This window comes from Bradyrhizobium sp. USDA 4541, from assembly GCF_024171085.1.
GTDB classification, from domain to species: Bacteria; Pseudomonadota; Alphaproteobacteria; order Rhizobiales; family Xanthobacteraceae; genus Bradyrhizobium; species Bradyrhizobium australafricanum.
The window spans coordinates 4880207-4935648 of sequence record NZ_JALJZF010000001.1 but is presented as its reverse complement, the minus strand read 5'-3'; the positions used below and the strand labels follow the sequence as shown (position 1 = coordinate 4935648).

Genomic DNA, 55442 nt, shown 5'->3' with positions numbered 1-55442 from the left:
CAGTCTGCGCACGACATATATGGTCTCCTCCTCCAGGGTGAGTGAACAGCTTCACACAACCATCGGTGAATCGGACGTAGAACACGACGGGCGCAGGCGTACGATCAGTTCATTCCAATCGATCCTGCGCACATCGATCCAATCTACACCGATGATCAGAGGCGGCGTCTCGTCGCCGTGGGGGATTTCCAAAATGAAGAGCTGGTTGTTTTCCCTGCACAAGGGCGTTGGAAACAGTCCGCAATTTTTTACGAACGTCTTCAACGGCGAGGCCTGGAGCGGCGATGTCCCGATGCCAGGGAACACCTGGATCAGCAACACGCCGGCAGCCGTCGTCTTCAACACCAACCTGTATGTGTTCTATCCGATCAACCAGTCCCTCTATTACAGGGTCTATGACGGCGAGCTGTGGACGGCGGCAGCCCAGGTGCCCAACATGGCCGGCGTCGGCGGCGGCGTGGCGGCCGCCGTGTATGACGGCCTGATCTATCTGCTGTACTCGAATCCCGGCCAGTCCGACCTGATGTACAAGACCTACGACGGCACCAGCTTCGGACCCGAGATCAACACATCCGGAACCAACCATCTCATCTCCGTCGCCTACCAGAACGTCGACACCCCGGCCGCGGTCGTGCGCGGCGACACGCTCTACGTGTTCGGCCGCGGGCCCGGCTATAGCGAACCCGGCAACATGAACCGCTTCTGGTACGCGACCTTCGACCGCAGCACCTGGCGAAGCAATCCGGTTGCCGGCACGGAACGGTCCGGGCGCAGCTTCCTACAAGGACTGGATCTACCTGTTCTTCAACGACCCCACGGGTCTCTTCTTCTTCAAGCGGTTCGACGGCATTGGCAGCTGGGGAGCCGACCGCCAGGTCCCCGACACGCCGGGCAATTTCGGCAATGCCGCGCCGGTCGTGTTCAACGACACATTGTACGTCCCGCACCAGGGGCCTAACGGCCAGTTCCTGTACAAGACGACCGACGGCGAGGACAACTGGACCAGCGACACGGCCGTGCCGAACACGGCCGGCCTGAGCTGCGGACCCGCCGCAGTGACCTTCTCGCTCTGACGCGGGGCGAAGCATGCCTGCGCCGCCCCGGATTGCCCGAGGCGGCGCCTTCCTGAATCTGGTATGCTGGCGCCAGCACCGCAAGCCCGGCCGAGCGTTACCAGACCTGACGATTCATCGCAGGTCGCGGCTTGCAGCCAGTCTCAGGCAATGCCAAGAGAGCGGGATGTCCCAAGATCACATTTCCAACGTCCTCGCCGAACGTTACGCCTCGCCCGCCATGCGCGCCATCTGGAGTGGCGAAGGCAAGGTCCGCCTCGAACGCGACTACTGGATCGCCGTGCTGAAGGCCCAGCGCGATCTCGGCATCGCGGTGCCGGATGGCGTGATCGAAAGCTACGAGCGCGTCAAGGACCAGATCAACCTGGCCTCCATCATGAAGCGGGAGCGCGTCACCCGCCACGACGTCAAGGCGCGCATCGAGGAGTTCTGCGAGCTCGCTGGTCACGAGCACCTGCACAAGGGCATGACCAGCCGCGACCTCACCGAGAACGTCGAGCAATTGCAGGTCTACCGCGCGCTGCAGCTCATCGAGACCAAGAGCATCGCCGCACTCATCCGCTTTGCCACGCGCGCGAAGCAATTGCGCGACATCCCGTTCACCGCGCGCACCCATAACGTGGCCGCGCAGGTCACGACGCTCGGCAAGCGCATCGCCATGTCCGGCGAGGAGATGCTGCTGGCGCATCAGAGCCTGGTCAATGTGCTGCAGACCTATCCCGCCCGCGGCCTGAAGGGCGCGGTCGGCACCCGTCTCGATCAGATCACCCTGTTCAACGGAGATGCCGGCAAGGCGCGCGCGCTCGAGCAGCGCGTCCTCGTTCACCTCGGCCTGCCGAAGGCCCTCGATGCCGTCGGCCAGGTCTATCCGCGCAGCCTCGACTTCCGTGCGGTCAGCGTGCTCACCGAGCTCGCCAGCGGGCCCGGCAATTTCGCCAAGACCATCCGCCTGATGGCAGGCCACGAACTCGCCAGCGAAGGTTTTGCCAAGGGCCAGGTCGGCTCCTCCGCGATGCCGCACAAGATGAACAGCCGCTCCTGCGAGCGCATCAACGGCCTGCATGTGATCCTGAAGGGCTATCTCGCGATGGCCGCAGGCCTTGCCGGCGATCAGTGGAACGAAGGCGACGTCTCCTGCTCGGTCGTCCGCCGCGTCATGCTGCCCGATGCCTTCCTCGCCATGGATGGCCTGCTCGAAACTTTGCTCACGGTGCTTGACCAGATGGAGGTGTTCGAAGCCGTCGTCGAGACCGAGCTCAACCGTTATCTGCCTTTCCTGCTGACCACCACGGTGATGATGGAAGCGGTCAAGAAGGGTGCGGGCCGTGAAGGCGCCCACGAGGCGATCAAGGAGCATGCCGTCGCGGCCATCGGCGACCTGCGCACCGGCAAGATCGTGCAGAACGATCTGCTGCAGCGCCTCGCCGCCGACAAGCGTCTTGGCTTGAGCGCAGCCGAACTGCAGCACGTGCTCGACCAGGGTCGCGCCAACTCCGGCGACGCCGGCGCCCAGGTCGATTTCTTCGCCGAGCAGGTCGAGGCTTTGGCCAAGGCCAAGCCTGAGGCGGCTCGCTACAACCCGGGCACGATCCTGTAGCGATTGGTGAGGTGCGAGTAGCGAATGGGCAGGAATCCATTCGCTACTCGCCATTCGCCCCCTCGCCTTACTCTTCCTTGAAGCCGTATTCAGGCACGTTGCCGCTGGCGCCGTAATATTTGTACGGCAGGAACTTGCCGCTCATGGTGATCTTGACGCGGTCGCCCTTCGGATTGGCGACGCGCTCCAGCGCCATGTCGAAGTCGATCGCCGACATGATGCCGTCGCCGAATTCTTCTTCGATCAGCGCCTTCCAGGCTGGGCCGTTGACCATCACCATCTCGTAGAAGCGGTAGATCAGCGGATCGGTCGGCGGCATCGGCGTGCCGGTGCCGCGCGTCGGCACCTCGTTGAGCATCGCGATCTCGGCCTTCGACAGCCCGAACAATTCGCCGGCATTCGCCGCCTGCGGCTTTGTCAATTTCATCTGGCCGAGGATCGCGCCCGTGATCAGCACATCGGAATAGCCGCCGATCTTCTCGCAGATGTATTTCCAGCTCCAGCCCTTCTCGCGCTTGATGTCGAGCAGCTTCTCGGTGAGGTCTTCGCGTTTCATCAGGTTTCCTCCTTGGGCTTCAGCGCGCAGCGCTCTGCGCGGGATTGAGTTCGATGGCGCGTGGCGGCGAGACGATCACGGGCTCGCCGACGCCGGGCCGCACCGTCGGCACGTGGCGCGGATCGTGACCGGTCACCTCGGCGGCAAAGCTCTTGCTGCGGCTGACCAGGAAATCGACGATATGGTTGCGCAGCGCATAGTAATAGGGATGGCGGTGCAGATCGATACGGCCGCGCTCCTTCGGCAGCGGGTTCTCGACGATCTCGGCCAGCACGGCGCCGGGACCGTTGGTCATCAGGAATATCCTGTCGGCGAGGAAGATCGCCTCATCGACATCATGGGTGATCATGAAGGTGGTCTGCCCGGTCTCCAGGCAGATCCGCCGCACCTCGTCCTGCAGCGTGCCGCGGGTCAACGCATCCAGCGCCGAGAACGGCTCGTCCATCAGCATGATCTTCGGGGTGATCGACAGCGCCCGCGCGATGCCGACGCGCTGTTTCATGCCGCCGGAGAGCTCGGACGGATGCTTGTGCTCGGAGCCGGTGAGCCCGACGAGATCGATGAACTTCTGCGCATGCGCCTTCACCCGCGCACGGTCCCATTTGCGCCATTTCGAGCTGACAGCATAGGCGACATTGCCCGACACGGTGCGCCACGGCAGCAGCGCATGGCTTTGGAAGATCACAGCGCGGTCGAGGCTGGTGCCCTCGATCCCCTGCCCGTCGACGATCACCGTGCCCTCGCTCGGCTCGTCGAGGCCGGCGAGGATGTTCAGCACCGTGGTCTTGCCGCAGCCGGAATGGCCGATCACGCAGCCGAACTCGCCGCGCGCCATCGACAGCCAGAAATTCTCGAACACCGTGGTGACGCCGCCGCCGGCGCCGGGATAGCGCCGCGCAATGCCCTCGATCGAAATGAACTTGTCGGTCATCCGCGGTAGCTCCACGAATGGACTGCGCTCCCTCGCCCCGCTCTTCGCCGGGAGAGGGTTGGGAGGGGCTTCCTCCGCGAGCACGGCGGCAGATAGACTCGCGGAAACTCCCCCTCACCCGATCGCTTCGCAATCGACCTCTCCCCGCAGGCGGGGCGAGGTGAAGGGGCCGCAATGCGGCTGTCGGTCATCGCTACTCCGGAAACGTCACCATGCGCGTGAACCGCGCCAGCACCTGGTCGAGCAGCATGCCGACGAGGCCGATCAAGAGGATTGCGATGATCACATTGGTGATCGACAGGTTATTCCACTCGTTCCAGACGAAATAGCCGATGCCGGTACCGCCGACGAGCATCTCGGCGGCGACGATCACGAGCCAGGCGATCCCGATCGAGATCCGCATGCCCGTCAGGATCGTCGGCGCCGCCGCCGGCAGGATCACGGTGAAGGCGCGCCTGATGGTGCCGACCTCGAGCGTGCGCGCGACGTTGATCCACTCCTTGCGCACACCCGCGACCCCAAACGCGGTGTTGAGCAGCATCGGCCACACCGAGCAGATGAAAATGACAAAGATCGCCGAGATCGAGGAATCCTTGATCGTGTAGAGCGCGAGCGGCATCCAGGCCAGCGGCGAGATCGGCTTCAGCACCTGGATGAACGGATCAAGCGCCCTGCTGATCAGCGGCGACATGCCGATCATGAAGCCGAGCGGGATCGCGACGACGACCGCGATCAGATAGCCGAGCCCGACGCGCCCGATCGAATAGGCGAGCTGGATGCCGAGCCCCTTGTCGTTCGGGCCATTGTCGTAGAACGGCCGCTTCAGATGCTCCCACAGCTTGGCGCCGACATCGAGCGGTCCGGGCATCGCCGACTTGCCCTGCGTCGCGGTCAGCCCCATCAGCCTGGCGTATTCGGGGCTCATGGCCGCCGTCGTGCCGCTGCTGCGGGTGGCGAGGTGCCAGGCGCCGAGGAAGGCGGCAAGCAGCGCGATCGAGACGATGGCGGCGCGAAGGCGAAGGGAGAAGGTCACGCGCACTCCCTCCCCGCGTCGTCCCTGCGAAAGCAGGGACCCATAACCACCGGCCCCAATTGTTGCGCTGAGTGTCTCCCCGCGCGCCTAACCGAGAGAGCACGGCGTATGGGTCCCTGCTTTCGCAGGGACGACACCGTGGAGAAAGCCTCGCCCGTCACGACGATTTCCTGATCTTGAAGCTCGCGAGATAATCGTCGGGCTTGGCCGGATCGAAGCTCTTGCCCATCACCGAGAACGACTTGTACGAGGTGGCGGGTGGCGCGAGGCCCATCTCGGCCATCACCTTCTTGGTATCGGTGGCGAGATAGACCTGCTCGGCGACCGCCTTGTAGTCGACGTCGCCCTTGATCTGGCCCCAGCGCTTCATCTGCGTCAGCATCCACACCGCAAAGGACTGCCAGGGGAACGGATCGAAATCGACGCGCTTCGGATCGGTCTTCACGCCACCGAGCCCGTCGGCATAGGTGCCGGTCAGCACCTGCTCCAGCACCGTCACCGGCGCGTTGATGTAGTTGGCCGGCGCAATCGCTTCCGCGATCTGCTTGCGGTTCTCGGCCTTCGCCGCGTAGCCGGTGGCATCCACGATCGCGCGGGTCAGCGCCGCGAAGGAATTCGGCGCTGTCGTGATGAACTCGCGGCTGGCGGCAAAGCTGCAGCAGGGATGGCCGTCCCAGATCTCCTTGGAGAGGATGTGCAGGAAGCCGACCCCGTCATAGATCGCGCGCTGGCAGATATTGTCGGGCGCGAGGAAACCGTCGATGTTGTCGGCGCGCAGATTGGCGACCATCTCCGGCGGCGGCACCGAGCGAAGCTGCACGTCGGTATCCGGGTCGAGCCCGTGCTCGGCGAGGTAATAGCGCAGCAGATAATTGTGCATGGAGTAGTCGAACGGAATGGCGAACTTCATGCCCTTCCAGTCCTTCGGATCGCGCCTGTCCTTGTGCTTCATGGCCAGCGTGATGCCCTGCCCGTTGATGTTCTCGATCGCAGGGACCGTGAACGGGATGGCGTTGGCGCCAAGGCCGAGCGAGATCGCGATCGGCATCGGCGCCAGCATGTGGGCGGCGTCGTATTCCTTGTTGATGGTCTTGTCGCGAATGACCGCCCAGCCGGCGGTCTTCACCACCTCGACGTTGAGGCCCTGCTTGGCATAGAAGCCGAGCGGCGCCGCCATGATGATCGGGGTCGCGCAGGTGATCGGGATGAAGCCGACCTTGAGGTCCTTCTTCTCCGGCGGTCCGGCGTCGGCGAACGCCTCTGTCGCCGTCTTCAGCGGGAAGAACTGTGACAGCGCGGCGAGCGCCGTCGCGGCGCCCACCGATTTCAGGAAAGCGCGGCGCGCGACATTCTGCGGAAACACCGCCCGCATCACCGCCGACGCGACGATGCCTTCGTAACGCTTCTGTTCGCTGAGATCGGCGACCGGCTCGCAGCGCAGCGTGCGCGCGGCCTGCTCATGCTCGGCGGCTGAGCGATGCCAGCCGCAGGCGCAACCCGATCGCGTGCGCACGCGGTCGGTATCGAAGGGATCATCTGACGTCGGCATGCTGCGCCCCATTGTCGCACCGAAACGCGGAGAACTCCGCGATCCGGTTCATTGATCGGCGTCCGGCCGCGTTTTGCGCCGCCGGACACCAACAAACATGCAGGTTCTATGCCGCCTTGCCGGTGACGACGGCCGCGGTCGGCAAGCCCTCATCGATCGGCAGCGACGGGTCGCGCGACCACTCGTTCCAGGAGCCGAAGTACATCCGCACGTCCTTCACGCCGGCGTTCTTCAGCGCCAGGAAGGTGTTCGAGGCGCGCGCGCCCTTGAAGCAGTAGAGATAGACCGGCGTGGTCTGCGAGATGCCGACGGTGGCGCATTCCGCCAGGATCTCGTCCTTCGACTTGAAGCGCGGGCCCTCGGCGGTCGGCTTCATCATGCGGTACCATTCCAGCCACACCGCGCCGGGAATGCGGCCCTTGCGCGGGCAGAAATCCTTGCCATAGGGCGAGGAGCTTTCGCCGATCCACTCGTCGACGTCGCGCACGTCGAGGATCGCAACGCCGGGCTTGCCGACCGCCGCCAGCATCGCCTTGGCGTCGATCATGATATCGCCGGCCTCCGGTACGATCGCAAAGGCGGCCTTCGCCGGCACCGCAACGTCGGTGGTCACCGCCAGGTCGGCCGCTTTCCAGGCATCGAAGCCGCCATGCAGCACCTTGATCCTGGGATAGCCCAGCATCGTCAGCAGGTAGTAGCCGCGGCAGGACTGACCGAAGCCGGAATTCATCGACTGCTCGTAGATCACCGCGGTCTCCTTGCCGGAGAGACCGGCGGCGCCGAACGCGTCGGCGAATTTTGTCTTGAGCTCGTGGATACCCTCCGGCGTCGAAGTCGCGAGGAAGGTGAAGATGTCATGCACATTGACGGCACCGGGCAAATGGCCGGCCGCATAGGCATCCGGATTTCGCGTGTCGATGATGACACACGGGTCTTTCTTGACGAGCTCGGCAAGTTCGCCGGCGGTGATCAGAACGTCCGTCATGGCAGCCTCTCCTGTCTGTGGTTGCAGTTGTGGTGGTCCCGAACTTGTTTGAGCATGATCTCCGCGCAAACGCGTTCCGCGTTTGTCGCGAGGGAAAGCCGGTTTCCACTTTTCCGGATCATGCTTCAGCCGTCCGCCAGCATCTTGCGCAGCTGCTTGGTTGCGGGCGTGACGATGGCGACGAAATAGGCCTCGCGCAGCCGGCGCTGGGCGCGGTGGCTCATCAGGTAGCCGCGCGCGCCGCAATGGAGCATCGCGGCATGCGCGAACGCGACGCTGGCATCGCCGATCCGCAGTCGCAGTGCGACGACGCGGCGCCAGTAGCTGTCATCGGCATTGTAGGGGTCGCTTGCCAGCGCCATCGCCTCCTTCTCGAACTCGGCATGGAGCTCGCGGAATTGCAGCGGCTGTTGCGGCAGATAGCGGTTGACGTGTCCGAGCGGCGCATGGACCTCGTCCATGATGTTGATGCAATCCTTCATCAGCCCAAGGCCCATGCCGGCCTGCAACAGGATGAAGCCGGCGCGGATTTTCTTGACGAACGGCGCAGCCGGCTCGGCCAGGATCAGTTCGTCCGGCACGAACACGTCGCGAAACTGGACGCCATAGGTGCCGGTGCCGTCCATCGCCAGGAACGGCTTGCAGGGCGTCAGCGTGATCGCGGGATCGGAGCAGTCGGCGAGGAACATCACGGTGCTGCCCAGCTCGCCGCTTGCGATGCCGCCCGGCTCGCCCTTGGTGCCCTCGTCCTCGCGCTCGAAGATCGTGCCGAAGTAATGGCCGGGCCCGAGGTTCGACACCCAGGGCAGCGCACCGCGGACGATGTAGCCGCCATCGACCTTGCGGCCCTTCAGCTTCAGCCGCTCGATGCCGAAGAAGCTCTTCATCGGGTTGGAGAGCCCGGTGCCGCCGAGCGCGCGCCCGCGGGCAAAGCAGTCACCGAAGCGCGCGGCGAGCTTCATGTTGGTGGAATTGGCGACGTACCAGACCAGCGTGTTCTGGCACCACGCCATGAAGGCGGTGGCGCCGCAGACCTCGCCGAGCGCGGCCATCGACTGGATGGCCCAGCGCAGGTCGGCAGGCCCCTCCTGCGGCACATGGCTGCTCCAGGCGCCGACCTTGCCGAGCCGGCGCAGGAATTCGCCGGGATAGACCGAGCCGGCATCGACCGCGGCTGCGATCGGCGCCAGCTCCTGACGGGCAAGGCGGGCAACCTCGTCCGCAATGGTCGGTGCGGGATCTTGAGCTGCGACCCGCGACAAAGCCAGTGAACCCATGGATGATCTCCGCACCTTGAATTGCCGGTCGGGCGTTTACGCGCTGACCTCGAGATTGACGGGACGGGTGAAGGTGTTGGCGACCGGCGACCACTTCTTCACATGCGCCACCAGCGCGTCGATCTCGGCCTGCGAGACCCCCTCGCACTCCATGTCGACCTTGACGCGGACGTCGGTGAAGCCGACCGGCTTCTCGCTGACGTCGCCGGTGCCCCACACCGCGGTGATGTTGAGATCGCCCTCGAGCTCGAGCTCGAGCTTGTTGACGATCCAGCCGCGATGCACGGCGTTGGCGTGCAGGCCGACAGCGAGGCAGGAGCCAAGCGCGGCGAGCGAGGCCTCGGAGGGATTGGGCGCGGTGTCGTCGCCGAGCAGGCCCGGCGGCTCGTCGACGATGTAGGGCGCGAGGTTGCGGATGTAGTTGGCGTGGCGGAACTTGCCCTCGGCCACCGTCTTGCACTTCAAGGTCTTGATCACCTTCGGGTTGGCCTTGCCGTTGGCAATCAGCTGCTCGAGCCCGCCTCTGTCGATCGGCGCGAGGCAGCCGGTCAGTGCGGTTTTCTGGGCGACAGCGGTCATCAGTTTTCTCCCTGGGAGCGATGGAATTGGTCAGGATACCGAACGGTCTGTTTCCTGCACGAAGCGTGCCAGTCCTGCCCCAAAACAAAAGCCGAAATCCCGCAGGCGCTTAAGCGGGGCTGCCTGCGGATTGATCAGGGCGCGGCTGCTCAAACGCGGTGCATCTGCGGCGCCGCCGCGATTATTTTGAGCGCAGGACGGCGCACATGCCCGCCCCCGTGAAGATGCGGCTTGATGATTTCGGCGCGCTCCGATTTACTGCCGCGCATGGCCAAATCGCTTGCGAAGAAAAAATCTGCCGCAGCGTTCACCGCCGGCGACGATGAATCGGCGCGCGGGCGCCTGCTGAACGCCGCAACCCATTTGTTCTGCAAGAACGGCATCAACGCCACCGGCATCGATGCGATCATCGACGAGGCCGGAACCGCGAAGACGACGCTCTACAAGCTGTTCGGCTCGAAGACCAACCTCGTGCATGCGGTGCTGGAGAGCGAAGGCCGCCAGTGGCGCGAATGGTTCATCGGCGCGATCGAGGCCGGCGGCGGCGATCCGCAGACCAAGCTGTCGCGGATCTTCCCTGCCCTGAAGACCTGGTTCGCCGAGGAGCGCTTCTACGGCTGCCCCTTCATCAACGCGGTCGCCGAGCACGACAAGGACGCCAAGCAGTTCCGCAACATCGCGCTGAAGCACAAGAAGGTGGTGCTGGCGCATATCGAGAAGCTCGCCGGCGAGATGGGCGCGGCCGAGCCGGCCGTGCTTGCGCACCAGCTCGCGCTCTTGATCGACGGCGCCATCGTCGCCGCCATGGTGTCGTGCGATCCGGCTGTCGCCGACACCGCGGGCCTTGCCGCCAGCAATCTGTTCGCGCCGGCCAAGGCGAAGAAGCCGAAGCGCGCCGGCGGCGCGGCCGAACAACAGCTCCTCGCCGTGTAACGCAACGGCCGCCGCAATCCGCAGCAGTTCTGCCCTTTTCACATGTGATTGTCTGCCGACGCGGCGTCCGCGCTGTTTCAGCGCGTCCGCCACCCTGGCAAGGCCGGCATTGGCGCAGACTTCATCCTTCTCGCCGCCGGCCGAACCGATCGTCGCGACCTCCGGCGTCGGTATTTCTGCGGCGCGATCGCCCGCCGGGTTTACCTGCCGTCAATCACGCCGCGCGATCGGCGCCGGCCTTAAACGCCTGTTAGGTCCGGCCGGGTCAGTTGCGCGGTGAAAGTACGAGGCAAGAACAATGCAGTCCGAAAAAGGACGATACAGCCAGCCGCGCTGGGGCGTGATGCGCTGGCTCGCCGACGCCGGACCAGGCGTACCTGAGGACATCCGCGCGGCGCTGATCGGGGATCTCTACGGCTCGCTGCCGGTGTTTGCGGCTGGCGCGGTCAATACGGTCGCAGTCGCAGCCGTGATTGCGATCCGCGAGCCGACCGCGCTGTTCATCACCTGGGTCGTCCTCGAACTCGTCATCTGCCTCTCGCGCCTCGCCGTGCTCGTGGTTGCGCATCGCGCCGCGCGCGAGCAGCGGCCGACCCCGACCGATCTGCATCTCTTGCTTGCAGTCGCCTGGAGCGCCAGCGTCGGCTTCGGCATCCTGATCAGCCTCGCAAGCGGCGATTGGGTGGTTGCGCTGCTGGCTTCGCTATCGGCGGCAGCGATGGTCGGCGGCATCTGCTTCCGCAATTTCAGCGCCCCGCGCCTTGCCGGCACCATGATCCTGCTCAGCCTCGGCCCGATTGTTCCGGGCGCGGCCCTTGCCGGCGAGCCGCTGCTCTTCATCGTCGTCATGCAGGTGCCGCTGTATCTCACGGCGATGACGGTGGCGGCCTTCCGTCTCGACAAGATGCTGATCGCCACCATGCGCGCCGAGCGCGAGAACGGCCATCTTGCCCATCACGACACCCTGACCGGCCTGCGCAATCGCGCCGGCTTCGTCGCGGCGCTGAACACGAAGCTGGCGGCTCCCGCCGGGAATGGCAGGCCCTTTGCGCTGCTGTTCTTCGACCTCGACAATTTCAAGCCGGTCAACGACACCTATGGCCACGCCGCCGGCGACCAGGTGCTGATGCTGACCGCGGAGCGGCTGCGGCGCGCGCTGCCCGAAACCGCGGTAATCGCACGGCTCGGCGGCGACGAGTTCGTGGTGCTGGTCAGCGGCGTCACGGCGGAACAGGCGCTCACGGCCGGCCAGCGCATCATCCAGACCGTCACGATGCCCTATCAGCTCGCGGGCGGCATCTCGGCCGAGGTCGGCGTCAGCGTCGGCATCGCGGTGTCGCCTGAGCACGGCACCGAGGCCGAACAGCTGCTGGCGTCCGCCGACGCCGCGCTGTACGAGGCGAAATCCGAAGGCAAGGCGCGGTGCCGGATGGCTTCCGTCGCGACCAATGTCGCCGCACTGCGCCGCCTCACGCAGCACAGCCCGGCGCCCGCCACCGATCGCAGCGCCGCCTGAGGCGCGGCGCTCGCCGTTACAGGTCGAAATTCGTCGGCAGCATCACGACGTCGCGGATGGTCATGCCGCGCGGCCGGGTCAGCATGAACATCACGACCTCGGCGACTTCGCTGGCCTCCAGCAGGCTTCCGGCCGCCTTGGCCTCCGCAAGCTTCTCGGGCGGCCAGTCCGCCAGCAGCGCGCTGATCACGGGCCCGGGCGAGATCGAGCCGACGCGGATGCCGTGCTTGAACACCTGGCGCCGCACCGTCTGCACGAAGCAGTTGACCGCCCATTTCGACGACGCATAGACCGGCTCCCACGGCGTCGGGAAATGCGCGGCGAGCGAGCTTGTGACGATGATGTCGCCGGTCCCGCGCGCGATCATGTGCGGCAGCACGTCGCGCACGTTCTTCATCACGACGTTGACGTTCAGGTTCAGCATCCGGTCGATCGCCGCGGTGTCGGCATCGACGAGGTCGCCGCCGACATAGATGCCGGCATTGGCGTGCAGGATGTCGAGCCGGCCGGTCTTCTCGAGCACCTTGGGCAGCAAGCTCGCACACTCCCCGGGATCGAGCAGGTCGATCACCAGCGGGACCACCGCATCGCCGTGGTTGCGGGCGAGCGCTTGCAGCGCGACGGCATCGCGGTCGACCATCACCACGCGCGCCCCCGCGGCCAGCATCGCCGCGCTGCTCGCCAGTCCAATCCCCGACGCCGCCCCGGTCACGGCCGCCACCTTGCCTTCCAACACTTTCGCCATCGGTCCACCCTGCTGAGATCACCAAGACATCCGCCGCAGTATAGCAATCCGGCGCGGCATGTCGGTAACCGAGGATGGGGAACGCGGCCTCCGCGGCTGACATCGCGCGAAAATTTCAGATGGTAGCGACTGCACACAAGTCCCAAAGCACCGCTGTGGAATGCTGCGCGCCGACATGCCCGTCAGAGGCTGCCAAACGGCCAATAATGCCAAAACGGCCAACAAGAAGAAGCGGAGGACTGCAATGACAAGGAACCGTTCGCCCCGGCTATCGCGCCGTCATCTCATCAAGGGCGCCGCGGCCACGTCAGCCGCGCTGCTGCTCGGCAGGCCCGCGATCGCCAGAGGCAAGACGGAGGGCAAGACCGAGATCGTCATCGGCAACATCGACGCCTATTCGGGACCGGCCGCGGTCTATTCGTCGATCGGCCGCACCCCCGGCGGCTATTTCAAGATGATCAACGAGCAAGGCGGCATCAATGGCCGCATGATCAAGTATATCACCTATGACGATGCCTACAGCCCGGCCAAGACTGTCGAGCAGGCGCGCAAGCTGGTCGAAGGCGACGAGATCGACGTGCTGTTTGCGCCGCTCGGCGCGCCGACCAACGCGGCGATCATGAAGTACATGAACCAGAAGAAGGTCCCGCACCTCTTCATTGCCTCGGGCGCGACCAAGTTCGGCGACTACAAGAATTTCCCCTACACCATGGGTTTCCAGCCCTGCTACCAGATCGAGGGCCGCGCCTTCGCGCAGCATGTGCTGTCGACACAGAACGATCCCAAAATCGGCATCGTCTACCAGAACGACGATTTCGGCCGCGACGTGCTGAAGGGCTTCAAGGACGGACTTGGCGCCAGGACGTCCGCAATCGTCGCGGAGCTGTCCTATGAGACCGCCGACCCGACCATCGACAGCCAGGTGGTCCGCTGCAAATCCGCCGGCGCCAACGTCTTCATGAGCATGACCACGCCGAAATTCGCCGCCCAAGGCATCAAGAAGATCGCCGAGCTCGGCTGGCAACCGGCGCACTACATCGGCAACAACGCCTCCTCCGCCGGCTCGACGCTGAAAGCCGCGGGCTTCGACGTCTCCAAGGGGATCATTTCGAGCGCCTACCTGAAGGATCCCGTCGACGCCGCCTGGGACAGCGATCCCGCCATCCAGAAATGGCGCGCGTTCCTCGACAAATATGATCCGGCCGCCGCCAAGAACGACATCTACGCGGTCACCGGCTATCTCACCAGCCAGATCCTGGTCCAGGTGCTCAAGCAGTGCGGCGACGACGTCTCGTCCGAAAGCATCATCAAGCAGGCGGCCAACCTGAAGGATTTCGAATCCGACATGCTGCTGCCCGGCATCCGGATCAACACCTCGCCATCAGACTATTATCCGCTCGAGCAGCTGCAACTGGTGCGTTTCAGCGGCGAGCGCTACGAGCCGATGGGACCGGTGATCGACGGCGGGATCTCGAAGGCGTGATCGTCCCGGGCGTGCACCGCTGGCGCGAACTGCGCCGGTAGACTTCATCGAAGCCGCGCGCCGAAGCGCGCGGCGGTATCGTCCGTCCGGATGCCCCTGCTACTTCGGCGGCGGCTTGGGCATCGCCGACAGCAAGCGAATTTTGAGCTTGCCTCCCTCGGTCACGTAAGTTGCTGTCCAGATGCCCCCTGTCTCGATAGGCGCCCCGCTTTGGTTCTTGCCCGAGAGACGATACCCGCCGATGGCGAGCGCCATGTCCGAGCCCAATGGCCATGCCTGGTCCACCGTTATTTCCTCATGGTCGAACCCGGCCTTGAAGGCGCCTTGATAAAACTCCGCAATGTCGGAGCGCGGCCCCGCGGGATTGACGTGGATGCCACCGGCCGCGAACAGCGCGGCAATTCCCGCACCATCCTGCTTGTTGAAACTCGCCGCATATTCGGAAGCAATCGCTTCGGCCTTCTGCTTTGGATCACCGTCGGCGGCCATTGCAGACAGCGAAAAGGCAGTCACGAACAGGCATGAGAAGTACGTCCGCAGCATCGCAATTCCTCCCTGAAAAATGTCCGTAAAAATCGCCCGACCCGGGACGAGGACGACAATAAGACATCAACTACGGATTGTAGGCAATCGTTTCAGGCGTTGCGGCGCAACAGGCGGGCCTGCCTGCCCGACGTATCCAGCCGACGGATTCTGAGGTAGCGTGTAGCGACCTCGAACGTGGCGAGCCATCATGCTCACGCTCTATTCCTATCCGCCGTTGTTCGGCGTTGCCGACAACAATGGCTATGGTCTGAAGGTATTCGCTTTTCTGAAGCTCGCCGGCGTACCGTTCCGGCACGAACATATTTTCGATGCATCGAAGGCACCGCGCAAGCAATTGCCCTATGTCGTCGACGGCGACGACACTGTCGGCGACAGCGAGACCATCCTCGCCTATGTCACCGGAAAATATGACGTGACGCTGGATACCGCGCTGACGCCGGCGCAGCGCACGACCAACCTCCTCGTCACGCGGACGCTCGACGATCTCTACTGGGTGATGTCCTATTCGCGCTGGCAGGACGCGCGCAATTGGCCCCAATTCCGCGACGCGCTCAAGCGCGAGCATCCAGCCCTCACCGACGACGGCTTGATGAAGGCCAAGGAGTTCAACGCGCAGCGCTATTATTACCAGGGCATCGGCCGCTTCGAGCCCGACGCCGCGATGGCCCGCGGGCTCGCCGATCTCGCTGCACTGGCGAGCCTGATCCCGAGCCGTGGCTATGTGCATGGCGACAAACCGACGACCGTCGATGCCGGCATCTATGGCTTCGTGGCCAACATCTACTTCTACGACATCGAGACGCCGTTGAAGCAATTCGTGGTCTCGCACGATGCCCTGGTACAACATTGCCGCGCCATCCACGCGGCAGTGAGCAAGTGAGCCCGGGCCAACTCAACCTCTAACTCGCAATAGTGACGTTCGCGGCCGTGAGCGAACAGGCCGTCGCTCAGTCCCCCCAGGTGGAAATATCTGCGCTGGCGTGTCGCAGTTGGCCTCTCACAAATGGATCGATTTCAGGGATAGTATCCCGTCACTGCGCTAACTGCGGAGCCGGTCATGGCTTCAAAACTGTCTTCGGGCATTATCGCGTTAGTCCTCGTTGGAGCAGCAGTGCTTTTGGTTGCAGGTCCGCCACCTGCATGGGGCCTGCTGTTGCTCGGCGCCTTCGCACTGGCGGCGCTCTATATTTTTGCGAGAATGAGGTCGCGCTACGATCCGCTCGATTCACGCTTCGGTAGCTGCATCCCTCCGATTTCCAAGCCGAGGGGCGGCGGCAATGAATCCACCACCTGAGCGCCGTCCAGCATCGATCGGATGCGGATCGCGCGAAGACGTCCTGATGGCCTAGAGCCGAGATGCAAAGCACGTCGGCTGCAATTCGCTAATGCCCGGTACGGAGATTTCAGCTTCGCGTTCGATCCGGAATTTTGTGCAGTTTGTTTCAGACGACACTCCATTTTCAGCACCAGGAGATTGATCAAATGCAGACGCCCACGCCAAACCCCCGAGGAGCAGAGTTCTGGAACAGCACCATGGGGCACTCATGGGTTTCGCAGCAAGCCGTGATCAGCGAAGTCTTCACGTCGGTCACCAACGTCAGCCTGGGTGCCGCGGCGGCAAAGCCGGGTGAGCGTGTCATCGATATCGGATGCGGCACCGGTGACACAGTGTTGGCGTTCGCCAAGGCTGTTGGTCCGTCGGGTGCTGTGCTGGGTGTCGATATCTCGGTCCCGATGCTGGATCTGGCCAAGCATCGTGTCGCCGAGGCGGGATTTGGCAACGTGACCTGTGCGCTGGCCGACGCAACGATCTACGGCTTCGAACCGCGCTGGGCGGATCTGGTGTATTCGCGTTTTGGCCTGATGTTCTTCGATGACCCGGTCAGGGCCTTCACCAACATCCGTAGCGGCATGAAAGCGGGCGGGCGGCTGGTGTTCGTCTGTTTTCGCACCATGCCGGAGTCGCCGTGGTTTCGCGTACCCATCGAGGCGGCCCGACCGCACGTGCCGCCACAGCCGCCGCTCGATCCATTGGCGCCCGGGATGTTTTCGTTCGCGCGCGAGGATCGCGTTCGCGGCATCCTGACCGAGGCCGGGTTTCACGAGATTGCGCTCAAGGCCACCGACGTGCCGATCCATGGCGGCGACATCACGCAAAGCATGGCCTTCATCACGCAGGCCGGCCCGCTGCCTGCGCTGCTCGAGAATGCCACGGACGATCAACGTCATCGCGCCATGGAAGCGGTACGCAACGCGCTCGCCGCAAGCCTCGGAGCGGATGGGCGCGACCTGCATGTGGGTCTGTGGCTCGTGTCGGCACGAGCCTAGCGAGATGCTGCCTTCGGGATTGTGACGGCAGAAATCGTGCCATCTGCGGCGCACCAACACGGTGTCGTCCTGGCGAAAGCCAGGACCCATTACCCCAAATCTCAATTGTTGCGCGACGCTGCGGCCTCGATCCCTTTCACAATCCAATGCGGTGGTTATGGGTCTTGGCTTTCGCCAGGACGACGTGTGGAAAGAGATGCTTACTCGAATCCCGATCTTGCTCCGCGGACAGAGCAATTGCGTAAGCTACCGCTCCTGCCGCAGCCCCGCCTCCAGCCGGGCGAGCTCGGCGTCGAGGTCGCGCTCGACATCGGCCACCCGCATGTCGACCACCCGATAGTCGCGCGCTTCGAGCCAGGCTCTGCGCTTGGCGCGGTCGGCCCCGATGGCCTCGCTCTCGTTCGGGTTGACCAGCTCGATCGCAAGCCGGTGCACGAAGGAGACAAAGTCGGGGATGTGGCGGCCGACCGGGGTCTGGCGCTTGAACTGGCCGGCGAAGCGGCGGTCCCGCGTCAGCGCCTGCCACAGGATCCGTTCGGCGTCGGTCGGGTTGCGGCGAAGCAGCCGGGCGAGGCCGCGCACCGTGCTGCTACTGTCAGCGGTCGCGCCGCCCTGCCCCTGCTCGGCGAGCAGCGCCCGCAAGCGCGTCGCCTGGGCGCCGTCGAGCACCCCGCCCTTGGCCGGGCCCTTGCGGCCCTCGGCGATCGCCATCACCACGCCGTGCAGCGTGTGCATGTCCTGCTTGGTCGGATCCATCCGGGTGAAGATGTTGCGCAGGTTCACCAGCATGGTGTCGCGCTTCTCCGCCGGCCGCAGGAACTCGACCTTATCGAGCTCGGCGACGAGGTTGTCGAAGAACGCCTGCATCTGGTGCTGGGAGGCCGGCTCGGACCGCTCGGGCATCGCGAACGGCAGCGCACCCGCGGTCGAGAGCTTGAACCACTCGTAGCCCATCAACAGCACCGCCTGCGCCAGATTGAGCGAGGCGAAGCCCGGATTGACCGGGAAGGTGATGATGCGGTTGGCGAGCGCGACCTCCTCATTGGTCAGGCCGGCGCGCTCGCGCCCGAACAGGATGCCGGCGCCGCCGCCGGATGCGACATGGCCGACGATCTCACCCGCCGCGCCCTCCGGCCCGACCACCGGCTTGGCCTGGTCGTGGGCCCGGGCGGTGGTCGCAAACACCAGCGTGAGATCGGCGATCGCCTGCTCGACGGTGTCGAACAGCTCGACGGAACCGATGATGTGGTCGGCGCCTGCGGCCGCGCGCTGGGCGGCAATGTTCGGCCAGCCGTCGCGCGGGTTGACGATGCGCATCCTCGACAGCGCGAAGTTGCCCATCGCGCGCGCGGCCATGCCGATGTTCTCGCCAAGCTGCGGCTCGACCAGGATGACGACGGGACCGGCAAGGTCGTGCCCTGCCTTGGTCTTGTCGGTGCCGGACATCTCACTTCACTTTCTGATTCAACATCTGAAGATTTTGAATCAGCTTCCGAAGCGGCTGATTCAAAGTCTCATACTGGTCCCCGCAACCAGCTTTGCACCGGTTTTGTGCGGGACCAATTTCTCCAAGCAGATAACAGGGTTAGCGGCGATTGCGAATCCTGAATCGGAATCCCGATCGCACAGAACGAGGCCCGCCGCTTGTGCGCGCTTGGCCTTCGGATAGGCTATCAACCACAACCAAAGCGAAGCTGTAAAGGCACGCTTGAGACGCCGGTTGAACGGCGAGGCACTTTGGACCGAAGCACTTTAGGTCGAAGCACTTGGGTCAAAGCACATTGGGGGGACGACGATGCGGGGCAGATGGACGCTGGCGATTGTGGGCCTGATCTTGATCGTGGCGGGGGGCCTGCTCGCCCACCTCACGCAGACCGCAGGCGGCATCCGGATCGAGGATGTCAGGTTCAAGGGCGCCAAGGGCAACACCATGAGTGCCCTGCTCTATGTCCCGCCGAACGCGACCGCGCAAATTCCGGCGCCCGGCATCCTCGCCGTTCACGGCTACATCAATTCTCGCGAGACCCAGGACGGCTTCGCCATCGAGTTCGCCCGCCGTGGCTATGTCGTGCTGGCGCTCGACCAGACCGGCCATGGCTACAGCGACCCGCCCTCCTTCGCCAACGGTTTTGGCGGACCTGACGGCCTTGCCTATCTCCGCAGCCTCCAATTCGTCGACAAGGAGAATATCGGGCTCGAGGGCCATTCGATGGGCGGCTGGACCGTGCTGGCGGCCGCCGCAGCTCAGCCCAACGACTACAAGTCGATGGTGCTGGAGGGCTCGTCCACCGGCAAGCCGTTCGCGGCCGAGGGCACCACGTCGTGGCCGCGCAACACCGCGCTGGTGTTCGCCCAGTATGAGGAATTCCCCGACCTGATGTGGGGCGTCCAGCTGGCCCGCGACGTCACCACGAGCCCAAAGCTCTGGGCGCTGTTCGGCACCCAAGGCGCGGTCGAGCCGGGCAAGGTCTATGGCGATCCAGCCAACGGCACCGCGCGGGCGCTGTACACCCCGGCGATGACCCATCCGGCGGAGCACATCTCGCATGAAACGATCGGCTACAGCCTGGACTGGTTCGCCAAGACGTTGAAGGGCGGCACCCCGCGCCCGGTCGACGATCAGATCTGGTTCCGCAAGGAGATCGGCACGCTCATCGCCCTCATCGGTTTCATTGCCCTTGTCATCGGGACGTTCGACGGGCTGCTGGAAGCCAAGACGTTCTCCCGCCTCCGGCTGCCGGCGGTTGCCGACGGCACCATGCCGCCGCATGAGGCTGCCAAGGGCCGGCGCTGGACCACGGCGTTCATCCTGTCCGCCTTCATCCCGGCGCTGACCTATTATCCGGCCTTCGCGCTGGGCGGCACCTTCGTGGCCCCCAGCGCATTCCTGCCGCAGGGCATCACCAACCAGATCCTGGTCTGGGCCATCATCAACGGCCTGATCACGCTGGCGCTGATGCCCTTCGCCCCAAGGCGCACCACCCGGGCCGGCCTCGTCGGTCAATCCATCGTGATCGCGCTGGCTTCGGTCGCGGTCGGCTACGCCGCGCTGTGGCTTGCCGACCTCGCCTTCAAGATCGACTTCCGCTTCTGGATCGTCGCACTCAAGTTGATGAGCGCGAAGCAATTCCTCATCTTCCTGATCTATCTGATTCCGTTCACGGCGTTTTTCGTCGTGGCGCTGCACGTGCTGCACCGGAATTTCTCGACCATGGATGCGCCGCGCGGGGCGCTGTACCTGACCAACATCCTGGTGCTGACGTTCGGTTTCATCGTGTTGTTGGTGCTGCAATACGGCACGCTGTGGCTGACGGGGAAGCTGTTCAACCCGGTCCCGGACCCCGGTTTCGTGCCGCTCTCGACCATCGTCGCGATCCAGTTCGTGCCCCTGCTCGCGATCGTCGCCGTGATCGCGACCTTCACCTGGCGGCGGACCGGATCGAGCCTGCCGGGGGCCCTGATCGCGGGCCTGTTCGTGACCTGGTACATCGTGGCCGGGACCGCGACGCAGGCGGCGTTTTAGAGGGTTTTCAAGCGAAGCGGGCACCGGTTCGCGTGAAGAAAACCCGTCAAGAACAAGGGCCGAGAGGCGCTATTCTGGTCCGTCCAGAGTGGCGGTTCTCGGTGAAAAGATGGGCTGAAAGTGCATAACCCCTCCGCTTCCGCCCGCCCCCGGGCGGTGCTATAGCGCAGGCGTATTTTCCACCCCCGCCGTCAAAAGCGCGCCGTTCCCAAGAGGGCCTCCCCGTCATGGCAAAAATCAAGGTATCCAACCCCGTCGTCGAACTCGATGGCGACGAGATGACCCGGATCATCTGGCAGTACATCAAGGACAAGCTGATCAACCCGTTCCTGGATGTCGAACTGCTCTATTTCGATCTGGGCATGGAATACCGCGATGAGACCAACGACCAGGTGACCATCGACGCCGCCGAAGCCATCAAGAAGGTCGGCGTCGGCGTCAAATGCGCCACCATCACCCCCGACGAGGCCCGGGTGAAGGAGTTCGGCCTGAAGCAGATGTGGAAGTCGCCGAACGGCACCATCCGCAACATCCTCGGCGGCTGCATCTTCCGCGAGCCGATCATCTGCAAGAACGTGCCGCGCCTGGTTCCCGGCTGGACCAAGCCGATCATCATCGGCCGCCATGCCTATGGCGACCAGTACCGCGCCACCGACATCAAGTTCCCCGGCAAGGGCACGCTGTCGCTGAAGTTCGTCGGCGAGGACGGCACCGTGATCGAGAAGGAAGTGTTCAAGGCGCCCGGCGCCGGCGTCGCGATGGAGATGTACAATCTCGACGACTCCATCACCGATTTCGCCCGCGCCTCGTTCAATTACGGCCTGATGCGCAACTACCCGGTCTATCTGTCGACCAAGAACACGATTCTGAAGGTCTATGACGGCCGCTTCAAGGACATCTTCCAGGACGTCTTCGACCGCGAGTTCAAGAAGGAATTCGACGCCAAGGGCCTGACCTACGAGCACCGCCTGATCGACGACATGGTGGCCTCGGCGCTAAAATGGTCCGGCGGCTATGTCTGGGCCTGCAAGAACTATGACGGCGACGTGCAGTCCGACACCGTGGCCCAGGGCTACGGCTCGCTCGGCCTGATGACCTCGGTGCTGCTCACCCCGGACGGCAAGACCGTGGAAGCCGAGGCCGCGCACGGTACCGTGACCCGCCACTACCGCGAGCACCAGAAGGGCAAGGAGACCTCGACCAACTCGATCGCGTCGATCTTCGCCTGGACCCGTGGCCTCGCCCATCGCGCCAAGCTCGACAACAACGAGGCGCTGGCAAAGTTCGCCACCACCCTGGAGAAGGTCTGCGTCGCGACCGTCGAAGAGGGCTACATGACCAAGGACCTCGCGCTCCTGGTCGGCGCCGACCAGCGCTGGCTCTCGACCACCGGATTCCTCGACAAGGTATCCGACAACCTCGTGAAGGCGATCGCGGCCTGAGGCCGTCATCCTGGGAAGACAGGTGCGAGCATGACCGTGGCCCTTGTCAGAGCCGTCGTGCTCGCATCGTTCTCGCTCACCACGTCGGCGGCATTCGCTGCCGATCCCCTGCCCGACGCCGTCGCGGCGCCTGGCGAGTCCAAGATCCTCACCGTCCATGCCGAGGGCGTGCAGGTCTATGAGTGCAAGCCGGTCACCGACGGCAAGCTCGCCTGGTCGTTCCGCGAACCGATCGCCACCCTGATCGCCGACGGCCGCACGGTCGGCCGGCATTATGCGGGTCCGAACTGGGAGCATGTCGACGGCAGCGTCGTGACCGCCCGCACCGCCGGCAGCACACCCGGCGCCACCGCCGCCGATATTCCCTGGCTGAAGCTCGAGGTGATCGCCCATCGCGGCAACGGCCTCTTCTCCGGCGTCGCAACCGTGCAGCGGATCAACACCTCGGGCGGCGAGCTCAGCGGCGCTTGCGACAAATCAGGCGCGCTGAAGGGAGCGGCCTACTCGGCGGATTACGTGTTCCTGCGACGGGACTAAGCGTTTTCGAGCGAAGTGGATACCGGTTCGCGTGCAGAAAACGCGCCAAACGAAGAATCGAGGCCTCGTTCCGATTCAATCGGAATGAGGTTCTAGTCGCGGATGCCGCCGTCGATTTCGCGCGGCGCCTGGGCGATCTCTGCGGCGGCAAGGTCGCCGCCGGCCGCGATCGGGTCGGCAAGCCGCGCCTCGGCGGTCTCCCGGACATGCGCGGCGAGCGCCGGCATGCGCTCGATCAGGGCATGGAAGTCCTGCGCATCGAGCACCAGGAGCTTGGTCTTGCGCGCCGCCGTCACCGTGCCGGAGCGGCTGGTCCGCCGCAGCAGCGCGATCTCGCCGAAGAACGCGCCGTCGGAAAGCCGCACAAGCTGGCTCGGCAGGTCGATCTCGACCTCGCCCGCGGTGATGAAATACATCGATGACGCCGCATCGCCGCGCCGCACCAAGACCTCGCCGGCCTCGATGGTCTGCGACCGCAGCAAGCGCATGATGTCGGAAATATCGGCAGCGCCAAGATGTGAGAACAGCGGCACCCGCGCCAGCATGCCCCAGGTCACGACGAAGTCGCGGCGCCGGACCTCGTCGGCGAACGCGGTCGAGATGATCGCGACCGGCAGCGCGATCATCGCGAAGCCGACCACGATCGCGACCACCGTGACGGTCCGGCCGAGCGGCGTAATCGGGACGACGTCGCCGTAACCGACGGTGCCGAGCGTCACGATCGCCCACCACATCGCCTGCGGCATGGTGCCGAACTTGTCCGGCTGCACCCTGTGCTCGATGGCATAGAGCAGCGAGGCAAACAGCAGCACGGCGCCGGTCAGGATCACCACGCAGCCGAACAGCGTGCGCCGCTCGGCATGTAGCGCCGCCAGCAGCGAGCGCATCGCGGTCGAATAGCGCACCAGCTTGAGGAACGGCAGCATGCCGAACAGCACCAGCGCGGTCTTGTCGCCGGTCGCAAGCGCGACGGCCGACGGCAGGAAGGCCAGCAGGTCGATCACGCCGAGCGCCGAGAAGGCGTATTCCAGCCGCGCCCGCGCCGGCGTCATGTCGCGCAGCGAGTGGCCGACCACGCTCCAGAGCCGCGCGGCATATTCCAGCGCGAAGGCGATGACCGCCGCGATCTCGATGGTCGTCAGCAGCCAGCCGAACTGCGCGTCGATCTCGGGCACGGAGGCCAGGATCGCCGCCAGCACATCGACGGCGATGATGGCGACGATGACCCGGGCAAAGCGCAAGCCGCCCGAATGCGGCAGATCATCGCGTTCGAGCAGCTCGTAGAGACGGTCGCGCAGCCCGGGATCGCCGATCGTGGGCTTAAGCGGAGCCGTCGCCACGATCAGCCTCTCCGTCAGGCGCCAGCCGATGCCTGTTGGGTCATGGCCTGTTCGATCGCCGACAGCGCGGCGTCGGCCTTGGCGCCGTCGGGCCCGCCGGCCTGCGCCATGTCGGGCCGGCCGCCGCCGCCCTTGCCGCCGAGCACCTCGGAGCCCTTGCGCACGAGCTCGACCGCGTTGAACCGCGCGGTCAGATCGGCAGTGACGCCGACCACGATGCCGGCCTTGCCGTCCTCGGTGACGCCAACGATCGCGACCACGCCCGAGCCGATCTGCTTCTTGCCGTCGTCGACGAGACTCTTGAGATCCTTGGTCTCGACGCCCTCGACCGCGCGCGCCAGCAGCTTGACATTGCCGACCTCGCGAACGGCTGAGGCGGCGCCGTTCGACGCACCGCCGCCGCCCATCGCGAGCTTCTTGCGGGCGTCGGACAAATCGCGCTCGAGCTTCTTGCGCTCTTCCATCAGAGCTGTGATGCGCGCCGGCACGTCGTCGATCGTGGTGCGCAGCTCCAGCGCCGCGGTCTTGGCCAGCGCGATGGTGTCGTTGGCGTGCTTGCGCGCATGATGCCCGGTCAGCGCCTCGATACGGCGCACGCCGGACGCGACCGCGCCCTCGCTGGTCACGGAAATCATGCCGATGTCACCGGTGCGGCGGACATGGGTGCCGCCGCAGAGCTCGACCGACCAGCCAAGCGCGTTCTGGCCGTGATCGCGGGCGCCCTTGCCCATCGACACGACGCGAACCTCGTCGCCGTATTTCTCGCCGAACAGCGCGCGGGCGCCGGCCTCGCGGGCATCGTCGACGCCCATGACCCGGGTCGTGACCTCGTCATTCTCCAGCACGACATCGTTGGCGATGTCCTCGATCCGGGCGAGCTCTTCCGGCGTGATCTGCTTCGGATGCACGAAGTCGAAGCGCAGCCGGTCCGGCGTCACCAGCGAGCCGCGCTGCGCGATGTGATCGCCGAGCACCTGGCGGAGCGCCTCGTGCAACAGATGCGTCGCCGAATGGTTGGCGCGGATCGACGAGCGCCTGGTGTGGTCGACCTCGAGCTGTAATGCGGTGCCGACACCGAGCGTGCCCTGCTCCACCGTGCCGAGATGCACAAAGAGATCGCCGGCCTTCTTCTGCGTGTCGGTGACGCGGAACTTAACGCCCTCCCCGGTCAGCACGCCGGTGTCGCCGACCTGGCCGCCGGACTCGCCGTAGAACGGCGTCTGGTTCAAGACGATCGCGCCGCTCTCGCCGGCCTTGAGGCTCGCGACTTCGGCGCCGTCCTTGATCAGCGCCGTCACCGCGCCTTCCGCGCTCTCGGTCTCGTAGCCCAGAAACTCGGTCGCGCCGAGCTTCTCGCGCAGCGGGAACCAGATCGCTTCGCTCGCCGCCTCGCCGGAGCCCGCCCAGGACGCACGCGCCTTGATGCGCTGGCGCTCCATCGCGTCGGTGAACGCCGCCTGGTCGACGCTGATACCGCGCGACTTCAACGCGTCCTGGGTCAGGTCCAGCGGGAAACCAAAGGTGTCGTACAGGGTGAAGGCGGTGTCGCCGTCGAACATGTCGCCCTTCTTGAGGCCGGCGCTCTTCTCGTCGAGCAGCGACAATCCGCGCACCAGGGTCTTGCGGAACCGCGTCTCTTCCAGCCGCAGCGTCTCCTCGATCAGCTTCTCAGCGCGCACTAAGTCCGGATAAGCCTGGCCCATCTCGCGGACCAGCGCCCAGACCAGCCGATGCATCAGCGGCTCGCTCGCGCCGAGCAGCTGCGCATGGCGCATCGCGCGGCGCATGATCCGGCGCAGCACATAGCCGCGGCCCTCGTTCGACGGCAGCACGCCATCGGCGATCAGGAAAGCCGACGAACGCAGATGGTCCGCGATCACCCGGTACGACGCCACGTTCCGCGCGTTCGGCCCATGGCCGAGCGCCGACGATGCCGCATCGATCAGGTTGCGGAACAGGTCGCTCTCGAACACGCTTTCGACGCCCTGCAAGATCGACGCCATGCGCTCCAGGCCCATGCCGGTATCGATCGAGGGACGCGGCAGCGCCACGCGCTCCTCCTTCGTCACCTGCTCGTACTGCATGAACACCAGGTTCCAGAACTCCAGGAAGCGGTCGCCGTCCTCCTCAGGCGTGCCCGGCGGACCGCCCCAGATGTGCTCGCCGCGATCGATGAAGATTTCGGAGCACGGCCCGCACGGGCCGGTATCGCCCATCGCCCAGAAATTGTCCGAGGTCGCGATCCGTATGATGCGGTCATCCGAGAAGCCGGCGATCTTCTTCCAGTGGCCCGCCGCCTCGTCGTCGTCGTGGTAGACGGTGACGAGCAGCTTGTCCTTCTTCAGCCCGAACTCCTTCGTGATCAGGTTCCAGGCCAGCTCGATCGCGCGCTCCTTGAAGTAATCGCCGAACGAGAAGTTGCCGAGCATCTCGAAGAAGGTGAGATGGCGCGCGGTGTAGCCGACATTGTCGAGGTCGTTGTGCTTGCCGCCGGCGCGCACGCATTTCTGCGCCGTGGTGGCACGCTGATAGGGACGCTTCTCGATCCCGGTGAAGACGTTCTTGAACTGCACCATGCCGGCATTGTTGAACATCAAGGTCGGGTCGTTGCGCGGCACCAGCGGCGACGAGGCCACGATCTCGTGCCCGTTCGCCTTGAAGTAGTTCAGAAATGTCGACCTGATGTCGTTGACGCTGCTCATGTTCATCCAATCGGAAAAAGTGGCCGGCCAGCCGCAAAAAGGCGTCATTTTCCGGCCGAACGCTTTTAGACATTGCCAGCTGCGGTGTCCAGAAACTGTGCAGGCGGATCATGGGCTTGCCGCGGCAGCACAAAGCCCATTGGATAGTTGCTGCAGCTGCGTTGACAGTCTTGGTGGCGCCGTGTTTTCTACCTACCTATACCTAGTCACGTCGGGAGAGACCGGCCTTACCGCCGGCGCCGAAGGAGCAACCGCCCCGGAAACTCTCAGGCAAAAGGACCGCGTGACGTCTGACATCTGGAAAGAGACGCTGGGGTTCGCCCCGATGCGTCCGCCGACGGGATAATACTCTCAGGCACAGCGACAGATGGGGCTTTCTGCAGGTTTCTCAAGGGGAAATAGGTCCCCGGCGGGAACCGCGAGGGCCCTGTGATGCTTGCGCGCGAAACCTCCCCGCTGAAACAGACCCCGCTGCACGCGCTGCACCTTGCGCGGGGCGCCAAGATGGTGCCGTTCGCCGGCTATGACATGCCGGTGCAATACGCGGCTGGCGTGCTGAAGGAGCACCTGCACACCCGCAAGGAAGCCGGCCTGTTCGATGTGTCGCACATGGGCCAGCTCGTGCTGAAGGCCAAATCCGGCAAGGTCGCGGATGCCGCGCTCGCACTGGAAAAACTGGTGCCGCAGGACATCGTCGGCATCGCGCCGGGACGGCAGCGCTACGCGCAATTCACCAATAATGACGGTGGCCTGCTCGACGACCTGATGGTGGCGAATTTCGGCGATCACCTGTTCCTGGTGGTCAACGCCGCTTGCAAGGCCGAGGACGAGGCGCATCTGCGCGCGAATCTCTCCGACGCCTGCGAGATCATCTCGCTGGCCGACCGCGCGCTGATCGCGCTGCAGGGCCCGAAAGCGGAATCGGCGTTGGCGAAACTTTGTGCAGATGTCGGTTCGATGAAATTCATGGATGCCGGTCCGCGCCGGCTCAGTGACGTCGACTGCTTCGTCTCGCGCTCCGGCTATACCGGCGAGGACGGCTTTGAGATTTCCGTGCCCGCAGACAAGGTGGAAGCCCTGGTCACCGCGCTGCTCGACAATCCCGACGTGTTGCCGATCGGGCTCGGCGCGCGCGACAGCCTGCGGCTCGAAGCCGGGCTGTGCCTCTATGGCCATGACATCGACACCACGACGACGCCGGTCGAAGGCGCGCTGGAATGGTCGGTGCAGAAGGTTCGCCGCAGCGGCGGCGCCCGCGCCGGCGGCTTCTCCGGCGCCGACAAAATTCTCGCGCAATTCGCAGATGGCGCTGCGCGCCGACGGGTCGGCCTGAAGCCTGACGGCCGCGCACCGGTGCGCGAAGGCGCCGCGCTGTTCGCCGATGCCGGCTCGACCGAGCAGATCGGCAAGGTGACCTCGGGCGGCTTCGGCCCGAGCCTCAATGCGCCGGTTGCGATGGGCTACCTGCCCACGGCCCTTTCCGCCGTCGGCACCACCGTTTTCGCCGAAGTGCGCGGCCAGCGGCTGCCGCTGAAAGTCGCCGCTACGCCCTTCGTCCCCAATACCTACAAACGCTGAACGCCAAAGGATCGACCCCATGACGACGCTGTACACGTCCGACCACGAATGGCTCCGCATCGAGGGCGACGTCGCCACAATCGGGATCACCGACTATGCGCAGTCGCAGCTCGGCGACGTCGTGTTCGTCGAACTGCCCAAGGTCGGCCGCAGCCTGAAGCAGGCCGAGGCCGCCGCTGTCGTCGAATCCGTCAAGGCCGCCTCCGACGTTTACGCGCCGATCTCCGGCGAGGTGGTCGAGGTCAACGACGCGCTCGCCGCCGAGCCCGCGCTGGTCAATTCCGACGCCGGCGGCAAGGCCTGGTTCTTCAAGCTGAAGATTGCCGACAAGGGCGAGCTCGGCGGCCTGATGGACGAGGCCGCCTACGCCGCGCACACCGCCTAAAGGATCACTCCGAGGATCACGTCATGAACGCGCCCTTCAAGCCGATCAACGAAGCCGCCACCGATTTCGTCCGCCGCCACATCGGACCGTCGCCGCGCGACGTCAACGCGATGCTGGAGACGGTCGGCGCCGCGAGCCTGCAGGCGCTGATGAACGAGACGCTGCCGGCGTCGATCCGGCAGAAGGCGCCGCTCGATCTCGGCCGGGCGCTGAGCGAGACCGAGGCGCTCGCGCATATGGGCGAGCTCGCCGCGCAGAACCAGGTGTTCACCTCGCTGATCGGCCAGGGCTATTCCGGCACCATCCTGCCCGCCGTGATCCAGCGCAACATTCTGGAGAACCCGGCCTGGTACACCGCCTATACGCCGTACCAGCCGGAGATCAGCCAGGGCCGGCTCGAGGCGCTGTTCAACTTCCAGACCATGATTTGCGATCTCACCGGGCTCGACGTCGCCAACGCCTCGCTGCTCGACGAGGCGACGGCAGCGGCGGAAGCGATGGCGCTCGCCGAGCGGCACTCGCAGGTCAAGGCGAAGGTGTTCTTCGTCGACAAGGAGGTGCATCCGCAGACGCTGGCGGTAATGCGCACGCGCGCCGCGCCGCTGGGCTGGGCGCTGGTGGTCGGCGATCCCTTGACCGAGCTCGACAACGCCGATGTGCTCGGTGCGCTGCTGCAATATCCGGGCACATCGGGCGCGGTACGCGACCTCAAGCCTGCCATCGCGTCGCTGCGCGCCAAGGGCGCGCTTGCGATCGTCGCGGCGGACCTGCTGTCGCTGACGCTGCTCGCCTCGCCCGGCGAGCTCGGCGCCGACATCGCGATCGGCTCGGCGCAGCGGTTCGGCGTGCCGATGGGGTATGGCGGACCGCACGCCGCCTATATGGCGGTGCGCGACACGCTGAAGCGCTCGCTGCCCGGCCGCATCGTCGGCCTCTCGGTGGATTCGCGTGGGCAGCCCGCCTATCGCCTCGCGCTGCAGACCCGCGAGCAGCATATCCGCCGCGAGAAGGCGACCTCGAACATCTGCACCGCGCAGGTGCTGCTCGCCGTGATCGCCTCGATGTATGCGGTCTATCACGGTCCCGAGGGCCTGACCCATATCGCACGCAGCGTGCATCGCCGCGCCACCGTGCTCGCGGCCGGCCTGCGCAAGCTCGGCTTCGCGCCGACCAGCGAAGCGTTCTTCGATACCGTAACCGTCGAGGCTGGTAGCAAGCAGATCGAGCTCGTCACCCGCGCGCAGGCGGAGCGGATCAATCTGCGCATCGGCGCGACCACGCTCGGCATCGCGCTCGACGAGACCTCGACGCCGGAGACGGTCGAGGCGGTGTGGCGCGTGTTCGGCGGCAAGCTCAGCTATGCCGAGATCGAGGCCGGTGCGCACGAGGCGCTGCCGAAGGAGCTGCGGCGCACCAGCGCCTTCCTCAGCCATCCGGTATTCAACACGCATCGTTCCGAGACCGAGCTGCTGCGCTACATGCGCAAGCTCAGCGATCGTGACCTCGCGCTCGACCGCGCGATGATCCCGCTCGGCTCCTGCACGATGAAGCTCAACGCCACCACGGAGATGATCCCGCTGACCTGGCCGGCGTTCGGCAATCTGCATCCGTTCGCGCCCGCGGATCAGGCCAAGGGCTATCACGCGCTGTTCAAGCGGCTGGAGCAATGGCTGTGCGACATCACCGGCTATGACGCGGTCTCGCTGCAGCCGAACTCCGGCGCGCAGGGCGAATATGCCGGATTGCTGGCGATCCGAGGCTATCACCTCGCGCGCGGCGAGCCGCACCGCAAGGTGTGCCTGATCCCCTCCTCCGCGCACGGCACCAATCCGGCCTCGGCTGCGATGGTCGGCATGGAGGTCGTGGTCGTCGCGTGCGATGCGCGCGGCGACGTCGACGTCAATGATCTTCGCGCCAAGGCGGAGAAGCACTCCGCCAACCTTGCCGCGGTCATGATCACCTATCCGTCGACCCACGGCGTGTTCGAGGAGCATATCCGCGAGATCTGCGACATCGTGCATGCCCATGGCGGCCAGGTCTATCTCGACGGCGCCAACATGAACGCGCAGGTCGGACTGTCGCGGCCCGGCGATTACGGCGCCGATGTCAGCCATCTCAATTTGCACAAGACCTTCTGCATTCCGCATGGCGGCGGCGGCCCCGGCATGGGCCCGATCGGCGTGAAGGCGCATCTTGCGCCCTATCTGCCGGGCCATCCCGCAACCGACGGGGCAACTGCGCACGCCATCGGCCCGGTGTCGGCCGCGCCGTTTGGCTCGGCGTCGATCCTGACCATCTCCTACATCTACATCCTGATGATGGGCGGCGAAGGTCTGACGCGCGCCACCGAGATCGCGATCCTCAACGCCAACTACATCGCCGCACGGCTGAAGCCGCACTTTCCGGTGCTGTACCGCAACGAGCGCGGCCGCGTTGCGCATGAGTGCATCGTCGATCCGCGGCCGCTGAAGACGACCAGCGGCGTCACCGTCGACGACATCGCAAAACGCCTGATCGACTACGGCTTCCACGCGCCGACCATGAGCTTCCCGGTGGCGGGCACGCTGATGATCGAACCGACGGAATCGGAATCGAAGTTCGAGATCGACCGGTTCTGCGACGCCATGATCGCGATCCGCGACGAAATCGCGGAGATCGAGAAGGGCCGCTGGAAGGTCGAGGCCTCGCCCCTGCGCCACGCGCCGCATACCGTGCACGACATCGCCGACGATGTCTGGAACCGGGCCTACACCCGCGCCGAGGGCTGCTTCCCGGCCGGCGTGTCGCGCTCGGACAAATACTGGAGCCCGGTCGGCCGCGTCGACAACGTCTATGGCGACCGCAATCTGGTGTGCTCGTGCCCGCCGGTCGAGGATTATGCGCAGGCGGCGGAGTAAAGCGCACCATTGTTGCAGCTACGTCGTGCTGCGTCTCTGACGCGTGATTCACTCGGTGTCATTCCGGGGCTCGCGAAGCGAGAACCCGGAATCTCGATCCACGACTTCCGGATTCCGGATTCGCGACTGCGTCGCGCCCCGGAATGACGGAATGGTCCGGCCCGCGGCAGGAGGAAACATGCGCGAGGAATTCTGGTTCCATTTCCCGTTTCGCGTCCGCTATTCGGAGGTCGACGCGCAGGCCGTGGTGTTCAACGCGCACTACCTCACCTATTTCGACACCGCGATCACCGAATATTTCCGCGCGCTCGGCTACGACTATCTCGGCGAGGTGGCGCGGACCGGCATCGACTTCCACACTGTCAAATCGGTCGTCGAGTACAAGGCGCCGATCCGGTTCGACGAGGACATCGAGGTCTGCGTGCGGGTCGCCAAGATCGGCCGCTCCTCGATCAATCTTGCGCTCGCGATCTTCGCCAAAGGCTCCGATGATTTGCGCGCCACCGGCGAGATCATCTGGGTCGCGACCGATCAGAAGACCCATCAGTCGGTCGCGGTGACCGAGGATTTGCGGGCACTGATCGCAAGCCGGGAGAAGACGCTGGCATAGGCTGATTGCGCACACAGGTGCGGATCAGGCTTACGGGGCAACCAAGGCCCGGCTTTCGGCGTCCCAGCGCCACAGCCGCTCATTGGTCAGTTCGGTGCCGCCCCACCAGCGATGGATCGTGTTGTATTGGCTGAAGTCGAGCTCGCGATCCGACACTTCCTGGCCGAAATCGGTGAGCGACAGCCGACTGTGCAGGAGTCGGTTGTTTCGGGCCTTCAGATCGTCGGGCGCTTCGATCTCCGCGGGGAATCCGGTCAGGACCGGTGATGGACAATAGGCGAGCCGGTCCAGGATCAGCTCCGCTTCCTGAAAATCGAACACGCCGCGTTCCCTGTTCAGCTCGCTTGAAAGGACCTGTGGGCTTGTCTCGCCGTCGGCGACGAGATCCAGCATCCGCAGTTCGGACGCGCCGAGGCCGGTGTCTTGCCCGGGTAGCTCCTCGAGCAACGCAATCAGTGCCGCGCGGAGCTGCGGGATGGCCGACAGATCCTGCATGAGAAGGTCGAAACAGGGCTCGGGCGTCGGAGCGCGATAGGCAGTCCAGGCGCGACCGGCCAATTCCAGCCGATCATCGGTCACCGCAAGTGCAGGCAACCGCCATTTCGCCAAGCTCTCGCCTCGGTACCCGCCGATCTCGACATCGGTCTGGACCAGCTTGAGCTTCGCTACGATGTGGCGGTGCGGGCGGAGCACGTCGAGCAACCAGGCCAGCACCAACTGGTCATTCGGCTGGGGATCAGCCCATAGCTCGACGCTATCGCAACGCTCGCACAACTCGACAAGCCCAATGTCCCGACCGATCGAGCCGGTCCATCTTGAACTGGCGAAGTCGAGCCAGTGCGTGTCGAAATCGACATGCTTTGCGGAACGCGGTTCCAGCAGGGTCGTGAGGTCATCCGACGAGGGCATTTTCCCCCAAACGAAGCGCGGCCTCAACCCGACGACGATGTCCGCCCTTCCCGCCTACCTCGGGCGATAGCTCGCGAGTTCACTTGTCGCCAGGATCAGACTTGTCACGATGCTCTCCGGCTACGCGCGATGGCATCAGCACCGCAAGCTGAGGATCAACTGCTTTACAAAAGACACACAAAACCAAACGGGCGCCGAAGACGTCGGCAACCCAACGTCCTCAGCGCCCGCTTGCAGCGAAGTCATGTGATGATTTGAGCATGATCTCCGGACAAACGCTTCGCGTTTGTCGCGAGGGAAAACCGCTTCGCACTTTTCCGGATCATGCTGGAGGCTTACTCTTCGGTCGGCTCCTCGCCCTCGGCGTCGCGTTCGGGCGTGCCGGCGAGGATCTGCTCGGAGATCAGGCCGGAGTTCTGCCGGATCGCGGCTTCGATCTTGGCGGTGATGTCGGGATTCGACTTCAGGAATGCCTTGGAATTCTCGCGACCCTGGCCGAGCCGCTGGCTGTCATAGGAGAACCAGGCGCCGGACTTCTCGACGATGCCGGCCTTGACGCCGAGGTCGAGGATCTCGCCCATCTTGGAAACGCCCTCGCCATACATGATGTCGAACTCGACCTGCTTGAAGGGCGGCGCCAGCTTGTTCTTCACCACCTTGACGCGGGTGGTGTTGCCGACCACCTCGTCGCGCTCCTTGATCGCGCCGATGCGGCGGATGTCGAGGCGGACCGAGGCATAGAACTTCAGCGCGTTGCCGCCGGTGGTGGTCTCCGGCGAACCGTACATCACACCGATCTTCATGCGGATCTGGTTGATGAAGATCACCATCGTGTTCGACTTGTTGATCGAGGCGGTGAGCTTGCGCAGCGCCTGGCTCATCAGGCGGGCCTGCAGACCCGGCAGCGCATCGCCCATCTCGCCCTCGAGCTCGGCCTTCGGCACCAGAGCCGCGACCGAATCGATCACCAGCACGTCGACCGCGCCGGAGCGCACCAGCGTGTCGGCGATCTCGAGTGCCTGCTCGCCGGTGTCCGGCTGCGAGATCAAGAGCTCGTCGATGTTGACGCCGAGCTTGCGCGCATAGACCGGGTCGAGCGCGTGTTCAGCGTCGATGAAGGCGCAGATGCCGCCCTTCTTCTGGCCTTCCGCCACCGTGTGCAGCGCCAGCGTGGTCTTGCCCGACGATTCCGGCCCGTAGATTTCGACGATGCGCCCCTTCGGCAGGCCGCCGACGCCGAGCGCGATATCGAGCCCGAGCGACCCCGACGACACCGTCTCGACATCCATCGAACGGTCGTTCTTGCCGAGCTTCATCACCGAGCCCTTGCCGAACTGGCGCTCGATCTGGGAGAGCGCGGCTGAGAGGGCCTTGGACTTGTCCATGGAGGATCCTTCGACGATACGCAGTGCGGTGGCGGACATTTGGGATGTGCTCCTTATGGCGGGGATTCGCTAGCGGGAAAACGGGCGAAGAGATCGGGCGGAATGCGTTGTTGATTGGAACCTCGTACCACGTTTGTTCTATGTTCGCAATATGTTCTTTCGAGCAGATCGGTACTGGCCTGTTTCCATCCTTAGTGGCCTGCTTTGAAATTTCGAGTGGCCTAGTTTGGATTTAATCCTGTGGCAACCAAGGGTTGGCCGATGTTCTCGGTAGGACTACTGAGTCGCCCATCGGATGTTCTGGCTTTAGCAATCGTTATGGTCCGCCAAGTGTTCTCCCTCCACAAGGGAGAAGCGTTACCGGGGTTCTCCGTTGGTGAATGGAGCGTGCCAGCCCAATGGCACAAACTGCACTACACAACTTATTGCCGGCGGGTGTAAGTTCCAGCTCCAACGCAGGAGTTGTGTCATGGGCAGTGACATACTTATAAGCGCGTGCATTGTCCTGTTCGGACTAAGTCCACTCATCATCGTCGGTATTGCAATGTTCGCGCCGTGACGGCGCTGATACTGAGCCCGCGTGAAAAGAAACTCCTGAGGCGCATGGCTCTCGGGCGGCGTGATACTCAGATCGCCACGCAGATCGGCGGAACAGAAGCGCAAATATCGGTCCAGCGCCTTCGCTTACTCAGGAAGCTCCACATCCACTCTCAAGCTCAGATCGTGGACGCGGCGGAAAGATTGGCTAGTTGGCCTACAGTAGTCTTTCGCAAACCTGGCTCGGTGCATCGGGCCGCCCGGTAGATGGCCCCAGCAACGGCCCCTACAGCCCCCAAAGTTGCTGGGGCCGCTCAATAGTGCGTATTTCGCAAAAACGGGACAGCGGTTTTCGGCCAGTACCAACAGATCGGTACTGGCCGTATTTAAGTCCCCGTATCCTAGTTTGAATGTTCGGATTAAGCGAACGGAAACCGTAGCTTGGCCGGTGTTCTCAGTAGGACTACCGAGGCGACCCATCGGATGTTCTATCCCCGTCCCGCCTTTGACCGAGATCAGGGAATTTAATCTTGAGAGAACGAACCGGGGGCAACGGAACGTGATACGATATCATCATCACCGGCCAAGGCTTTGCCCGTAGGCGTCGGTGGCTGAGAGACCAACAGCGCTCCCGCCTGCATAGGAAGGGAGCGCGGCCATGCCGAACCATTCCACAATAGCGCACCGCGAGATGCAGCTTCGCCATCTGGAGCAAGCCGAGCGGCATATTGCCCAAGGCGAACGACACATTGCCGAGCAAGAGGGACTGATCGAGCACCTTGCCAATCACGGGCACGATCTAGCGGAAGCGAAGAAGCTTCTGGATAACTTCTACTCATGCCAGGTTTTGCACGTTCAGCACCGCGACCGAATCCGCAGAGAGCTGGGAGAGTAAAGGGCCACCTCAGTTGACGGCCTATTCTCATCTAGCGCACGATTAATTTCCTAGCGTGGCACAAACTGCACTTTGTTTTGGTGGTCATCCCGAGTTAGATTCCAACCTCACGCAGAGGTTGTGTCATGACCAGTGACCTACTTTTTAGAGCGAGCATTGTGGTGCTGGGGCTGTGCCCCATTGCTATCGCTGCGATTGCAATATTCATGTGAGAAAGCGGCCGCCTCACTTGGCGGCCTCTTTCATTACGGGCCCTTCCCGTCGAATCGCTGCGACATATGACGTGAATCCGGTCGCGTGAATGAGGTGCTGAAAGGCTCTCGACATCGCGGCAGTCGAGAAGCGGCGCTATCTCGCAGGTCAGCTTGAACTATGAAGCCCGGCGCGAGCCGGGATTTTTCTTGGCCCAAAGAACGGCCCCAGCGAGGGGGTACACGCCGAGGCCAAGGCGGTTGGATCATCCATGAGATGACAGGCTCATCACATAAACAGGGCGCCTATGCCTACGATGAGCGCTACGAACGATATCGCCGCGAACGCCATGAAGCCGTACTCGACGCCGTCGTGGTGACTGAGCCTGAACATACAGAGAGCTTGCGCCACGGTCTTCGTGTCCGCATTAAAGTAGGCATGTCAGCGATAGCGCCCTAATTGCGGTTCCAGGCTTAACTTAAGCGAAGATTTTTGAAACGATTCCCTCGATGCCGCTTTTATTGCTCATGCAACAGGCGACCGAGGTTCATCTAGTCCGAGTGACGACCGATGACGGCGAGGTCCAAATCTGGCTCGCCGCGACCTCGCGCGAAGAAGCCGTTGACCGAGTGCTGGATGCAATCCCGGAGGGATGGGCTGTTAGCCTCATTCGGCGACAGCTGGCCGCCGATCACATCCCAGTTCTCAACATGGCGGCCGGAGAAGTGCGCCGGCATCAGGTGTCCTGAAGAAACGGCCCCAGCGCGTTGGAACGAACGCTGAGACCGCCTCACCGCGCCGCTACTGGGCAGGGGCTCCGAGTGTTGCGGCCCCAGCCAAACTGGATTCTACATAAACAAACGGCCCCAGCACCCCGACAGGGAGGCTGAGGCCGAGGAGCGCCCGTGGGGTAGGGAAAGATTCTGGACGCCCCCACCTCAAGCTAGAACCTCCATGGCGCCGAGGGGGCAGTTTTCCATGGCGCGCGACAGCTTTGATTTTTCGAGTGGCCGGCTTGGCTTTAACCCCGGCGTAACCAAGGGCTAGCCGATGTTCTCGGTAGGACTATTGAGAAGGCCCTCAGATGTTCTGGCCCCATAATTTCCTGCGGGTCGCGATCTGTTCTCGCGGAATGTTTACTGGAACAATTGACCCGGCAGTGCCCTTATTTGGGGGCCCCCAGCCAGACAGGTAGCCCCCCGACTGCTGGAGGAAAACCCGCCTCCGGGACGGGTTGGCGGCCCCCTGTTGGGGCCGTTTAAAATTCCGTAGTTCTCCGGCCAAGAACAAAGTTCCGGCCATGCGACGCGCCTTGCGCCCGAAGTTCCCCTGATAATCAACAAGTTAACCTGACAGGCGCGACGGCGTCCGATAACGGCTTGGCACAATCTGCATACTACCTTCGTACCCCTCCTGAGCCCTGGAAAAACTCCGTAGCGTTCGACGGGAAGACTCGGGTTCCGCCAGTGTTCGTAACATTGGCCTGCTCCAAGCAACGCGAATTGGGCGGCGCTGGGCAGGCAACATGGCTGGCGACCGTTCCGTGGCGACGCTGCCGGCGGACGAATCCTTTCCGGAATCCACAACGACGGCCCGAACGGGCGCGGCCTTTCACACGATCTTTTTACGGGCGCTAATCATTACTACAACTAATGGTTTAAATATCGACGACCGCCCTTCCTTCGCGGAACCGATACAGATGATCCACAGGGGCATCGAGTTCAGCGTCACTCAGCTGATGGCCGGCGTCTGGACGTGGCGCTTCCAGATCGGCGATCGCGTCTTCACGGGCAAGACCGAAGCAAAGCTCGATCTTCTGGCGATCCGCCGCGTGCAGCTGCGGATCGATCGCGAGCTGAACAATCTGGGGCGGGAACGGACCCGCGGCAGCAATGGGGACTGAGGCACAGTCTATCGTGCACGCCCCGGTGCCCTGACGCGCTGGCCTGCAGAGCTTCGGTTCTAATTAAAATTAGAACACACGAACCGGCGCCCGCTTCGCTCGAAAACGCTTCAATCCGCGCTGGCCAGCCGCCGCATCGTGAACTCGATGTCGCCGCCGGGAAGCTCGCGCCAGCTCTCGACGGCGCTCATATAGGCCGCCTTCGGGTAGCGCTTGAGAAAGTCACGCGCCCTCACGCGGGCCTGATCGCGTGGCAGGCTGAAGGTCTCGCGCAGATAGCCGTCGTCCGGCTTTCGCCGCTCGGCCATCCGGCTGGCGAGATCGCGCGGACGAGACACCATGCCGCAACTCCGGACCAACTGACGACACCCCAATATAGGGGCGGCGGCGGGAGAATCCGAGTCTGCGGGAGACGGACGACGTCGCCCCGAATGGGCGTTACTGGCTGCGCGGCGCGGCGCTTCCCGGCTGCGCCGAGCTTCCGGTCTTGGTCTTCGGCTTGGCGGGATGGGCGGCCGCTTTCGGCGGATCGCTGCGCACGACGCCCCAGGGATCGGACGATCCCTTGGCATCGGGAATCTTGCTGAGCGAGTCCTTGTAGGCCTTGTCCCTGACCGCGTCCTGCTCCTTCTCCTCCTGGGTCCTGGTCTTGACCTCAGGCATCAGGTTGACGTTCGGCATCTGCGCATAGGCCGGCGCCGACAACAGCACCGCAACCGCAACTGCGCTCAAAACTCTCATAAGAACACTCCCTGCGTTTTCGTCGGCGGTATATCACCGCAAGAAAGCCGCCGCCAAGCGCGCCTGCCCCGGCCCCGAACATGATGCGTTTCCGCGGAATCGCATCATGTTCTCATCTCTTTGTTTGAGCATGATCTTTTTCGGAAAACCGGTTTCCACTTTTCCGGATCATGCCCTTAGAGATGGTCTGACTTGCAGGATTTCGGCGACTGCATCCAGTCGTCCCAGATCGGACCGCAGCGCGTGCAACCGCTGAGCGCAAGTCCGATCGCAATCACGCCGCCGAGCACCACCAACCTGCGGAACATGTACGCCCCCACCACTCGCGAGCAGGCGACTGGGCGCCGAAACTGGGGCATTTTCAAGCCGGACACGGCGCTTGTAGCGCAGCGCAGTGCGCGTCGGAGCGCAGCGCAGTGCGCGTCGGAGCGCAAGCGCGCGTCGGACGGGCTGCCGGCGCGCACTGGTTTGACCGGGCGGCCGCGCAAATTACACTGCGCAACAAAGCAGAAAAGGAATCGATCAAATGACTTTGGCGATGAGCTGGGACGAGTGGACGCAGCACGACGGGACGGCGCTCGCGGAGCGCGTCAGGTCCGGCGAGCTGACGCCCCGTGAGCTGGCGTCGCAGGCAGCCAGCGCCGTCACCAAGGTCGATCCCGCGCTCTGCGGCGTCGTCGAGCTGTTCGACGATGTGATCGCCGATCCGGCGCGCGACGGCGCCGACCTCGACGGCCCGTTCGCCGGCCTGCCCTTCCTGATGAAGGACCTCGGCCCGACCCTGAAGGGACGGCTGCAGGAGATGGGCTCGCTGATGATGCGCGGCAATCGCGCCGCGGCGGATACCTTCCTGACCGCGAAGATGCGCAGGGCCGGGCTCAATTTGATCGGCCGCACCACGACGCCGGAGTTCGGGGTCTGCAGCTCGGCGGAAAATCCCGCGGTCTATGTCACGCGCAATCCCTGGAACACCGACTACACCACCTGCGGCTCGTCGGCAGGCAGCGCGGCGATGGTCGCCGCCGGTGCGGTGCCGATCGCGCATGCGACCGACGGCGGCGGCTCGATCCGCATTCCCGCCGGGGTCAACGGCAATATCGGCCTGAAAGTCTCGCGCGGCGTGTTCTCGCTCGCGCCGCATCTGTCCGATCTCACCGGGCTGGTCTCGATCCAGGGCTGCCAGTCGCGCACGGTGCGCGACACCGCTGGCTTCGTCGATGCCTGCCGGGGACCTGCGCCCGGCGAGTTCATGCCGTTCTGGACCTCGCCCGAGCCATATGCCGCGATGATCGCGCGTGATCCCGGCCGGCTCAGAATCGCGCTGTCGCACACATGGGGCGACTATCGCGCGACGCCGCACATCACAGCCGAGCTCGAGCGGGTCGGACGTTTCCTCGAAGGCTTCGGCCATCAAGTCGATTATGCACTGCCGGCGATCGACTATCGGGAAGCCTTCGCGGCGCAGACCACCTGCTACATCAGCAATTTCGCCGTCGTGATCGGCAACATGCTCGCCGCGCGCGGGCTGGAGCGGCCGCCGGCGGAGCTGATCGAGCCGATCAACATCCGCATCTGGGAGCATGGCCGCGACTTCAGCTTCGCCGATCGCGCACGCATGCAGGCCGTCTTCAACACCACCTCGCGCGGCTTCGGCGCCTTCTTCGAGGACTGGGACATCATCCTGACGCCGATCACGGCACTGCCGACGCCGAAGGTCGGCACCACGGAATATCTCACCATCAGCGACAATCCGTCGGTGCTGGACTGGTTCGGCAATCTCTGGCGCAACTTCGCCTTCACGCCGCTCGCCAATCTCTGCGGCATCCCCGCGATCTCGCTGCCGCTCGCGACCAACGAGCACGGCCTGCCGCTCGGCATTCAGGCGATCGGAAAGCAAGCGAATGACGGGCTGTTGCTGCAGCTCGCCGCCCAGATCGAACGGGCGATCGACGGCAAGTGGAATGCGGGCAACACGCCGGCCGTGCATGTCACGCGCAACTAGAACAAGATAGATAGCATCAACAGAGGGAACGGGACGTCATGCAGCAGCAAGCCGGGGAATTCGGGATCGACGACGCGAAACGCGTGCTCGGCGACGTCTTTGCGCCATGGGTGCAGGACCTCAATCTGTCGATCGAGCAGTTCGACATCACGCCGCCTGCCGGCGATGCCGACTGGCAGCCCGGCGCCATCCTGCGCATGCCGTTTTCCGAGCGGTTGTGCCGCAATGGCGGCATCGTCTGCGGCCAGGCCTTGATGGCGTTCGCCGACACCGCAATGGTGCTCGCCAACCTCGCGGCCAACAAGGGCTACCGGCCGATGACGACGGTCGACCAGACCACGCATTTCATGCGCGCGGTGACGGCGTCCGACGTGCTGGCCGACGCTCGCGTGGTCCGGCTCGGCCGCACCATGAGCTTCGGTCGCGTCACGCTATCTTCTGCCACCGACAACAAGCCGGTGGCGATGGTGTCGAGCGCGTTCGCGATGCTGCCGGGATAGGCCTCTCGCATCATGGCCGGTCTATCTCATCCTGAAGGATGTGAATGTATGACCGAGGAGCGGCGCCAAACATTCAGTGTCGTCCCGGCGAAAGCCGGGACCCATAACCACCGAAGACCATTGTTGCGCAGGGCTGCGGCCACAGCCTTCCTCAACAATTAAACCCTGTGGTTATGGGTCCCTGCTTTCGCAGGGACGACGTCGGACATGTTGTCCCGCCTTCAATCCCGTCATCCTGAGGAGCTTGCGCAGCAGGCGTCTCGAAGGATGAGGTTACCAGCCCGGCCTCACGGTTCGCCTGGCGATGCGAAGCATCGTACAGAGACGCGCGTACCGCGCGTCTCACAATGAAGGTTCAGACCAACCACGCTGCAAGATTTACTTGCCGAGCACGGCCTCCGCCGCGTTGACGATGCTGACGGTCGGATTCTTTCCGCAATAGGTGCCGAACTTCTTGGCGTTCTCGGTGAACACGTCGGTGTCGATGATCGCCTCGTCGGAGTCGCCCTTATACCAGCCGTCCATCCAGACCAGCACCATTTTGATGGTGTCGTCGCCACCGTCGACGAACTGTTTGCAGGTCATGGTCGAGAGATCGAGGACGGTGGCGCTGGCTGGTGCCGACAACAGCGCGAGCGCGGCGGCAAGCATGATCGAGGCAGTGATCTTCATCGCAATCTCCTTGGGCAATGATTTGGAATGAACCGGTCGCCGGAAGCCCGGCGGCTCCGTCCGCGACCTCGTAAGCGATGCGTTACATCGAACGCAAGCACTGCATCGCGCGGATCAGCCCGCACATCGTTTCGCTGCACGGCTTGAGAATTCGTGTTTCTGATTTGCGACGGCGCCCGCGCTAAAGCGTGATGAGAACAGGGCGTGTAGTCGAGAATCCAGTGTATGCGAGCGGGGATAGCGAGGTCGGTGTCGCTCTCAAAAGCCGATACCGGCGATGCCGTGGTGAATGTCCGCTCAGGGCCCAATACCAGTCCTGCGGTTCAAAAATGGCGCGATCACACTCCGCGCCGAATGACCTTCCAGGTAAGAGAGCCGGCAAGGAAAAGTGACATAGAACAGAATGCTATCGTCCCCCAGACACGGACATTAGGGCTTGTCTCATTCAGCCAAACAAGTGCCGCCAAGCACAGAAACGCAGGGATTGCGCACGCCTGTGTCACAACAAACCGGCGGCGCAGTGCCCGCGGAGCGCGGGAGCTCCAGACGAAGCCATCAACCTCGAACCTGCGGGAAATCGTATCCACCGGCTCTTGGGGATACCACTTTCCCAGCTCGCTCATGACGGACATGAAACCCCATCCGGCAATGCCGATTAGCACAATGGCGAGTAGGCATAAAATGAGCGACATCTCGCTTCTCCAGTCGCTAGCTATCGAGCGCGTCAAACATTGATAGTCCGCTTCGGGTCAAAGGCGCCGTTTTAGCAATCAGTCGGGTACTTCCGGTCTACCCCAATGAACGGACGTCTTCAGATCCGGTCGCCATATCTCAAAGGTGCCACTTCCAGGATTCGCAGCACGCCTCAGAAGTAGACGTTCGCGTTACACGGACCGGCCGCGACACCACCTGGTATCAGGCTCTGCCGCAGGACATCGGCCGCTGGTGGCAGATATGCGCCACTCACGATGAACATGCTGCCGCTCGGCGCCCGCGCTTGAACTCCTAAGCCGTCCCTGCCGGCCAAGCTGGAGACCCAGCTTGCGTACTTTCAAGATTCCGCTCTACACTCTTGGAGTGTATCGACTCGCTGAAGTATTCATAAGTTGTGTCCCGCAATTAACGGGACATTAACCTGCGGGTCAAGCGCGTACCGTGGCCTTTGTCGGACAGGAGTGGACCAGCCCCATGTGGAAAGACCCCATCAAGAGCACGCCTTCGATCATCCAGACCGATTTCGGGCCCTTCGGGCAGAGCCTGCCGGGGGACGGTGAAGCCTATTGCGGCCCGACGTCGATGGTCATGGGCCTTTACTGGCTGTCGGCAAACGGCTTCACGCAGGTTGCTCCTGTGGTCTACAACGGCGAGGACGACCCCGTGGCGATCAACCTGGAAAGGGTGGTCGCGGGCTTGATGCGGACGTCGAGCGAGAGCGGCAGCTTCGTGGACGGCATGACGAGCGGGATGGCCGACTATCTGTCGGCCTGCGGAATCGGGCCTGATCTTTATAATTTGACGAGCACTTCCAATCCGGGCCTCGCGTGGCTCGCCGATCAGTTGGCCCCGAACGTGTCCGAGAGTCCGCAGACGATCGTCTTGGCCAATTTCGCGGTTGGCTGGTATTCCGTTTCCCAGACGACGAAGGGATACGTGGAAAATAACGGCGGCCACGTCCTCGCGCCGCTCACGGTGAACCTGACGGGTGGCACGATCACCATCAACAACGCTTTCCCCGCCTCGTTCGAGAACGTACCCAACCTCCCGTCTAGCAATCCGCAGACCGTCCAGATCGCGCAAATGCCCAGCGGATGGACGCTGGAAAATCTGCCGCTACCCTCCGAAGACTACAGCCAGGTCGTCACCGACGCGCTCACCGGGTGGGGCGTCTACGCCGTGCTCTGGCAGGGGCAAGCTTGGGCGATCTCGCCGTCGGCGCTGCCCTCGACATCCGGATATGAACCCAGCACTTGGACGATCAACCAGCCTAAGGTCATCAACACGAACGGCGGCACGCTGACCGTCGTCGCGCCGATCTCCGGGCTGGGCGGCCTCCACAAATACGGCGAAGGCACGCTCCTGCTCACCAACACGAACCAGCTGATAGGACACAACACCGTAGGCGCTGGGACGCTGGCAAGTACCCGGACATCCGGCACACCATTTGGCAGCTTCAGGGTGACGGTGACGAACGGCGGAATACTCGAGCTTCGTTCGGACGGCGCGACGGTCGATGTGCAGATCGCCTCGGGATCTCTGGCGACGTTCGTCATCGGCTCTACGGGAGGCGCCTTGCAGCTTTCCGGAAGCGGCAACTATCGCGTCGTAATCGGGGGCAATGACGACGGTACCCTGACGAACATTGTCCGCAACTCCGGCGGAACTCTTGTTATCGTGCCGGGCGGCGGCATGGCCCAGCTTGGGCTGACGCAACAGGTGTTCGTGGCAGGAACGGGAGCAAACCTGCCCATCGTCATGAACGGGATCGTCGCTCCCTACATTCTCGGAGAGGACGACGACGCGGCCAGCTCGGGCAAGTTCCTGACCTATTCGCCCTCCGAGGGCTTCGCGAGCGCGGCGACCGTGTCGTCGACCGATGTCAGCATCAACGACGTTCCGGCCGATGCCGTCTACGAGGTCGTCGACAGCCAGGCGGTCGAGAGCGGCGGTGTGCCGCAGGTGGCGGCGCTCGAAGTGAACGGCGGGGCGATTACGGGCGGCGATGCGAGCATTCTGGTCGGAAGCCAGGCGAGCGGCGACGCCGCGGGCCTCATCATGAACGGCGGCAGCATCGCTACTGCGAGCCTTTCGTTCGGCGCGGCAGAAGGCCTGATCTACACCAATGCTACCGGCGGTAGTTCGCAGATCGCAGCCGCCATCGAGGGATCGGCGGGCCTGACGATCTTCGGTCCCGGCACGCTGACCCTGAGCGCAGACAGCAGCCGCATGCTTTCCGGTCTGATCAGGGTCAATGGGGGTACGCTGATTGCCGGCGGTACCGGTGGATCAGCAACGGGTGCCGGCGAGGTGCTGGTATCCTACGCGGCGACGCTGGAGGTCGCCGGCACGGTGACCGGCGCGGTTGTTGTCGGCGAGTCGGGCACACTGTTCATGAACGGTGGGACGGTCTCGGGCCCGGTCACCATTGCAGCGACCGGCACCGATTCGCCTGCTCCCGGCGGCATGCTACAAGGGAGCGGAACAATCAGCGGGACCACCTCCATCAGCGGCATCATCCAGTCAGGCCCGCAGGCTGGCCTAATCACGTTCACCGGCGAGACCACTATGACCGGCGACGCGAGCTTCTATTGGCGGCTGCAGAAGCTCGTGGACGATGCTGATCCCGGAGCCGGACCTGGGATCTACTGGAACGCGCTGCAGTTCAACTCGCCGGATACGAACCTCGGCACCAAGAATGCACCTCTCTGGCTCTTCCTCGACTTCAGCGCCCTCGACGGGGACCCGGACGGCGGCAACGCGTTCTGGAAGAAACCCCATACCTGGACGCTCTTCACCTACGCAGCCGATGCCGGCTACTTTTGGCCGGCGGGCGAGAACTTCTCGTACCAGTCCGGGAGCTTCAACACGGTCTTCGACAACTGGGTCGTGTCCCTGCAGTGGAAACCGGCCGCCTCGCCGCAGAGCCTCCCCGAGCGATGGCGCGCGAACGCTCGTGCGAGAAGCCTGTAACCGACCCGCGGCAACCCTACCGAATGTCCGAGATGGGTCAAATGTGGCGATCGAGGATCGTTGATGAGAAGTCCGGACTGCACCCAACACCGGACCAATCGGAGGCGGCGAAGTTGGTCCGCAAGGTGACATCCCCGGTCTGCGCGGCGCGTCCGCATTTCGTCCCGGATTTACGGGTCCACGCCCCAGGTTCAATTGCATCCGCGAACAACCTGCGCTCCCTCTCCGGTTGCGGGAGGAGATGCAGCGAATGCCGCCAGGCCGATTCAACCTGAATTCATCGCGCTTTAGCGGAGCGAGGCGACGCTTGCACCATTTCGGAATAGTAGAAAAGTAACCCTGAGTTGCCCGACGTGTCAAGTTGCTTTTCGTACGCCGGCAGCTGCCGGCACCTTTGCATGGGGTTGTTTTCGATATTTTGGCGGCGCGCACCTGCGGCAGCGAGCACCTAAGCGGATCGCGAGCGACGGCTCCGCCGCCAGCGCCAGAACAGCGCAACGAGGGCGACGAGCACGAGACCGGCGGCCACAGCCTTGGCGGTGAACCGCCCGCCGGGCCGATCGATCAGGCGGGTCCACAACGATGCCCCCTCGCCCTGACGCGGCAGGCGAAACGCCACCACGCTATCGCCGATTGAGGTGCCGGCTTCGGAATGGCCGCCGGCGCCGATCACGACGTACTGCTCGCCCTTCCAGAGATAGGTCATCGGATTGGCGACGCCCGGCACCGGAAGCCGGCCGAGCCACAGCTGCTTTCCCGACCTGGCATCGAACGCGCGCAGATAGGCATCCATCGCGCCGGTGAACACCAGGCCGCCCGCGGTGATCGCGACGCCGTTGACCAGCGGCGTGCCGGTATTGAGCGCGATGCCGAGCGGCGCGAGATCCTCGCTGGTGCCGACCGACGAATGCCAGAGGATCTTGCCGGCCTTGAGATCGACCGCCACCGTCTCGCCCCATGGCGGCTTGTTGCAGGGCGACCCGACCGCCGACTTCGCCAGCGCCCGCGACATCGCGAACGGCGCCCCTTCCTGCTGGCCGAATTCATGACCCGGCGGCGGATTGAAGCCCTTGGCCTGGTCGCGCGGAATCAGTGTGACGATGTGCGCCGCATGACTGACATTGGCGTAGAGGAGCTGATTGACCGGATCGAACGCCGCGCCGCCCCAGTTCACCCCGCCGCCTGTCATCGGATAGATCACGGTGCCTTGCGTCGACGGCGGCGTGTAAAGGCCCTCATTACGGGATTGCGCGAGCAGCGTCTCGCAAGCCGAGCTCCCGGTGCCCGGCAGCAGGCCGGCGACATCATCGGCCCTCATCCGCTGCGTCAGCAGCGGCGGCACATGGGTCGGGAACGGCTGCGTCGGCGACAGCCTCTCGCCCACGGCACCGTTCTGCGGCACCGCGCGCTCCTCGACCGGCCACACCGGCTTGCCGGTGTCGCGATCGAGCACGAACACAAAGCCCTGCTTGGTCGGCTGGATCACGACGTCGCGCTGACCATCGACGGTGTCGATCCGCGCCAGCGTCGGCTGCGCCGGCAGGTCGTAGTCCCAGACGTCGTGATGCACGGTCTGGAATGCCCATGCGAGTTCGCCGGTTTCGATCCGCAGCGCGACCACGGAATTGGCGTGCTCGTCATTGCCGGGGCGCTTGCCGCCCCAGAAGTCCGGACTGGGCGAAGTCGTCGGCAGGAACACCAGGCCGCGCTCCTCGTCCACCGACATCGGCGCCCAGACATTGCTGTGGCCGGCCTCGACGCCATTGTGCACGAGCGGATCGAAGCTCCAGCGCGGCTGTCCGGTTCGCGCATCGAAGGCGCGCACCGCGCCGAGCGGCGCGTCGACCCGCCGGTTGTCGCCGATCGCGGACCCGACCACGACCACGCCGCGTCCCGTCACCGGCGCCGACGTGATCTGAAACTCGCCCGGCCATTCCAGCTTCATGCCAATGTCGATCCTGATCTCGCCACCGTTGCCGAAATCGGCGCAAGGCTTGCCGGTTCTGGCGTCGAGCGCGATCAGGCGCCTGTCGTTGGTGCCGGTGAAGATGCGTGACTTGCAGGCGGCGCCTTCCGCCGCGCGATCATCCGTCCAGTACGCGACGCCGCGGCAGACAAAGCGATTGGCCGGCCGTTGCGCCATGCTGATCTTCGGATCGAAACGCCATTTCTGCGCACCGGTGCCGGGATCGAGCGCGATCACTTCGTTGAACGGCGTGCAGAGGATCAGGCTGTCCTCGACGAACAGCGGCGTCACCTCGAACTTGGTGCGCTTCATGACCTCGGGCGGGCGCGTATCGAGATCGCCGGTGCGGAATTCCCAGCCGCGCAGCAGCTTGCCGACATTGTCTGATGTGATCTGCGTCAGCGGCGAGAAGCGTTGTCCGCCGCGGTCGCCGCCCCAATACTCCCAGGCGCGCGCCGGCTGACCACACAGCAGCAGCGCGGCAAGCAGGCAAAACAGCGACCGCATCGCGTCCTCCCCCAGGATGCGATCACCGGGCGCCGCATCTCATGCGGGAAAGCATTTACGCGATCGTCGCGTCAGTATCCACCCCGGCGATAGCCGCCGCCGTAGTTACCGCGATAACCACCACCGCCGCCGCCGATGCCGATCCCGATTCCGATTCCGATCGGCGGTCCGGCAGGCTCGTAGACCACGGTTGGAGGCGGACGGCGCACCACCACGACGTCGTCCTCAACGACGACGCGCGGCGGGCGCTTGCCCGCGCGCCGCGGCGGATCGGGATCGGCACGCTTTTTCACCGGTACGTTGGCCCTCTGCTGCAGCGGCTGTTGCGGCGGCGCGGCGTTGCAGGGACAGGTCGGTGCCGCCAGCGCGACGCTGGTCGCGGGCACGCTGAGCGCGACGGCGGGCGCCGGATCGGGACGGTAGCGCAGCCGTTCGATCATCTTGCGCGCGGTCGCTGTCAGGTCGGTGTCAGGATATTGCGCGAGGAAACCGCGATAGGCCGCGGCCGTGTTGGCGAGAACAGCGTTATTCCACGCCACCATGCGGCGATGCCGGTCGAGCCAGTCGCGCGCCTGCAGGCCACGCGGCGTGCCGGCGAAGATCGCGGCGAAGGCCTCATAGGATTCGTCGGAGCCATCGACCACCATCAGTTCATTCGCGGCCTCGATCGGCTTGCCCTGCAACTCGCGCTTCCATTCGTCGACGGTGCGTTTGGCCGCGGCCGGTGGCGGCGTCACTGCGGGCGATGCCGCCGCACCCACCATGAAACGGAAGTCGTCGGTGAGCGAGGACGAGTCCCACGGCGTCTGGCGACCGTCAGTTGCCCTGTTCACCGCCAGGCGAACGCGCTTGAAGGTGTCCTCGATCGGGATGCCCGGCTCCTTGGCCGAGGCCAGCAACGCGGTGGTGTAGGGGCTGTTGGCGCCGCTGCCGTCCTCGGCTTCCGCTCCCGGCGAGGTCGAGAACGACACAAACGTGCCGGGCGCGCCGACCCTGGCATCGACGATGGCGAGCCCGTGCCCCGCGGTCTTGCTGAGTTCCGGGAATGGATTGTTGCGGCAGGCATCGAGCAGCACCATGCGCATCCGACTCGGAACCGAGGTGAGCGTATTCAGGACGTCGTTGAGCCGAACCGCCTGGATCGGGATATCAGCCTCGCGCTTCGGATCGACATCGACCGGCACCAGATAGTTCTCGCCGTCGATCTGCAGGCCATGCCCGGCATAAAACACCAGCGCCACGGTATCGGCGCCTTTCGCCGCCACCTGGCCAGCGAAATCGCTGAGCCGTGCGCGCATCTCGTCCTGCGACAGGTCCGATGCGGCCGTCACCGCAAATCCGGCATCGGTCAGCATTTGCGACACAGCCTTGGCGTCGTTGGCCGGATTCGGCAGCGCGGGCACCGACTTGTAGGCCGACTGCCCGATCACCAGCGCCAGCCGGTTTTCCGCCGACGCCGGCACGGCGCCGAGCAGGATCGCTGCCGGAACGATCAGGCTGAGGAGCGAACGGCGAAGCATGGCGGCCTCCGACAATGACATCGAAGATGGGTCGGAGGCCGTCAGGCCAAGGTTCATGCCTTGCGGCAAATGTGCTGCCGACCGACGCCGGTCAAATGGCTGCCGACTCGTGAGCCCGGCTATTTCGGTTTCTTGGCCGGATCCGCTGCCGGCTTGGTGACGCCCCAGGGATCGTATTTCTCCTTGGGCTCGGGGATCCGATCGAGCGCGGCCTTGTAGGCCTTCTCGTCGACCTTGGGCTTCTGCTCCGTCTTCGTATCGCCTCCACCGCCCCCTCGCCGGCCCTGGGCCAGGGTGGGTGTCGCGAGCAGCGCCAGGATGACGGCAGCAACCGTGAAGCGTTTCATGTCAGTCTGTCTCCCCCGCCGCCGCAGCAACATCCGGTAATACCTCTACCCCAACGATAACTTGTCGCTCGACATTTGTTGATCGACAAAGCGCCGCCTCACGCGAATTCAGCGCCACCAGGGGGCGCAATCCTGACGGCGGCACATTAAATGCACTGAATGGGACAGGGACAAGTACATCTGGCGGCGCTGCTGGCCGGCGCCGCCTTAATATTGAGTGGCTGCGGCCTGGCGGACAGCCATGCGGTGTGGCCGGAGGCCTTGAAGGTCAAGGCCGCCGAGCCGGCGCCGCTCGAGATGCCTCCGGACGTCAAACGGCTGGTCGCGGGCAAGCTGGATTCGGTGTTCACGGCCGGTTCACAGCCAACCCATGTGCGGGTCTCCGCCCCGCTGCACGACCCGCGCGGCACCGGCTGGACGGCATGCGTACGCGCCGAGCTGACATCGGTGATCGGCAAGCCGCTGGGGACGCAGACCTATCGCGTGTTCATCAATGAAGGCTCGATTTTCGATCGCCGGCAGGTCGGAGCCGACGACAATTGCGTGACGGAGACTTACGAGCCGGTCGAGAGCACCGTTGCGGTAGAAACGCAACGGACCACCAAACCCTAGCGCTTGAACCGGCGAGCCGGCCAAGCCGCTGCGCACCGGGTATGCTGAACGGTCCGTTAACACGACCGCTCAAATTGCCTGATGGCCTCAACGGCATTTTCCATTTCTTTCCGCTAGCGTTGCCCTGACGAACGCAAGGCCCAATCAGCCTCGCGGAGTGGGGAAACAGGGACGTGGCCGATATTGCTGACCGGGCAATGATCCACCGTGCATCGCGCAAGGATGCCACGGACGATCGCACCTTGCCGCCGCTGTCGGCCGCGCCGCTCAATGCATGGCGCGCGCTTGCCGCGCGCGCGATCGAGGCCAATGGCTACTATCAGCCAGACTGGGAATTGGCGGTCGATGCCTCCGCGCGCGGCCGCACCGGCGCGGCGCTGCTCAGTGCCGCCGGCGATGCCGGGCAACTGATCGGGCTGTTGCCGGTGGTTCCGATGCGCCGGATCTACCGGATTCCCCTGCCCGCTTTGGTCGGCGCCGAACCCTATGGCACGCTGTGCACGCCATTGCTCGACCGCGACGCCGCCGAGGAAGCGGTGGGCAAGATGCTGCGGCAGGCGCGCAATGCGGGCGCGCATGCGCTGATCCTGCGCACCATGTCGCTCGAGGGGCCGGCCATCGCGGCGATCCGCGCGGTGCTGGCCCGAGACGGGTTGCAGCCGCGCATGGTGAGCGCCTATCAGCGCGCCCAGCTGGATGCGACGCGCGATGCCGACGAATTGTTGCGCGACGCGCTCGGGCCCAAGAAGCTGAAGGAGCTGCGCCGCCAGCACCATCGCCTGTCCGACCACGGCGCGGTGCGCTTCGATGTCGCCCGCACGCCGCGCGAGGTTGCGACGGCGCTCGAGACTTTCCTTGTCCTCGAAGCCGGTGGCTGGAAGGGAAAGCGCGGCACGGCGCTGAGCCAGCATGCCGGCGATGCGGCCTTCATCCGCCGCGCGACGTCGACGATGGCCGAAGCCGGCCGCTGCGAGATCATCACGCTGCATGCGGGCGACACGCCGGTCGCGGGCGGCATCGTGGTGCGTCACCAGGACCGCGCCTTCTTCTTCAAGATCGGCGTCGACGAGCGCTTTGCGAAACATTCGCCCGGCACGCAGTTGACGCTGGAGCTGACGCGCCATCTCTGCGCCGATCCCGCGATCAATTCGGCCGATTCCACCGCGGCGCCCGGCCACCCCATGATCGACCCGATCTGGCGCGGCCGCTTCGCGATCGGCGACGTCTTGCTGCCGCTGCGGCGCCGCGATCCGCTGGTGCCGGCCATTCACGCCGCGCTGACCCTGAACAAACTCGCCTACGAAGCGGCGCGCGGCGCCGTCCGCTTCATCCGCAGCCGGCGCGGCAAGCCCGGATAATGCGGTTTACCCTTTCGTAGGCATGCAGACACATCGGGAAACAACGGGCTGCCGCCGTCAGGTTGGTGTCAGCTGGCCCGACTAGCGTTGCGGCGCGCTGGTTCTCAGACGGCGCGCGCCCTTGCTTCGAAAGCCTCATCTGATGGAAACATCGGATGGGGCTTTTTGCCGGCGCTCGCGACATCCTGACGGCAAACGACAAGGCCGCCTCAACCGGCGGCCTCTCTGTCTTGCGCTCCGCGCATCATTGGGAAACGCGGCGCGACCAGCGCCTCCCCTTACTGCAACGGCGAGTGCGGTGCCGGCAGCATGATGGTCGAGTGCATCTCCTCGAGCACCTGCGTGCCCTTGCTCAAAAATTCCAGCCAGGCCGGATCCTTCATCGCGTTGCCGCGTGCGGCGGCGCGGGCGTTGAGATCGGGATAGGCCCAGATGTGGCAGACTTCGTTGGGCTGCCCGGCCTCGGTGGTCCAGAGGCCGACGATCTTGGAGTATTTCTCGCGCTCCGGCATCACGCCGGTGATCAGATCGAGCCATTGCTTGGCGCCGCCGACCGGCTTGGCACGATAGTTGCGGAATTCGTAGATGTTGCCTGATGTCGCCGGCGCCACCGGCGGGATGATTGGATTGAGCAGCCGCACCTCCTGCCGCACCAGCAGCGGACGGATCACCGGAATATACTCGCCGGTCCAGCGCGGATTCTTGGCGAGCTCGGCGCGCAGCCGGGTCCGCTCGTTGAGATCGGCGTAGCTCCACATATGCATGACCTGATTGAGCGGACCGATCTCGGTGATCCAGTAGCCTTCCAGCTTACCGAAATTGTCGGCGCGGATATCGCGCGAGATCGTGCTCGCCGCCTTCACCATCTCGCCGACGGCGCCTGGACGGACTGTATAGGTGCGCAGCTCATAGATCATGGTGGTCTCCCCTGATTGTTTCCGATGGATGATGTGGGCTCGGGATAGGGGGGAGCCTCGCAGCCCCTCCCCTCCCACACCACCGTACATACGGGTCCGTATACGGCGGTTCGCTGGATAGGGATTGCGGACTACTCCGCAGCCTCTGCGTTGATCTCGGCCGAGACCTGGCGGATGGCGCGGGCGAGCTGCTCGGCCGGCTGGGCGCCGGACACCGCGTATTTCTGCGCGAACACGAAGGTCGGCACGCCGGAAATACCCTTCTCGGCGGCCTCCTGGGCCTGCGCCGAGACCAGGGCGACATCCTCGTCGGTGGCAAGACGCTTGCGCACGTCGTCGGCATCGAGCCCGACATCGCTTGCCGCCTGCACCAGCACGTTGCTGTCGGTGAGATCGCCGCCGTCGCGGAAATACAGCTCCATCAGCCGCTGCTTCATCTCGGCCGCCTTGCCTTTGGCCTCGGCCCAGTGGATCAGGCGATGGCAGTCGATCGTGTTGGGCTGCCGCTTGACGAGCTCGGGATGGTAGGTGAGCCCCTCCTCATTGGCGGCGGCGACCACGCGGCCGGCAATGCCCTTGTAGGCCTCGACCGAGCCGAACTTGGCGGTGAGATATTCCTCGCGGCTGATGCCTTCGCGCGGCACCCAATTGTTGAGGAAGAACGGCCGCCAATGCACCTCGACCGGCACATCGGGCACCAGCTTGAGCGCATCCTCGATGCGATGCTTGCCGATATAGCACCAGGGGCAAACGACGTCGGAGACGATGTCGAGGCGAAGCGGCTTCAGATCGCTCATGGCGGGGTTCCCGGCGGAAAATGGAACCCCAAAGGTAGGCCGAAAGCGCTCCGAGACAAGCCGCTATTTCATACTGGCTGCCATCTGCCGCATCCGCTCGGCGGTCAGCTCATCGGCCGGGAAGAAGGTCTCCAGCGCCAGTTCCTGCAGCGTGATGTCGACCGGCGTGCCGAACACCATGGTGGTCGAGATGAAGCTCAGGATCTCGCCATTGAGGCGGAGCTTGAAGGGGAGCGCGACGTTGTTGTCGGTGGTGATCGGGGCCGACCGCGCCGGGATCGGATAGGACTTCAGATCCTGGTAGAGCTTGAGCAGCTCCGGATCGGCCGTTGCCTCGCATTGCCGATGCAGCCGCTCCAGAAGATGCGCGGCCCATTCCGCGAGGTTCACGGTGCGCGGGGCGAGGCCCTCGGGATGGAAGGCAAGCCGCAGGATGTTGAAGGGCTGGCCGAGCAGCCGCTGCGGCACGCCCTCGAGCAGCGGCGCCACCATGCGGTTGGCGGAGACCAGATTCCAGTGCCGGTCATAGGCCAGCGCCGGATTGGGCTCGTGCGCCTTCAGCACCAGGTTGATGGCCTCGCGCGCCGATTTCAGCGCCGGATCGTCCAGCGAGCGTTGCGGGAATGCGGGCGCGAAACCCGCGGCGACCAGCAGCACGTTGCGTTCGCGTAGGGGCACGTCGAGGCGCTCCGCCAGTTTGAGGACCATGTCACGCGACGGTGCCGAGCGGCCGGTCTCGACGAAGCTCAAATGCCGCGCCGAGATCTCGGCATCGACGGCAAGGTCGAGCTGGCTGAGATGACGGCGCTGCCGCCACTCGCGCAGGTGCTCGCCGATCGGAACGGGTTTTGCGGGCTCGGCCCGCGCCATGGATGCATGTGCGTTCATGATGCGAAACCTACCATGCGGAATTCGCCCGTTCCATTACGCCTGAGGTAATCGAATTGGCGCGCTGGCCGGCTCATCCTCCACGGCACAGGAGATGACCATGCTGATGCTATCCCTTGTCCGCGCCCTCGCCGTCCTGCTGCCGTGGCTGGTCCATCTGGCCACCTGGCTGCTGGCGCGCTCGCTCAACATGCCGCAGCCGCTCGTGCACGCGACCGGCGTGTTCGTGTTCGCGCACGTCTATGCGGCCGAGATGAGGGTCGGCAAGGCGCTGTGTCCGCTCCGGCTGTGGCGTCAGCTGCAGTCGCTGTTCCGCTGACCACCCCATCCCAACCCGAGGAGACACTGCCATGATCCATTCGTCCCAGCTGCTGCGCCGCGCCTTGCTTGCCGACGCCGTCTTCAGCGGCGTATCCGCCATAGCCATGGTGCTCGACGCCGGCGCGCTGGCATCGCTGCTCGGCCTGCCGGAAGCGCTGCTGCGCGAGACCGGGCTGTTCCTGATCGCCTATACCGCGCTGGTCGGCTGGCTCGGCACGCGCATGTCGGTGCCGAAGCTGCTGGTGATGCTGGTGGTCGTCGGCAACGCGGCCTGGACGCTCGCCAGCATCGCGCTGCTGCTGTCGGGCGCGGTGTCGCCGAACCTCTTCGGGACCCTCGTGATCCTGGCCCAGGCGATCGCCACCGGCGTGTTCGGCGAGCTGCAATATGTCGGGCTGCGCCGCAGCGGCGAGACGGTCGCGGCGTAAATCGAATGCCGGATGTGACGAGCGGCCGTCGCGGCAAACGCGGCGGCCGTTTCCGTCAGCTCAGCACGACCGCGACGATCATACCGGCAAAGGTCAGCGCCAGGCCGATGATCAGCATCGGCACCAGACTGCTGCCGGCAAACGGATCGGCCTGATCCTGATGAAACCACGCGCCGTCGATGGCACGCGCGATCGCTTTCGCTCTGTTCCTCA

The 55442-nt window shown here is 64.5% G+C and carries 52 protein-coding genes and 1 riboswitch (2 of these 53 running past the window's edge); of the genes, 25 read left to right on the top strand and 27 right to left on the bottom strand.

The genetic code is table 11. The annotated features are described in order from the left end of the window. The first annotated feature begins 193 nt into the window (after window positions 1-193). Both J2R80_RS23185 and purB read left to right on the top strand, forming a co-directional pair. A complete protein-coding gene (locus J2R80_RS23185; protein WP_253639470.1) occupies window positions 194-958 on the top strand; it encodes a hypothetical protein in 765 nt (254 codons plus the stop codon). A gap of 281 nt (window positions 959-1239) precedes the next feature. Next, window positions 1240-2670: an adenylosuccinate lyase gene (gene purB / locus J2R80_RS23180; protein WP_076828436.1), complete on the top strand. Its 1431-nt coding sequence runs from the start codon at window positions 1240-1242 to the stop codon at window positions 2668-2670. Between the two features lie 67 nt (window positions 2671-2737). On the opposite strand, the gene cynS is transcribed toward purB, so the two are convergent. The 7 genes from cynS to J2R80_RS23145 form a co-directional block, all read right to left on the bottom strand. Further along, window positions 2738-3226, bottom strand: a complete 489-nt coding sequence (gene cynS, locus J2R80_RS23175; RefSeq protein ID WP_076828434.1) for a cyanase — start codon at window positions 3224-3226, stop codon at window positions 2738-2740. A gap of 19 nt (window positions 3227-3245) precedes the next feature. Next, the gene (locus tag J2R80_RS23170; RefSeq protein WP_141340018.1) at window positions 3246-4157 is read right to left on the bottom strand and encodes an ABC transporter ATP-binding protein; all 912 of its coding nucleotides are present in this window, start codon (window positions 4155-4157) and stop codon (window positions 3246-3248) included. Window positions 4158-4350: 193 nt separating this feature from the next. Further along, on the bottom strand, window positions 4351-5190 hold the full coding sequence (gene ntrB, locus J2R80_RS23165; RefSeq protein ID WP_253639469.1) for a nitrate ABC transporter permease: 840 nt from the start codon (window positions 5188-5190) through the stop codon (window positions 4351-4353). A gap of 157 nt (window positions 5191-5347) precedes the next feature. Continuing rightward, on the bottom strand, window positions 5348-6739 hold the full coding sequence (locus tag J2R80_RS23160; protein ID WP_141340020.1) for a CmpA/NrtA family ABC transporter substrate-binding protein: 1392 nt from the start codon (window positions 6737-6739) through the stop codon (window positions 5348-5350). Between the two features lie 106 nt (window positions 6740-6845). Continuing rightward, on the bottom strand, window positions 6846-7724 hold the full coding sequence (locus J2R80_RS23155) for a sulfurtransferase (RefSeq protein ID WP_141340021.1): 879 nt from the start codon (window positions 7722-7724) through the stop codon (window positions 6846-6848). Between the two features lie 125 nt (window positions 7725-7849). Beyond that, the gene (locus J2R80_RS23150; RefSeq protein ID WP_200844579.1) at window positions 7850-9001 is read right to left on the bottom strand and encodes an acyl-CoA dehydrogenase family protein; all 1152 of its coding nucleotides are present in this window, start codon (window positions 8999-9001) and stop codon (window positions 7850-7852) included. A gap of 36 nt (window positions 9002-9037) precedes the next feature. Further along, a complete protein-coding gene (locus J2R80_RS23145) occupies window positions 9038-9580 on the bottom strand; it encodes an OsmC family protein (protein ID WP_038385944.1) in 543 nt (180 codons plus the stop codon). 267 nt (window positions 9581-9847) lie between these two features. Here J2R80_RS23145 and J2R80_RS23140 point away from each other — a divergent pair, with 267 nt between their 5' ends. Continuing rightward, window positions 9848-10513: a TetR/AcrR family transcriptional regulator gene (locus J2R80_RS23140; protein ID WP_141340023.1), complete on the top strand. Its 666-nt coding sequence runs from the start codon at window positions 9848-9850 to the stop codon at window positions 10511-10513. Between the two features lie 298 nt (window positions 10514-10811). Next, window positions 10812-12029, top strand: a complete 1218-nt coding sequence (locus J2R80_RS23135; RefSeq protein ID WP_253623726.1) for a GGDEF domain-containing protein — start codon at window positions 10812-10814, stop codon at window positions 12027-12029. 16 nt (window positions 12030-12045) lie between these two features. Here J2R80_RS23135 and J2R80_RS23130 read toward each other — a convergent pair whose 3' ends face one another. After that, on the bottom strand, window positions 12046-12774 hold the full coding sequence (locus J2R80_RS23130; protein WP_253639468.1) for an SDR family oxidoreductase: 729 nt from the start codon (window positions 12772-12774) through the stop codon (window positions 12046-12048). 244 nt (window positions 12775-13018) lie between these two features. On the opposite strand from J2R80_RS23130, the gene J2R80_RS23125 reads away from it, so the two are divergent. Next, window positions 13019-14257, top strand: coding sequence for an ABC transporter substrate-binding protein (locus tag J2R80_RS23125; RefSeq protein ID WP_141340025.1), 1239 nt, complete (start codon window positions 13019-13021; stop codon window positions 14255-14257). Between the two features lie 99 nt (window positions 14258-14356). On the opposite strand, the gene J2R80_RS23120 is transcribed toward J2R80_RS23125, so the two are convergent. After that, window positions 14357-14800, bottom strand: a complete 444-nt coding sequence (locus J2R80_RS23120; protein WP_076828419.1) for a DUF4440 domain-containing protein — start codon at window positions 14798-14800, stop codon at window positions 14357-14359. A 190-nt stretch (window positions 14801-14990) separates the two neighbouring features. On the opposite strand from J2R80_RS23120, the gene J2R80_RS23115 reads away from it, so the two are divergent. From J2R80_RS23115 to J2R80_RS23105, 3 genes are all read left to right on the top strand, one after another. Further along, the gene (locus J2R80_RS23115) at window positions 14991-15683 is read left to right on the top strand and encodes a glutathione S-transferase C-terminal domain-containing protein (protein WP_076828417.1); all 693 of its coding nucleotides are present in this window, start codon (window positions 14991-14993) and stop codon (window positions 15681-15683) included. Window positions 15684-15860: 177 nt separating this feature from the next. Then, window positions 15861-16097 (top strand): hypothetical protein, encoded by a 237-nt coding sequence (locus J2R80_RS23110; RefSeq protein ID WP_143270934.1) that lies wholly within the window; start codon window positions 15861-15863, stop codon window positions 16095-16097. Window positions 16098-16285: 188 nt separating this feature from the next. Continuing rightward, on the top strand, window positions 16286-17131 hold the full coding sequence (locus tag J2R80_RS23105) for a class I SAM-dependent methyltransferase (RefSeq protein WP_141340027.1): 846 nt from the start codon (window positions 16286-16288) through the stop codon (window positions 17129-17131). A 246-nt stretch (window positions 17132-17377) separates the two neighbouring features. Here J2R80_RS23105 and J2R80_RS23100 read toward each other — a convergent pair whose 3' ends face one another. Next, a complete protein-coding gene (locus J2R80_RS23100; RefSeq protein ID WP_253623724.1) occupies window positions 17378-18577 on the bottom strand; it encodes a TrmJ/YjtD family RNA methyltransferase in 1200 nt (399 codons plus the stop codon). 349 nt (window positions 18578-18926) lie between these two features. Here J2R80_RS23100 and J2R80_RS23095 point away from each other — a divergent pair, with 349 nt between their 5' ends. From J2R80_RS23095 to J2R80_RS23085, 3 genes are all read left to right on the top strand, one after another. After that, on the top strand, window positions 18927-20654 hold the full coding sequence (locus tag J2R80_RS23095; protein WP_246786817.1) for a S9 family peptidase: 1728 nt from the start codon (window positions 18927-18929) through the stop codon (window positions 20652-20654). Between the two features lie 227 nt (window positions 20655-20881). After that, on the top strand, window positions 20882-22096 hold the full coding sequence (locus J2R80_RS23090) for an NADP-dependent isocitrate dehydrogenase (RefSeq protein WP_016848511.1): 1215 nt from the start codon (window positions 20882-20884) through the stop codon (window positions 22094-22096). 30 nt (window positions 22097-22126) lie between these two features. Then, window positions 22127-22633: a DUF3455 domain-containing protein gene (locus J2R80_RS23085; protein WP_141340029.1), complete on the top strand. Its 507-nt coding sequence runs from the start codon at window positions 22127-22129 to the stop codon at window positions 22631-22633. 92 nt (window positions 22634-22725) lie between these two features. On the opposite strand, the gene J2R80_RS23080 is transcribed toward J2R80_RS23085, so the two are convergent. Together J2R80_RS23080 and alaS are read right to left on the bottom strand one after the other, a co-directional pair. Continuing rightward, entirely contained in the window at window positions 22726-23976 is a 1251-nt protein-coding gene (locus J2R80_RS23080; protein WP_141340034.1) for a cyclic nucleotide-gated ion channel, read from the bottom strand. A gap of 11 nt (window positions 23977-23987) precedes the next feature. Continuing rightward, entirely contained in the window at window positions 23988-26675 is a 2688-nt protein-coding gene (gene alaS / locus J2R80_RS23075; RefSeq protein WP_253623723.1) for an alanine--tRNA ligase, read from the bottom strand. Between the two features lie 202 nt (window positions 26676-26877). Beyond that, window positions 26878-26966, top strand: a riboswitch (glycine riboswitch). Between the two features lie 141 nt (window positions 26967-27107). On the opposite strand from alaS, the gene gcvT reads away from it, so the two are divergent. The 4 genes from gcvT (at window position 27108) to J2R80_RS23055 (ending at window position 32145) form a co-directional block, all read left to right on the top strand. Continuing rightward, the gene (gcvT, locus tag J2R80_RS23070; RefSeq protein WP_076828408.1) at window positions 27108-28253 is read left to right on the top strand and encodes a glycine cleavage system aminomethyltransferase GcvT; all 1146 of its coding nucleotides are present in this window, start codon (window positions 27108-27110) and stop codon (window positions 28251-28253) included. Between the two features lie 19 nt (window positions 28254-28272). Further along, window positions 28273-28638 carry a glycine cleavage system protein GcvH gene (gene gcvH, locus J2R80_RS23065; RefSeq protein ID WP_076828407.1) on the top strand — a complete coding sequence of 122 codons (366 nt, stop codon included), beginning with the start codon at window positions 28273-28275 and terminating at the stop codon, window positions 28636-28638. Window positions 28639-28661: 23 nt separating this feature from the next. Beyond that, window positions 28662-31535 (top strand): aminomethyl-transferring glycine dehydrogenase, encoded by a 2874-nt coding sequence (gene gcvP, locus J2R80_RS23060; RefSeq protein ID WP_076828405.1) that lies wholly within the window; start codon window positions 28662-28664, stop codon window positions 31533-31535. A 178-nt stretch (window positions 31536-31713) separates the two neighbouring features. After that, a complete protein-coding gene (locus J2R80_RS23055; protein ID WP_076828403.1) occupies window positions 31714-32145 on the top strand; it encodes a thioesterase family protein in 432 nt (143 codons plus the stop codon). Between the two features lie 30 nt (window positions 32146-32175). Here J2R80_RS23055 and J2R80_RS23050 read toward each other — a convergent pair whose 3' ends face one another. Both J2R80_RS23050 and recA read right to left on the bottom strand, forming a co-directional pair. Then, the gene (locus J2R80_RS23050) at window positions 32176-33054 is read right to left on the bottom strand and encodes a hypothetical protein (RefSeq protein ID WP_244558845.1); all 879 of its coding nucleotides are present in this window, start codon (window positions 33052-33054) and stop codon (window positions 32176-32178) included. Between the two features lie 335 nt (window positions 33055-33389). Beyond that, entirely contained in the window at window positions 33390-34478 is a 1089-nt protein-coding gene (gene recA / locus J2R80_RS23045) for a recombinase RecA (protein ID WP_028337774.1), read from the bottom strand. Window positions 34479-34934: 456 nt separating this feature from the next. On the opposite strand from recA, the gene J2R80_RS43765 reads away from it, so the two are divergent. Further along, window positions 34935-35243 carry a LuxR C-terminal-related transcriptional regulator gene (locus tag J2R80_RS43765; RefSeq protein ID WP_375162606.1) on the top strand — a complete coding sequence of 103 codons (309 nt, stop codon included), beginning with the start codon at window positions 34935-34937 and terminating at the stop codon, window positions 35241-35243. 391 nt (window positions 35244-35634) lie between these two features. Next, on the top strand, window positions 35635-35871 hold the full coding sequence (locus J2R80_RS23040; RefSeq protein ID WP_063790118.1) for a hypothetical protein: 237 nt from the start codon (window positions 35635-35637) through the stop codon (window positions 35869-35871). 743 nt (window positions 35872-36614) lie between these two features. Here J2R80_RS23040 and J2R80_RS23035 read toward each other — a convergent pair. After that, window positions 36615-36800, bottom strand: coding sequence for a hypothetical protein (locus J2R80_RS23035; protein WP_253639467.1), 186 nt, complete (start codon window positions 36798-36800; stop codon window positions 36615-36617). Between the two features lie 962 nt (window positions 36801-37762). Between J2R80_RS23035 and J2R80_RS23030 the strand changes: the two genes are divergently transcribed. After that, window positions 37763-37966: a hypothetical protein gene (locus J2R80_RS23030; RefSeq protein WP_076828394.1), complete on the top strand. Its 204-nt coding sequence runs from the start codon at window positions 37763-37765 to the stop codon at window positions 37964-37966. A gap of 110 nt (window positions 37967-38076) precedes the next feature. On the opposite strand, the gene J2R80_RS23025 is transcribed toward J2R80_RS23030, so the two are convergent. The 3 genes from J2R80_RS23025 to J2R80_RS23015 form a co-directional block, all read right to left on the bottom strand. Beyond that, complete coding sequence (locus J2R80_RS23025; RefSeq protein WP_016848527.1) at window positions 38077-38307, bottom strand: hypothetical protein; 231 nt, start codon at window positions 38305-38307, stop codon at window positions 38077-38079. A 97-nt stretch (window positions 38308-38404) separates the two neighbouring features. After that, window positions 38405-38707, bottom strand: a complete 303-nt coding sequence (locus J2R80_RS23020; RefSeq protein WP_076828393.1) for a hypothetical protein — start codon at window positions 38705-38707, stop codon at window positions 38405-38407. 176 nt (window positions 38708-38883) lie between these two features. Beyond that, window positions 38884-39015, bottom strand: coding sequence for a hypothetical protein (locus tag J2R80_RS23015; RefSeq protein ID WP_057018364.1), 132 nt, complete (start codon window positions 39013-39015; stop codon window positions 38884-38886). Between the two features lie 218 nt (window positions 39016-39233). Between J2R80_RS23015 and J2R80_RS23010 the strand changes: the two genes are divergently transcribed. Both J2R80_RS23010 and J2R80_RS23005 read left to right on the top strand, forming a co-directional pair. Continuing rightward, complete coding sequence (locus J2R80_RS23010) at window positions 39234-40709, top strand: amidase (RefSeq protein ID WP_200844496.1); 1476 nt, start codon at window positions 39234-39236, stop codon at window positions 40707-40709. Window positions 40710-40747: 38 nt separating this feature from the next. Further along, entirely contained in the window at window positions 40748-41209 is a 462-nt protein-coding gene (locus J2R80_RS23005; protein WP_076828387.1) for a PaaI family thioesterase, read from the top strand. 378 nt (window positions 41210-41587) lie between these two features. Here J2R80_RS23005 and J2R80_RS23000 read toward each other — a convergent pair whose 3' ends face one another. Continuing rightward, window positions 41588-41881 carry an HdeA/HdeB family chaperone gene (locus J2R80_RS23000; RefSeq protein ID WP_076828386.1) on the bottom strand — a complete coding sequence of 98 codons (294 nt, stop codon included), beginning with the start codon at window positions 41879-41881 and terminating at the stop codon, window positions 41588-41590. Window positions 41882-43069: 1188 nt separating this feature from the next. Here J2R80_RS23000 and J2R80_RS22995 point away from each other — a divergent pair. Further along, window positions 43070-45568, top strand: a complete 2499-nt coding sequence (locus J2R80_RS22995) for a hypothetical protein (protein WP_253639466.1) — start codon at window positions 43070-43072, stop codon at window positions 45566-45568. A 448-nt stretch (window positions 45569-46016) separates the two neighbouring features. Here J2R80_RS22995 and J2R80_RS22990 read toward each other — a convergent pair whose 3' ends face one another. The 3 genes from J2R80_RS22990 to J2R80_RS22980 form a co-directional block, all read right to left on the bottom strand. Beyond that, window positions 46017-48041 carry a pyrroloquinoline quinone-dependent dehydrogenase gene (locus J2R80_RS22990; protein ID WP_253639465.1) on the bottom strand — a complete coding sequence of 675 codons (2025 nt, stop codon included), beginning with the start codon at window positions 48039-48041 and terminating at the stop codon, window positions 46017-46019. Between the two features lie 71 nt (window positions 48042-48112). Continuing rightward, window positions 48113-49561, bottom strand: a complete 1449-nt coding sequence (locus J2R80_RS22985; RefSeq protein WP_076828547.1) for a caspase family protein — start codon at window positions 49559-49561, stop codon at window positions 48113-48115. Window positions 49562-49680: 119 nt separating this feature from the next. Further along, entirely contained in the window at window positions 49681-49908 is a 228-nt protein-coding gene (locus J2R80_RS22980) for a hypothetical protein (protein ID WP_016848541.1), read from the bottom strand. Between the two features lie 159 nt (window positions 49909-50067). Between J2R80_RS22980 and J2R80_RS22975 the strand changes: the two genes are divergently transcribed. Both J2R80_RS22975 and J2R80_RS22970 read left to right on the top strand, forming a co-directional pair. Further along, window positions 50068-50520: a hypothetical protein gene (locus J2R80_RS22975; protein ID WP_076828380.1), complete on the top strand. Its 453-nt coding sequence runs from the start codon at window positions 50068-50070 to the stop codon at window positions 50518-50520. A 173-nt stretch (window positions 50521-50693) separates the two neighbouring features. Further along, entirely contained in the window at window positions 50694-51878 is a 1185-nt protein-coding gene (locus J2R80_RS22970; protein ID WP_076828379.1) for a GNAT family N-acetyltransferase, read from the top strand. A 278-nt stretch (window positions 51879-52156) separates the two neighbouring features. Here J2R80_RS22970 and J2R80_RS22965 read toward each other — a convergent pair whose 3' ends face one another. The 3 genes from J2R80_RS22965 to J2R80_RS22955 all read right to left on the bottom strand — a co-directional run bounded on the left by J2R80_RS22965 (window position 52157) and on the right by J2R80_RS22955 (window position 54480). Further along, the gene (locus tag J2R80_RS22965; RefSeq protein WP_057018355.1) at window positions 52157-52795 is read right to left on the bottom strand and encodes an NIPSNAP family protein; all 639 of its coding nucleotides are present in this window, start codon (window positions 52793-52795) and stop codon (window positions 52157-52159) included. Window positions 52796-52926: 131 nt separating this feature from the next. Continuing rightward, window positions 52927-53592 carry a DsbA family oxidoreductase gene (locus J2R80_RS22960; protein WP_038385983.1) on the bottom strand — a complete coding sequence of 222 codons (666 nt, stop codon included), beginning with the start codon at window positions 53590-53592 and terminating at the stop codon, window positions 52927-52929. Window positions 53593-53655: 63 nt separating this feature from the next. Beyond that, entirely contained in the window at window positions 53656-54480 is an 825-nt protein-coding gene (locus J2R80_RS22955; protein ID WP_038385984.1) for a helix-turn-helix domain-containing protein, read from the bottom strand. A gap of 94 nt (window positions 54481-54574) precedes the next feature. Here J2R80_RS22955 and J2R80_RS22950 point away from each other — a divergent pair, with 94 nt between their 5' ends. Together J2R80_RS22950 and J2R80_RS22945 are read left to right on the top strand one after the other, a co-directional pair. Further along, window positions 54575-54799 carry a hypothetical protein gene (locus J2R80_RS22950; RefSeq protein ID WP_076825597.1) on the top strand — a complete coding sequence of 75 codons (225 nt, stop codon included), beginning with the start codon at window positions 54575-54577 and terminating at the stop codon, window positions 54797-54799. Window positions 54800-54830: 31 nt separating this feature from the next. Continuing rightward, window positions 54831-55229, top strand: coding sequence for a hypothetical protein (locus tag J2R80_RS22945; RefSeq protein ID WP_253639464.1), 399 nt, complete (start codon window positions 54831-54833; stop codon window positions 55227-55229). Window positions 55230-55284: 55 nt separating this feature from the next. Here J2R80_RS22945 and J2R80_RS22940 read toward each other — a convergent pair whose 3' ends face one another. After that, a protein-coding gene (locus J2R80_RS22940) for a hypothetical protein (protein ID WP_194295321.1) crosses the window boundary here: on the bottom strand, window positions 55285-55442 show its 3' portion. The gene runs 1 nt beyond the window's last position; the window shows 158 of its 159 coding nt (coding positions 2-159); its start codon straddles the right edge of the window (only 2 of its three bases are visible, at window positions 55441-55442); its stop codon occupies window positions 55285-55287. Continuing rightward, window positions 55440-55442: the 3' end of a group III truncated hemoglobin gene (locus J2R80_RS22935; RefSeq protein ID WP_083714912.1), read on the bottom strand. It continues 462 nt past the right edge of the window; 3 of the gene's 465 nt are visible here — the last part of the coding sequence; the start codon falls outside the window, past its right edge; its stop codon occupies window positions 55440-55442. The genes J2R80_RS22940 and J2R80_RS22935 overlap by 4 nt, the downstream gene beginning before the upstream one ends.

What these genes read in the sequence shown, in the direction of transcription:
- J2R80_RS23185 (WP_253639470.1), top strand. Translation starts at nt 194, where the DNA reads ATGAAGAGCTGGTTGTTTTCCCTGCACAAGGGCGTTGGAAACAGTCCG.
- purB (WP_076828436.1), top strand. Translation starts at nt 1,240, where the DNA reads ATGTCCCAAGATCACATTTCCAACGTCCTCGCCGAACGTTACGCCTCG.
- cynS (WP_076828434.1), bottom strand. Translation starts at nt 3,226, where the DNA reads ATGAAACGCGAAGACCTCACCGAGAAGCTGCTCGACATCAAGCGCGAG.
- J2R80_RS23170 (WP_141340018.1), bottom strand. Translation starts at nt 4,157, where the DNA reads ATGACCGACAAGTTCATTTCGATCGAGGGCATTGCGCGGCGCTATCCC.
- J2R80_RS23160 (WP_141340020.1), bottom strand. Translation starts at nt 6,739, where the DNA reads ATGCCGACGTCAGATGATCCCTTCGATACCGACCGCGTGCGCACGCGA.
- J2R80_RS23155 (WP_141340021.1), bottom strand. Translation starts at nt 7,724, where the DNA reads ATGACGGACGTTCTGATCACCGCCGGCGAACTTGCCGAGCTCGTCAAG.
- J2R80_RS23150 (WP_200844579.1), bottom strand. Translation starts at nt 9,001, where the DNA reads ATGGGTTCACTGGCTTTGTCGCGGGTCGCAGCTCAAGATCCCGCACCG.
- J2R80_RS23145 (WP_038385944.1), bottom strand. Translation starts at nt 9,580, where the DNA reads ATGACCGCTGTCGCCCAGAAAACCGCACTGACCGGCTGCCTCGCGCCG.
- J2R80_RS23140 (WP_141340023.1), top strand. Translation starts at nt 9,848, where the DNA reads ATGGCCAAATCGCTTGCGAAGAAAAAATCTGCCGCAGCGTTCACCGCC.
- J2R80_RS23135 (WP_253623726.1), top strand. Translation starts at nt 10,812, where the DNA reads ATGCAGTCCGAAAAAGGACGATACAGCCAGCCGCGCTGGGGCGTGATG.
- J2R80_RS23130 (WP_253639468.1), bottom strand. Translation starts at nt 12,774, where the DNA reads ATGGCGAAAGTGTTGGAAGGCAAGGTGGCGGCCGTGACCGGGGCGGCG.
- J2R80_RS23125 (WP_141340025.1), top strand. Translation starts at nt 13,019, where the DNA reads ATGACAAGGAACCGTTCGCCCCGGCTATCGCGCCGTCATCTCATCAAG.
- J2R80_RS23120 (WP_076828419.1), bottom strand. Translation starts at nt 14,800, where the DNA reads ATGCTGCGGACGTACTTCTCATGCCTGTTCGTGACTGCCTTTTCGCTG.
- J2R80_RS23115 (WP_076828417.1), top strand. Translation starts at nt 14,991, where the DNA reads ATGCTCACGCTCTATTCCTATCCGCCGTTGTTCGGCGTTGCCGACAAC.
- J2R80_RS23110 (WP_143270934.1), top strand. Translation starts at nt 15,861, where the DNA reads ATGGCTTCAAAACTGTCTTCGGGCATTATCGCGTTAGTCCTCGTTGGA.
- J2R80_RS23105 (WP_141340027.1), top strand. Translation starts at nt 16,286, where the DNA reads ATGCAGACGCCCACGCCAAACCCCCGAGGAGCAGAGTTCTGGAACAGC.
- J2R80_RS23100 (WP_253623724.1), bottom strand. Translation starts at nt 18,577, where the DNA reads ATGTCCGGCACCGACAAGACCAAGGCAGGGCACGACCTTGCCGGTCCC.
- J2R80_RS23095 (WP_246786817.1), top strand. Translation starts at nt 18,927, where the DNA reads ATGCGGGGCAGATGGACGCTGGCGATTGTGGGCCTGATCTTGATCGTG.
- J2R80_RS23090 (WP_016848511.1), top strand. Translation starts at nt 20,882, where the DNA reads ATGGCAAAAATCAAGGTATCCAACCCCGTCGTCGAACTCGATGGCGAC.
- J2R80_RS23085 (WP_141340029.1), top strand. Translation starts at nt 22,127, where the DNA reads ATGACCGTGGCCCTTGTCAGAGCCGTCGTGCTCGCATCGTTCTCGCTC.
- alaS (WP_253623723.1), bottom strand. Translation starts at nt 26,675, where the DNA reads ATGAGCAGCGTCAACGACATCAGGTCGACATTTCTGAACTACTTCAAG.
- gcvT (WP_076828408.1), top strand. Translation starts at nt 27,108, where the DNA reads ATGCTTGCGCGCGAAACCTCCCCGCTGAAACAGACCCCGCTGCACGCG.
- gcvH (WP_076828407.1), top strand. Translation starts at nt 28,273, where the DNA reads ATGACGACGCTGTACACGTCCGACCACGAATGGCTCCGCATCGAGGGC.
- gcvP (WP_076828405.1), top strand. Translation starts at nt 28,662, where the DNA reads ATGAACGCGCCCTTCAAGCCGATCAACGAAGCCGCCACCGATTTCGTC.
- J2R80_RS23055 (WP_076828403.1), top strand. Translation starts at nt 31,714, where the DNA reads ATGCGCGAGGAATTCTGGTTCCATTTCCCGTTTCGCGTCCGCTATTCG.
- J2R80_RS23050 (WP_244558845.1), bottom strand. Translation starts at nt 33,054, where the DNA reads ATGCCCTCGTCGGATGACCTCACGACCCTGCTGGAACCGCGTTCCGCA.
- recA (WP_028337774.1), bottom strand. Translation starts at nt 34,478, where the DNA reads ATGTCCGCCACCGCACTGCGTATCGTCGAAGGATCCTCCATGGACAAG.
- J2R80_RS23040 (WP_063790118.1), top strand. Translation starts at nt 35,635, where the DNA reads ATGCCGAACCATTCCACAATAGCGCACCGCGAGATGCAGCTTCGCCAT.
- J2R80_RS23035 (WP_253639467.1), bottom strand. Translation starts at nt 36,800, where the DNA reads ATGCCGGCGCACTTCTCCGGCCGCCATGTTGAGAACTGGGATGTGATC.
- J2R80_RS23030 (WP_076828394.1), top strand. Translation starts at nt 37,763, where the DNA reads ATGATCCACAGGGGCATCGAGTTCAGCGTCACTCAGCTGATGGCCGGC.
- J2R80_RS23025 (WP_016848527.1), bottom strand. Translation starts at nt 38,307, where the DNA reads ATGGTGTCTCGTCCGCGCGATCTCGCCAGCCGGATGGCCGAGCGGCGA.
- J2R80_RS23020 (WP_076828393.1), bottom strand. Translation starts at nt 38,707, where the DNA reads ATGAGAGTTTTGAGCGCAGTTGCGGTTGCGGTGCTGTTGTCGGCGCCG.
- J2R80_RS23015 (WP_057018364.1), bottom strand. Translation starts at nt 39,015, where the DNA reads ATGTTCCGCAGGTTGGTGGTGCTCGGCGGCGTGATTGCGATCGGACTT.
- J2R80_RS23010 (WP_200844496.1), top strand. Translation starts at nt 39,234, where the DNA reads ATGACTTTGGCGATGAGCTGGGACGAGTGGACGCAGCACGACGGGACG.
- J2R80_RS23005 (WP_076828387.1), top strand. Translation starts at nt 40,748, where the DNA reads ATGCAGCAGCAAGCCGGGGAATTCGGGATCGACGACGCGAAACGCGTG.
- J2R80_RS23000 (WP_076828386.1), bottom strand. Translation starts at nt 41,881, where the DNA reads ATGAAGATCACTGCCTCGATCATGCTTGCCGCCGCGCTCGCGCTGTTG.
- J2R80_RS22995 (WP_253639466.1), top strand. Translation starts at nt 43,070, where the DNA reads ATGTGGAAAGACCCCATCAAGAGCACGCCTTCGATCATCCAGACCGAT.
- J2R80_RS22990 (WP_253639465.1), bottom strand. Translation starts at nt 48,041, where the DNA reads ATGCGGTCGCTGTTTTGCCTGCTTGCCGCGCTGCTGCTGTGTGGTCAG.
- J2R80_RS22985 (WP_076828547.1), bottom strand. Translation starts at nt 49,561, where the DNA reads ATGCTTCGCCGTTCGCTCCTCAGCCTGATCGTTCCGGCAGCGATCCTG.
- J2R80_RS22980 (WP_016848541.1), bottom strand. Translation starts at nt 49,908, where the DNA reads ATGAAACGCTTCACGGTTGCTGCCGTCATCCTGGCGCTGCTCGCGACA.
- J2R80_RS22975 (WP_076828380.1), top strand. Translation starts at nt 50,068, where the DNA reads ATGGGACAGGGACAAGTACATCTGGCGGCGCTGCTGGCCGGCGCCGCC.
- J2R80_RS22965 (WP_057018355.1), bottom strand. Translation starts at nt 52,795, where the DNA reads ATGATCTATGAGCTGCGCACCTATACAGTCCGTCCAGGCGCCGTCGGC.
- J2R80_RS22960 (WP_038385983.1), bottom strand. Translation starts at nt 53,592, where the DNA reads ATGAGCGATCTGAAGCCGCTTCGCCTCGACATCGTCTCCGACGTCGTT.
- J2R80_RS22955 (WP_038385984.1), bottom strand. Translation starts at nt 54,480, where the DNA reads ATGAACGCACATGCATCCATGGCGCGGGCCGAGCCCGCAAAACCCGTT.
- J2R80_RS22950 (WP_076825597.1), top strand. Translation starts at nt 54,575, where the DNA reads ATGACCATGCTGATGCTATCCCTTGTCCGCGCCCTCGCCGTCCTGCTG.
- J2R80_RS22945 (WP_253639464.1), top strand. Translation starts at nt 54,831, where the DNA reads ATGATCCATTCGTCCCAGCTGCTGCGCCGCGCCTTGCTTGCCGACGCC.